The sequence below is a fragment of the Ideonella lacteola genome, from assembly GCF_038066555.1.
Lineage (GTDB): Bacteria > Pseudomonadota > Gammaproteobacteria > Burkholderiales > Burkholderiaceae_C > Ideonella > Ideonella lacteola.
Map to the genome: position 1 here is coordinate 1 of NZ_JBBUTG010000029.1, position 57,671 is coordinate 57,671.

The following is a 57,671-nucleotide window of genomic DNA, read 5'->3' on the forward strand; positions in this document are numbered from 1 at the left end:
CGCTGTTCGCGCTCGCGAACTTGTGGCTGGTGCGTCGGCGCTTGCTGGGAGCCGGGGCATGAGTGCGTCCAAATCGGCGAAAGCCTGGGCTACGCTCGCCGAATCGGCGCCCAAGAGCTTGGGCTGAAGGCGTTTCTGGCATCTCGAGCCAAGATTCCGTGTTCTTCAGCGTCCATGCACGTCGCGCCATGCTTTGTGCAGACCATCCCTAGGGAACGAAAACTCCCCCATCATTCCAATGGAATCGCGCCTTACCCCAGTTCTTTGCGGAGCATGCGTTGTCGTCTTGACCGCATGCTCAACTAGCCCGGCCATACCAAAGTTGGAGGGTCGTCCAGACGTGATGGCTCGAGTTGACGCAAGGCCGGGGGAGTTCCAGTTGTTGAGGGGGTCGATCGATGCCAAGCCAGGGCAGTTGCCAGAGCCCATCCGATTCGAGTTCGAATTCCAGAAAATGCAGCCTTCCGAGCAATGGCGGCCCACGATCAATCTGTGCGTGTATGCGGGAAACGAGGAACAGGTCATGTGCCTTCAAGTCATGAAGACGTCTGAACTTGCACAGCTTGTGCCTCGGGTCCTGATCACAGTAGACAAGTCGTCCGAGGTCCAGAAGAAGGAAACCAGCTTTCTGCTCGAAGCCAAGTCGACCCATACACTTGATGTGAATTTTTCCAAAACGGTCACGTCGTTCAGGATTGATGGAAGGCTTGTGCATGAACAACCCTCCTCGCTTGTCCTTGACGCGTACTACTTCAGTTGCTCTTCTGCTGTATGCGGCTTCAACATCTATCAGCCTCCGGGCAGGCACTAGCGAGCAAAGCCCAGGCTGTGCGTGGTTGCTCGTTCCCTAACCCCTTCGTCAAGGGGACCTGCCTTCGGCGGGCCCCTTTTGTCGAACGTTAGGCGTCGTATGAGCCCGCCGGAAAGCTGGTTTGAGAGTGCGGTAGCGGAAAGTTGGAGCCAAGCAGTCATGGCTGCTTCAGTTCGCTACGCTGAGGTTCGCGATCAAGTTGTCAAGGCGCTGAAGTCCGCGAATCCAGAAGTCCGATCGGCAGCGATCGCCACGGTAAATGAAGCGAATGACAAGTTGGCTCATGATCTTGTCGTCCGACTCGCCAATGATCCCGACACTCAAGTTCGCGAAGAGGTTATGGAATACATCGAAGAGTTTCCGCAGGAGAGCGATGTCGGAATCCTACTTGGCAGCCTCAAAGCAGGCGAGAGCCTCTACTTGGCAAGCTCCGCGCTCAGAAAGATCCTTGGGAATGTTGGACCACTACTCGATGATGAAGAAGCCGATACTAGAGCCAATGCAGTTGCAGCTTGGGAAGAGGCCGTTCGTTTCTACCTCAGCGACGTCTAACACCTCTTTCAAGGGGACGTCCCGCAAGCGGTCCTCCTCTTACTTCGAGCGTTAGGTGTCGTCAAGTGATTCGACGCGTTCTCCGATTCCTAGGTTACGGACTCGCGTGTCTCCTGACGGCAATAGCTTGCCTCGTTGGCTTGGCTGTCCTTTTCAACGATCAGGAAGACACCTTCTTCGTTGTCGGCGCCGAGCTTGCCGACCCCGCCTACTTGAATACACTTGAGCAGGATCTCCGAGGGGCCGATCCTCTTCGCGATAACTTCGGCTTTGGGTTTTCTGCTCATCGTCTAAAAGTGGGCGAGGGACTCGTTCTAGCGTACCGCCACTTTTCTGGTGGCAGCATCAACTACATCGATGACGAGACGTACCGCAAGTTGACGATCTGGCTCCGTGACCCGCGTGCCCACCTCGTAACCAGGCAAACGGTAAGCTTTCCAGGTCAAGGCATAGTGCTTCTCTCGTCGGGCGGCTCAGCTTGGCCACGCAACGACTGTTCTGGCTACGTAACAGGAACAGCGGAGATCACGCCACTTGATTTTGGTTTGAGCATTCATGTCGAAGGTACCTTTGTGCCTCGTGGCACTCGCAGAGCCCTGGATGAATGCAAATCACGAGAGGTCAATTTGCAGTTCGTAGCGACGCAGGCGCGACTCTCAGGGCTCACGCCTTGGCAAGGCGGCTCAGGAGCCAAGCATCCTTATGCCGAAACCTATGTTCATTAGTTCCGCAACGGCGACACCTAACCCCTCCGTCAAGGGGACTGGCCTGCGGCCAGCCCCTTACGTCGAACGTTGAGGACTCGGTCAGGGTCTGCTTTTCGGTTGCCAACCTGCGGGCGGTGAAAGACGGCAATGGGTCGAGGTCAGCCAGTCACGCCACACGGCAGCTGACGTTCGCCTGCCGCGGCGACAGGAACCGCGCTCGGGTGGCTCTTCACCGCTACGTTCATCAGGCCGGCGCCGCCGCTGATGAACGCTTGAGGCCGCTATTCGACCGCAGCGCCTGAACGGAGGCCCCCAATTCTGAGCAGCCCCTGGCGCCCGCGAATGCGAAAGCCCCCGCTGCCTGACAAGCAAGCAACAGGGGCGGGGAAGGCATCAGCCTTTCAGCCGAGCACTTCAGTCACGACGCCAGCACCGACGGTTTTCCCGCCTTCACGCATCGCGAAGCGCATGCCCTTCTCGATCGCGACGGGCTTGTTCAGCTCGAAGTTGATCAGGGCCTGCGCGCCGGGTTCGACAACGCCGGCATTGGCGTCGACGCTGATAACTCCGGTCACGTCGGTCGGGCCGAAGAAGAACTGCGGCTGGTAGCCGGAGCCGAACGGCGTGTGGCGGCCGCCTTCTTCCTTGCTGAGGACGAAGATCTGAGCACGCCCCGTGCGGTAGGGCTTCAGTGCGCCGGGCTTGACGACAACCTGGCCGCGCACGACCTCATCGCGCTTGACGCCGCGCAGAAGAAGGCCCACGTTCATGCCCGCACGCCCTTCGGCCACGTCCTTATGGAAGGACTGCACGCCGGTGACCACGACAGGGTCGTCACCGGACGAGCTGAGACCGACGATCTCCAGCGAGTCGCCCACGCGGATGACGCCGCGCTCGATACGACCGCTGATGACGGTGCCGCGACCCGCAATGGTGTGCACGGCCTCGACGGGCATCATGAACGGGCTGGCGTAGTCGCGCACCGGGTCAGGGATGCGCGAGTCCAATGCGTTCACCAGCTCGACGATGCATTGCACGTCCGGGCTATTCAGCTCGCCACGTTCAGCGGCGGCCAGCGCCTTCATCGCACTTCCAAAGACGAAGGCGGGCTCCAGGTAGCCATGGGTGGCCAGCAGAGCGCCGATCTCCATTTCGATCAGCTCGGCGATATCGGCGCGGTCGCTGTCGGGCACCAGGTCCATCTTGTTCACGAACACCACCATGTGGCCCACATTGACCTGGCGAGCCAGGAGAACGTGCTCGATGGTCTGGCGGGCGGCGCCTTCGGTGCCGTCTACCAGCAGGATGGCGCCGTCCATTTGCGAGGCGCCGGTGATCATGTTCTTGATGTAGTCGGCGTGGCCCGGGCAGTCGATGTGCGCGTAGTGGCGGGTGTCCGATTCGTACTCGACGTGCGAGGTGTTGATCGTGATGCCGCGCTCGCGCTCTTCCTTGGCGTTGTCGATCTGCCCATAGGACAGAGCGCGGCCGCCGAAACGTGCGGCCTGCACGGAGGTGAGCGCAGCGGTCAGGGTCGTCTTGCCGTGGTCGACGTGTCCGATGGTGCCAACGTTGACATGAACCTTGGTGTTCATGATGAGTTCTCCAGTTTGATGGTGAGTTTGAAAGGTGCCGATGCCGTCCACTGGCCAGGTGGACTTGTCGACGGGGTTGTCGGCGCGCGCGCCAGACCAGGTGTGCCCGCTTGCGCGGACAAAACAAAAAAGCCTGCGGGGTGTGTGGCCACCCGGCAGGCTTTCTCAATTCGCCTGAAGGATGGACCTCCAGGCACACGCAGGCCCGGAGGGGTCTACACGGACCACTCCACGAAGGGGACGCACGGCACGGCGCTGCAAGCAGCGAGTGCGGCGAAGAATGCGGACGAATCTCGATCGAGGCTCATGGCCTGGGTCTCCAACGGAGGGCGGAAAAAACAAAACCCGGTGGCCTATGGCCTACCGGGTTTCGTCGAACTCAGGAGGCCGAGCCTCCGGATGGAGTGGCTCTAGGGAAGCAGTGCTGCGTCATATGCCGCGCGCAGCGTATGCACCGCTGCGTAGCGGGTCGTCGATGCGGCTTGAGCGCGTTGAGAAATGAGGAGCTGCTTCATGGAGGCCGAAGGCTAACACCGTGATGTGATGGAAGCAACGGTGGCGTTGCGCGCGCGCAGCAGATGGGGCGTCACGCGAGTCCGGTGACCGTCGGCGCACCGGCATTCGTCAAGCCCGATCTGGTTGGCCTTGGGCTGGGCTGAATTGATAGGAACGACCGGTTGGGGGCGAAGCACGTGTTCAATCCATCTCGATGCTGACAGCCAAGTCAAGCGGCGGAGAATGTCCACCGGCCGGGAAGCCGAACAGGTGCCCTCGACCGTGGAGAAAAGCAGCAAGAAGGATTCAAGGAGGCTTCATGCGGAACTCCGCTCGATTCAGCGCGACGTTCTTCGTCGCGGCGGCCGCGCTGGTCGGCGGGGGCGCACTCGCGGCCAGTGCAGAAGATGCACCCTGGCCGACGCTTGGGTGGCACCACTCGTCTCCGGAAGCTCAAGGGCTCGATTCCGATGCACTGGCAGATGCGTTCGACTATGTTCGTGACCACGACACGCGAATCCACAGCCTCACCATTGTCCGCAATGGCCATATCGTCTTGGATGCCTATTTCTGGCCGTTTCAGAACGGGCAGTTGCATGACGTGGCATCCGTGACGAAGAGCGTTACCACCACGCTGGCTGGGATCGCGGCCAGCCAAGGGGCCTTCGCTGGACTCTCGCAGCCACTGACCTCGATATTCAGCGGACGCGCAATTACCAATCTGGACGACCACAAGCGGCGGCTGAGCCTCAAGCACCTCCTGTCGATGACCTCTGGACTGGACTGTCACGCCGAACCCGGCGAAATCACGCTATGGCAGATGAGGAGAAGCAACGACTGGACGCAGTTCATGCTGGATCGTTCGATGAGCGACGAACCCGGAAGCCGCTTCGAGTATTGCTCGGGTGGCATGCATCTGCTGTCCGCGGCGATCACAAAGGCGACCGGCTTCAGCGCGCTGGATTTTGCGCGGCGGGAGTTGTTCTCTCCACTGGGCATCGGCAACGCGACTTGGCCGGCTGATACCCAGGGCGTCTCCTATGGATGGGGCGACCTGCGCCTTGAGCCCCGAGACATGGCCAAGTTGGGTTACCTATGGCTCAACAATGGCCGCTGGGAAGACCGACAGATCATTCCCAAGGGCTGGATGGAGGCGGCCATTCAACCTCAGGCCAGCCCGCCGTACACGGATCAGAAGTATGGCTACGGCTTTTGGCTTCATACGAACCGGCGGCCGCCTGAGTTCGAGGCGGTTGGTCGTGGCGGCCAGCGGATCACCGTCGTTCCGGAGAAGAACATCGTCGTCGTGTTCACGGGCGGCGAGTTCGAGCCTGGCGAGGTCGGCGCATTCATCGGCCGTGCCCTCAAGGCCGACGAGCCCTTGCCAGAGAACCCATCGGGGACGGCTCGTCTAGCCGCTGCCGTCAGGGAGGCCGCAATGCCTCGGCTTCCGGCTGGGTATGTGCCGCCGCTGGCAAAGGAGATTTCAGGCAGGCGATATACCCTCGCCGCAAATCCGCTGAACCTGAAATCCTTCGTACTCACCTTCTCGGACGCGCCGGGCCCGCAGCTTGAACTCGAGGTCGGCGATCTGCATGACGGGCCACGGCCCATTGGACTGAATGGAGTTCCGCATTTGTCTTCCGACGGCCCTTCGGGTCTACCTGTCGCTGTGACGGGGGTCTGGGAACGCGAGAACACCTACTTCATTGAGTACAACGAAGTCGGGGGCATCAATACCTATCGTCTCAGGCTGCGGTTCACGGGCGATGACGTCGACGTGACCTTGTCCGAACGGTCGCGGGTGATCCCGAGCGCCAGATTTCGCGGCACATCCGCGCGCTGAACGCCGGGCGCCCGCCTTCTTGGAGCGCGAGCACCGGATTGGGATCGGGTGCCAGCTGATGACCAACAAGCCAGCAGCCCTTCAGTATTCGATCACGCGTTCGAGCCTGAGTTGCCAGTTCGCTTCGCCGCGGGTCAGCCGGTACTGCATTTGGCGCACACCGCCGCTGGGCTCGGCGTTGAGGTCGCCGTCTTTGTAGACCGGGAAACGCCTCACCAGCGCGCCCTCCACCACCGCGAAGTCGTCGTGCCCCATGTAGCCCTGGGCGGCCTTGGCGTCGTCGCTGACGGGTGGCAGGTAGATCTCGCTCAGAGACTTGCGCTGGTTGGCGCTGAAGGCCACCAGCGTGGCGTACGCGCCAGCGCCTGCCGATCTGACGTAGACTTACAACTCGGGCGAGCCGTCGGCGTTGAGGTCGGCCACCTCGGCGCGTGTGATCTGGCCTTCGATGGAGCGGACGATGGGGGTGTTGTCGATGGCCAGCCCGCTGGGCACGATGCGCAGTTCGTTGGTCGATCCGCCATTCGCGCTGGTGGCGTGAAAGCTGATCCCCTGCAGCGTCAGGGTCTGGTCGAACGGCACGAGCGGCGGTGCGGCGGCCGGCAACACGGTGGGCGGGGTGTTCGCCGGCCGTACCGCCATGCTGCTGGGCAGGCCGGCCGTGTCCCAGTAGACAAAGATCGACTCCTTGGCCAGCCGGTAGATCTGGCCTTGGTCGCCCAGGCCCTTGCTGCGGACAGCCTTCTGGCCGTTCTCGTCGATGTAGTTCCCGGCCGCGCCTTGCGGGCTCAGTTCGTGGCGCCGGCCATCGGCCCGGTCGATGGCCACGTGGCCCTGGCGCTGCGAGTAGGTGCAGGCAACGACCTTGGAGGCGGTGTCTGAGCCCTTGGGATAGATGTCGCAGCGCGCGTTGACGGTGTCGGCGCGGGACGCGCCAAAGCATCCCATGCACAGCAGCACGGTGGCTGTGGCGCACAGAGAAAGTGAACGTGGTTTCACCGTGATGCTCCTCTGTTGCATGGCTCGGTCGGCCCGCCGGCATGCGTGGCCCGCCCTGCCTCGGTGATTCTCTGGCAGACACAAGCCATATGCGTGTGGTCAGTCCAGTGTGGCGCCAAAACGGATGGCGAACTGGGGCCAGGCGGGCAGCCAAATCGGTTGGCCACCCGCAACCGAGCCGGCCGTTCACGAGGGGTCAAAACAAGCACTCGGCACAGGCGCAGAGGCACTTGATAGCGATCACTTGTCATCGCCCCTCTTCAGCGGGCCGAATCGTGTGCACTCCGGCACGCTTCGTCTCGTGGTCAGGCCGCCCCTTCCCCCTTTGTCGCCGTAAACGTTTTCTGCAGCAGGCCGATACGCGGTTACAAACTTAATCAAGGGAGTTCGCGGCACGCCTCACACGGGGCGTGGCCGTACCGCTGTCATGACCGAAGCCGTCGAAGTCAACCACCACTACCTCGACCGTGTGGTGGCCCTTTCCGAAAACAGCGGCGTCGAAGCCAGTGAAGACATCATCGCCGGCAATGGCATGAAGCTTCTGGCCAAAGGCGCCCGCATCGATGCCCGCGCCAAGGAAAGGCTGCTGGAGTACAAGCTCACCAAGCCTCTCGAAAGCATGATGCGGGTGGTCGAAGGCGTCGGCTCGCGCAAGATCGACCGTGTCGCCGAAAGCCTGATCGACCGGCACCCGCTGCTGTCTCGCCTGTGTGGCGCCGCCACGGGCAAGCTGCTGACCACGTCCCTGCGCGACCTGATCCTCACCCCCCAGGTTGACTCGCTGTTGAGCTTGTACGCCTCACAAGGGCCTTCGAAGCTGGACCATGCCGTTGGCATATCGCTGCTGAGCGCTGCCATGGGCAACGAGATCGCCAATGGCCCGCCGATGGACCTGATGCTGATGTCCGGCCTGCTGCACGACGTGGGCGAGCTCTACATCGATCCGGCCATCCTCTCGGCCGGCGGTGCCCAGTTGAGCCCGCAGCAATGGAAGCATGTGGCCGCCCATCCGATCGTTGGCAGCCGGGTGCTCAAGGACATGCCCGGCGCCGGGCCGAAGGTGGCGCAGGCGGTGCTGCACCACCACGAGCGGCTTGATGGCTTCGGCTATCCGGCCGGGCTTCGCGCCGATGCGTTGCCGATGGCGGGGCAGGTGCTGGCCATGGCCGAAATGCTGATGGGCCTGCTGGAGGCGGGCCAGCACCATGCCGAGCGCGCCGAAGTGGCGGTGAAGCTGATCCCCGGGGAGTTCAACCGCGCCTTGCTGGACAAGGTGGCCACCGCGGCCCATGCCGAAAGCAAGAACCCGAAGCGGCCGGCCAACGGCCATGCCGAGCTGGAGTCTTCGATCAGTGAGCTGACCGAACGGGTGACCGCCGTGTACGGCGCGCTGCTGCGATTTCGCCAGCACCGCGACACGATCCAGGCTCAGCTCGCCACCGCGAGCGCGCCCCTGCAAACCCTGCTGCAGCACGCCCTGGAGCGCTGCCACCGCATCTGCATGGCGTTCTCCAGCACGGGGCTGGACAGCCACCGGCCCGAGCAACTGACGGCCGAGTTGGCCGACCTCGACCGCACGGTGCAGCTGGAAGTGTCACTCGTCCTGCGAGAGCTGCAATGGCGCTTGTGGGAGCTTCAGCGCGAAATGGCGCTGCGCTCTGAACAGCTTGCGCCAGGCGACAGCGCCGTGGTGAAGCAGTTCATCCACATCACCACCGCATAGAGCCATCGCCCTGCCCGGCCGGGCCTCTCAGGTGGTGCTCTTGCACCGGGCGTAGATGGCGGTGTCGCGCGGGCGGCCGCCCAGGTTGGGCCGCCAGGTGGCCAGGCGCAACACGCCTTCCTTCTGCAGGCCCAGCTTCTCCAGCACGCGGGCCGAGGCCAGGTTGTCGGCATCGGTGGTGGCCCAGATGCGCAAGACGGAGGGCTGCCGTTCCAGCCAGTCCACCAGCAGGCGGCCGGCGGCTGTGGCCACGCCCTGCCCCCAGGCCGCCCGCGCCACAAAGTAGCCAAAGTCGGCCGCATGGCCTTGCACACGCGTGGCGATGCAGCCGACCAGCGGGCCACCGGAACGCGGCTCGATCACCCAGTGGTACTCGCTGCCCGCCACCCAGCGGCCGGCCACGCCTTCGAGGTAGGCCCGCGCATCGGCCACCGACCGGTGGGCGGGCCAATCCATGTAGCGCATCACCTCAGGATCGTGGGCCACGTCGAACACGGCCTGCGCATCGGCGACGGTCGAGCGGCGCAGGCGCCATTGCGCCCCCACGATCACCTCAGGAACCTGCTTCAACATGCCGCGCCCACTTTGTCAGAGGGCGCGATTCTCGCAGCGCATCTCCACCTCACCTGAAGAACGCGCCTTGCTGGCTTCTCTGCCCCTGAGGCGGCCCACTCAGGGCGCCAGGCGCGGCAGCACCTGCACGGTCTTGGGCAACGCTGTTTTCAGGCGAACGCCGCCGTCGGCGTCGTGGATCAGCAGCGTGCCCCCGTTGGTGTCGGTGTTGAAGCGCACCGTCGCCACATCGCCGTGGGCGAGCGTGATCTTCGCTCCGGTCTTGCCCTGCGCATCGGAGCGCACCGCCGCCGTGAAGGCGGCATCCGCCCCCAACACATGCAGGAAATCGGTGCGGTCACCCGCCGCATCCACCACGTCGATTCGCCGGCCTGCGTTCATGTCGCCGTCTACCTGCGGCCACGACAGCACTTGCGAAACCAAGCCGGCGGGCGCCAGGCGCCGCACATCCAGTTGGTGGCCGGCCGCGTTCATCGTCAGGCGGTCGCCGTCGACCACCGGCTTTTGCGGCAGGTTCAGTGTCCAGACCCGGCGCACACCCGTGCCGCTGGTTCGGACCCGATCGAACACGACCAACGTCGAGGGCTTCAGGAACACGAACTCGCGCTCCCACTTCACCACCGAGGCCTGGCCCGCAAACATCGGCGTGACGCGGGCCAGGCCATAGGCATAGAGCGGCTGATCGGCCAACGCCAGCATCTTGCAGCTGGCGCCCCATTTCTGCGGCACCTCCTGCCCGCCCTTCTCGATGCGCACCAGGTTGTGCGGCGCCTGGTACTGGGCCAGGCCGGAATGGCTGTTGATGTTTTCGTCAAAAGCCAGCCAGGTGCCCTGGTAGAACACGAAGCTGCCCTGGTCCTGGTGGGCATGGCTCTCGGTGTAGGGCCCGCAAATCAGGTTGGCATAGGCGGCCTGCTTGTCCCACGCCGACCGCATCGAGAACTGGCCTGTGCCGCTGCCCCAGTGCGCCGGGTACAGCTGGCCCAGCGGGCGGGCGGCCATGCCAGACTGGTCGAACACATAGTCCACCCAGTACTCGAAACCGTTCTCCATCCGCGGCACCGACGATTGGGCCAGCAGGGTCTTCGACAAGCCCGCCATCGGATCGCCCGGGTACAGGTGCGAAAGAATCTCGAGGTACTCGCGGTGGTAGTCGAAGAAGGCGGCCGTCGAGTCGCGCGCGTGATCCCCCGTGGGTGCCAGGCGATCCAGTGTCGGCACGATGTCGTGCATGAACTTGTCGAACGAGGCCAGGGTGTGCGGCGTGAGGTCGGCGATGCGGTCGGTGGTCGACTTCTCCCACAGGTAGTACAGGTTGAACAGATCGCGCATGGCCGTGCCGTAGCCGGTGCCTTCGCGCGAGCCACCGCCTTGGAGATCTCGGTTGAAGGTGGGCACGAGCTGGTTCTGGATCTTCTCGTAGCGGAACTTGTCGATCCACTGTGGCGCCAGCGCGTTCTCATCGTGCGAGGCCAGGCCCAGCAGCATCGTCGCCCGCAGGAAAGAGTAGTAGTAGTTGTTCGACGGGTTGTCGATCGACCACCCCGACCAGGGATACAGCGTCTGCCCCCATTGGGCCTGCTCGGGGTTCCACACATTCCAGACGGCCTGGTTCGCGTAGGTCACCCAACGCGCCCGCTGGGCCGAGCTCATCTGCGCACGGCACCAGTCGTAGACCATCGAAACATTGCCAATGGTCGGGCCCACATACAGATAGCTGTCGGCGGCCACCGTGGCGCGCTGGTTGCGCTCGATCAGCGCCTCTTCCGAGCGGACGAAGTCGTCGGTCAGTTGCACGGCGTAGTCGCAGTAAGACGACTTGCCGGTGACCTGGTACATCAACGCCGCATGCCACGCGGCAAACTCGTAGTAGTCGGCGCCGTTCATCTGCGCGTCGACATAGGCCTTGAAGCGCGCCGCCGCCGGGGCCCCCTGGCTCATCGACGCTTTCAGCCGGCTCAGGGTGGATGCATCGGGCACCAGGATGCGAGGCGACCCGAGTGGGGTGATGACGATGTCAGCGTGCGCGGCGCCCGCGGCGGCTCCCCACAGGGCCGCCGCCGCCAGCCAGCGGGGCCACCTCGGCCACACAGACGGCGCCTTCGACCCGGCGGGCGGCCTGGCCCATGTCCCAGCAAGAATGCAGCCCATGTGCAGCCTCCATCGTGTTGCCTGGGGCGATGGTGCACTTCAGGAACGCTGCTGTCAGCGGCTTTTTCCGGGTGTTTCTACTCCTGGCTTGTCGACATCTCTCGCTCCAGCCATTCCAGCAGCTTTTCCATCAGTTGGTGGTCTGCCAGGCTGTTCAGCATCTTTCCGCTTATTGCCAGCAGGGCGTGTTCACGCTCACGAGTTCGGTGCGCCCGCCGGATGTCGCGCTCCTCGTCGGGATCATCACGCCAGCCCTGCTCGCGGGCCTGGCGGCTCGCGGCCAAGGGATACAGGGGCTCGGTCAAGCGCTTCAGTTTCTCTGAGCGTTGCCGCTGCAAGCCTTGGATGCCCTGCCAGAGCCCGGCCAGATCGGCCACCTCATCGATGTCGTAGCGCACATGCTGCCGCCAAGGGTCCAGTTGCAGCAGGCGCAGCCGGATCGCGTCGCGCTCGGCAGGGTCCATGGTCGTGTTCTCGCTCAGCTCGTTGAGTTGCCGCCAGGCGCCCAGGTAGTTCGCATCCTGCGCCACCACGCGCCGGAACAGGCTCAGCGCCTCGTCATGGCGCCCTTGCACCTTGCGCAGATAGCCCAGCATGTAGGGCACCTGGGGCTTGACGTTGTCGTTCTTCAGCAGGCTGGTGAATATTTGTTCGGCCATACCCCGCGCCTCGTCCGCCGCGAACACGCTCTCGCAACCGAAGCAGTGGCTCTCCAGCCGCCCGAAGCTCTCTGGCATCAGCTCGAACGCGCGCCGATAGTGCTCCAGCGCCTCCCGCTGGCGGCCCGTCTTGCCCAACTCGACCGCGAGCCGCGACTGGATGCAGTACGCGTCGGCAAACTCGCCCAACGCTTCGCGGTAGATCGACGCTGCGCGTTTCGACAAGCCGACCTTCTGGAACTCGTCAGCGCGTTCGGCGATACGGATGGCCTTGACCGCCCGCCGGTACAACGTTGCGCCTGCCGTATCGCCCTTGGCCTGCAGCACATCCGCCAGCACCGCGTACGCGCGCATCCGGTCGTTCGCGCCCTGCTCACCGTCGGAAGGATCCACGGCGATGGCACGCCGCACCGTCTCTTCCGCTGCCGCCACCTGCCCATCACGCAGCAAGACTGCGGCCTTCCAGATCAAAGGCCGCTCTTCGAAGGGGTCTTCCGCGGCCAGGCGGTCGAGCTCCGGGATCGCCGAGGGGCCTGCGATCTCGGTCCACAGCTGGTAAGCCGGGTCGTGCTGGGGCATCCGAATCACCACCGCGTAGGCCAGCGCCGCAGCGCGCTGCGTGTCGCCCGCGGCCCTGAACGCGCGTGCGGCCATCAGCCCCAGTGGCGTGCCCAGCGAATCTTTCTCGCCCACCAGTTCACCCAGGTCGTCGGCGCTCCAGTACGTCACCTCGTCGAGCATGCGCCGCACGTCGGCGTGTCGGCCAGCCGCGTCGTACAACCCCACCAGTTCGATCAGGCTCGCACGGGCAGCAGGGTTCGCGCTTCGCACTTCATCATTGGCGAACTGGACGCGAGATTGATCCAGCAGGCTCAATGCCAGAGACTGCGCCGCGTCAGGCTGCCCTTGGCGACGAAGCTCTGCCAAGAGCTCCGTCGCGCCGCTCGGATCCCAGGGGTGCGGCTGCGATTTCGGTCGCAACAACAACGCCCTGCCCGCCTCGACGCCCTGCTTCGCCCATTCCGGCCGGCCGACCAGGCGACCCAGCGCCGCAAGGCGCGCTGCCGCCCAGGAACGTTGGTGGTCATCAAACGAGTGCGCCGCGGTGGGCCACGCGACCGGCTCCTCGCTCGGTGCCTTCTTGGGCATCTCGCTCATGGACCGCAGCGTCGCCGCCACCGCGTCCAGCTGGTCGTCCGACGACAGGGCGGTAAAGCGGTGCGCGAGCAGCGTTTGGCGCTGCCGCGGTGTCAGGTCCGTGCGCTTGAGCGCGGTCTCGATGCTCGCCCGTGCCTCCGATTGGCGGCCGAGTGATCGCCCCAGTGTCAGGTACAGATCCCACAGAGGCAGTTGCGGCCGTTGCTGCAAGAGATGACCCAGCCAGCCGAGAATCTCAGGCCCCTGCCCGGTGCGGCCGATCTCGGCGGCCAACGCGCTCGGTTGCAGGATCCAGTCCTCCGCCGAAACACGAAGCATCACCTTGTCGGCCGCGCCCCGTTGCCCCGCCAAGGCCAGATCCAGGCCGTGGTGGATCTGGGCCCTGACCTGAGAAATGTCGCGCACCACGCCGGTGGGGCGGCCCGGCGGATCAGACAACGGGCCGGAAGCTGCATCGGCGCCAGGTTCGGGCCGCGCGCCGAACCGCGCTTCCATCGCTTCGTAGAGCGGTCGCTGACCGAGGCCCTGGATCAGCCCCCATTGCGGCGTCTTCAAATCTGCCACGTGCTCAAGTGCCACGCGCTGCGCGAGCCGCAAGGTGGCTTCGCCGGCCACGTCGTAGAGGGCCATCGGCGACTCGGTCATCACGCGGCGCAGTGCCGTCTCGGCACGGGCCTCGCCCACCAGGGACACCAGGTCGGGCACCTGCGGTCGCCGAATCTCAATGCTGCCCTGGCGCGCCCTGCGGACGAACAACTCATCGACCGGCGCCGCGCCGGGGTAGATCGATTCCACCTGCTCAAGCACACCGCGGAACGTCAGCCGCCGGAGTTCGCCACCTTCGCTGTCGTCCGCATCGAACAGCGTCGACAAGGCCTGGGCAGAGCGGCGCACCGCCTCGGCGTCGTTCACCAAGGCATGACCGATCAACCCGAGCGCCAGCGCGAGGACATCCTGCGGCTGCTTGGTCGCCCGGGCCTGCGCCGCGTCGCGAATGGCAGGCCACGCTTCAGGACGCGGCAACGCCGCCAGCACCGAGCTCAGCCCCGCCGAGTCGTTCACCAGCGGGTCAAAGGCCCGCTCGAAATCCCGCTCGTCGTCAGGCCGTTTCAACTTCGCTGCCCGGTCCCAGAGCGCCAGCCACTGCCGGGCGGCCTCGGGGGCCGGCAAGGCCTCCTGCGCCGAGCGGAAAGCCTGCACGTCTTTCAGCAACGCCAGGCTGGAGTCGCTTGATGCATCACTCGGGGACGTGGTCTTGGGCAGCGCCTTGGCGGCCACGCGCGCGAGCACCTTGTCGACGCTTTGAAGGGCGGCGGGGGTGGCGGACTCAGCGGCGAACGCGCCAGCGCCCCCCAAGGCCAAAACAGCCGCCAACGCGGCGGGTCGAAGTGTCATGAGATCCCCCTGTGATCTGCGTGTTGTGATCGATGGCCAGCCGTTCAGGCCGAGACCTAACCCGCGCTTTCAGCGGCTGGCGGTGCGGATGGTAGTTGACCGCGGCGCGGTGACGAGCGGGCCACGACAACTCGAAACAGTTGCGCCCACGGTGCCGCGATCGGCCGATGCCAGTCAACGTCGCGCCACAACTGGTATCACGCTGTTTCGCGAATCCGGGTCGTTTTCGACAAGAAAATCAGTGAGTTAGGGATGGAGCTGGTTCTACTGGCTCGAAATTGGTATGGCCAGATGGCACACCCCGGTACGCGTCGATAGACTGCGCCGCGACCGCCGTTGAGGCCATCACTGGCCGGCTGCCGGCGGGTGTGATGAACCCGGGTTCCGCCGCCGACGCCGCCCTGCTGCGACACGACGGCGCGTGCACGGGCCTGCGACCTTCGAGGAGACCCCCATGAAGACCACCCGATCGCCCTTCATCGTGCGCCGCCACTGGGCGGCAGCCGCGGCCTTGGCCGCCACCCTGTCCACCACGGTGGCCGGCGCCGCCACCACGGTGGCGCCCTACTTCGAAACCTGGGCCTATTGGGGCGGCTACACGCCCACGACGCTGATGGAAGCTAAGAACAATGGCGGCGTGATGGGCGCCACCATGGCTTTCGGCGTCTCGGACAACGGCTCCTGCCAACTGGGCGGGGGCATGGAAAACCTGATGAGCGGCTCGGGCCTGGCCGACATCCTGGCCTTCCAGTCCGCCGGGGGCAAGGCGATCCTGTCATTCGGCGGCGCCTCGGGCACCTACCTCGAGGCGGCCTGCAGCGAAGATGCGATGTACTCGATGATCCGCAACATCATCGACACCACCAAGGCCAAGGCGCTCGACTTCGACATCGAGGGCAGCCAGCTCGACAACACCTCGCTCAACAGCCGGCGCAACAACGTCATCAAGCGGCTGCAGGCCACCTACCCCGGACTGTATGTGTCGTTCACGCTGCCGGTCGATCCCACCGGCCTGCCTGGCAGCGCGGTGACGCTGCTGCGCAGCGCGCAGAACGCCGGCGTCGTCACTTCGGTGGTCAACATCATGGCGATGGACTATGGCCGCGATGCCGACCAGGGCCGGCCGATGGGTGACCTGGCCATCATGGCGGCCAACGCCACGTTCAACCAGATCAAGGGCATCTACACCGGCAAGACCGATGCTCAGCTGTGGGCCATGATCGGCATCACCCCGATGATCGGCGTGAACGACGTGCAAAGCGAAGTGTTCCGCCAGAGCGATGCCACCCAGGTGACCACCTTCGCCAAGGAAAAGGGGCTCGGGTTGCTGGCCTACTGGGCGCTGCAGCGCGACATGCCCGGCGGCAGCGACTACAACAACTACAGCCTGGTCAACAACTACGCCTACGAGTTTTACGACCTGTTCTCTGGCGGCGGCGGTGGTGGTGGCTCGGTGGAAGATGGCCGCTACCTGATCAAGTCGACCTTCAGCGGCAAGTGCTTCGAGGTCCAGGGCGGTTCGCGTGACGATTCAGCCCAGATCATCCAGATGAAGTGCCGCTCGGTCGGCAAACAGCGCTTTGATGTCAAAGACATGGGCGGCGGCAACTACCGCATGTTGAACCAGCGCAGCGGCAAGGCGATCGACATCGAGGCCTCGTCGAACGCAGATGGTGCCAAGGTCCAGCAATACACCGACAACGGCACCGGCGCGCAACGGTTCGAATTCGTCTCCACCGGTGTCGCGGGTGAGTACACCATCGTCAACCAGCACAGCGGCAAGTGCCTGGACGTGGCGGACAAGAGCCAGCAGGACGGCACCAAGATTCAGCAGTGGACCTGCACGGGCGGAGCGAACCAGAAGTTCCGCTTGAAGAAGCAATGAGCCGACCGGTACGCGCATCGGCCCCGGCACGGGCCTTGGCACCGGCCCCGGCACCGTCTTTGGCACGGGCCTTGGCACTGGCCTTGGCAGGTGGGCTGGGCCTGATGGGGGCCGCACCGGCCTGGTCCGCCTGCATCGCCTCTGGCGATGAGCGGGCCATCAACGCCGCCTTGCAAGGGGTCGGCGCCGAAGCGGTGCTGTGCCCGGGCGCCGTGTTCTCGCTGAAGGCGCCGGTGCAATTCACCGCCGCCGATCAGCGCCTGTACACCGAGGGGCTGCCCACTGGGGCCACACGGGCGGTGCTGAGGGTGACAGGCACCAGCCAGGCCAGCGCCATCGTCGGCATGCACAGCGGCATCCACATCGAGAGCGTGGTGGTCGACGGCGCACGGCCGGCGCTGGGTCGGCTGGCCGGCGGTGCGGGGCTGATCGAGATCGGCGGCGCCGTCACCGGGCAAGTGGTGCGCCACATCCGCGCCTTCGAGCCGCGCGGATGGAGCGCGCTGCACCTGATCGAAGGCGGCGTGACCGATGGCGTGCCGGCTTGCCAGCAGGCCACCATCACCGACAACCAGATCGGCCCGGCCGGCATGCCCGATGGCCAATGGGCCGACGGCATCTCCCTGGCCTGCGGGCGCTCCACCGTCAGCCGCAACACCATCACCGACGCCACCGACGGCGGCATCGTCATCTTCGGCGCGCCCGGCTCGGTGGTGTCCGACAACCTCATCGTGGCCCACAGCCGCGTGCTGCTGGGCGGCATCAACCTGGTGGATTTCAACCCCACCGCAGGCCACTACGAGGGCACGCTGGTGCAGGGCAACACCATCGATGCGGCCGGGGCGCTGATCAAGGTGGGCATCGCGATGGGGCCGGCGGTATGGGGTTGCGACGATCGTGTCGTGCGCGGCGCCACGGTGAAGGACAACCTGCTGCGCGGCAACCACATGGGCTATGGCTACCCGATCAACGGAGTCGACGGCTTCACCGTGCTTCGCAACAAGGACAAGGCTCGCCATGTCGGCCTGCCGCAGGCGGGCTGCGGCGGCGAGGTCTCGGCACCCGCGGGCTTGCAGCAACAAGCCGGCCACAGCGGCTCGTCAAAGCTGCAGAAGGGCTATGTGACGGGGAACGTCCACTATGTGCTGGGCGTCACCGAGCCCGCTGCCCTGGCCGCATTGAAGCAACCGCAGGGCTGCACCGGTCTGTCGATGAACCAGGGCCTGGCCCCGGGCCAGGAGACGCTCTCGTGCGATGGGCGTTTCAGCTTGAAGCTGCAAAACGATGGCAACCTGGTGCTGCGCCAGGGCAAGACGATGTTGTGGAGCGCCGGCACCTCGGGCCGCGTGGTGGCTCAGGCCATCCAGCAGTCGGACGGCAACCTCGTGCTGCACGATGCGGCCGGCATGGGGGTGTGGTCGACCGGCACCGGCACGCACCCCGGCGCGCGGTTGATCGTCCAGGATGACGGCAACCTGGTCATCTACGACGGGTCGACGCCGGTGTGGTCCAGCGGCACCTGCTGCCACTGATCCGGCCACCCACACCGGACCTGTCGATCAGCCGACGGCGCCTGATCGTCGCCCGATCGTCGCAGTCAGCCCCAGCAGAAGACACAGCGGGCAAGCCGCCTCCCCCCGGAGTGGCTCACCCGCTGTGTCGACTGGCCTCCCTGCGGCCTGCCCCTGGGCGGCCCACGCACCTCGTCGGTGAACGGGCCACTCGCCACGTCACCGTGGCGCCTTCTTCAGTGCTCGTGGGCCTGGCGCCAGCCCAGCTTCACGTCGTAGGCCTCGGCCTTGCGGGCGAAGTCGTCGTAGTCCATGTCGCCCAGGTCCGAAGCGTCCAGGCGCAAATAGTCGCTGGCATCGGGCAGTGGGGTCGTCGCCCCATCGGCAGCCGCCCGCTCCGGCAGGCCGGACTGGGCGATCCATTCGACGGCGCGCGCCCAGTCCAGCTCCAGGCCCATCGTGCGCAACTCGCCCGCGCTGTAGAACACGCGCCGCTGGTCCGCATGGAAGATGCGCTCGAAGCTCACCTGCCCTTGCGATTCGCGGCGCCAGAGCTCTTCGATGTCGCCTTTGACGACGCGCACCAAGCCATCGCTGTGGCTGTAGCTCCAGCCTGCCGGTACCGGCCGGCTCGATGCCACGGCGGGGCCGGCAGACGGCACCGAAGCCCCCGGCAGCTCGGCTGCAGACACCTCGCCGGCCGAGAGGCTGGCGCAGGCGACAGCCGATGCCGCCGCCCAGGCACGAAGGCCTTTCATGTGACGGGACATCGGTGGCCTCAGAAGTCGAATGCGTGGCGCATCACGTGGTAGATCCAGTTCTGCTCCATCGAGCCGTGCACCAGGTAGGCACGCGGGCCGCGGGCGTAGATGGGCACGTCTTCACCGGCATGGGTTTCCGAGGCGAGCGGCACGGTGGCTTCCTGCAGGAAGCTGATGGCGTTGGTGTCGACACCGGTCAGGTCCGGACGGCCGCCGACGCGGTAACCCGGGCCATTGGCGTAGGCCAGCGTGGTGTACGGCAGGCCGTTCGAATCGACCGCGTTCTTCACCGGATCGCCGTCGATGGCGGGCACCTCGCGAACCAGACCGGTGATGCTGTTGCCGCGGTGTGGGTAGCCACCGATGGTGAAGGTGTGGCTGTGGTCGGCCGTGACGATGATCAGCGTGTCCTGCTCGTTGGTCATCTCCATGGCACGCTTCACGGCACGCGACAGCTCGATCGCATCCAGCAACGCACGCTTGGCGTTGCCCGCATGGTGGGCGTGGTCAACGCGGCCAGCCTCGACATGCAGGAAGTAGCCATTGGGCTGGCGGCTGAGCATCTTGATGGCCTTGTCGGTCATCTCGGTCAACGAAGGCTCGCCCGCCGTGTCCAGCGTGCGGTCAGCTTCGTACTGCATGTGCGACGGCTCGAACAGGCCCAGCAGGTACGGCGTGGTGGCGGGATCGATCGCGTCGAACTGCGCCTTGTTCCAGACAAACTGCGCGCCGGTGCCGCGGGTGGTCACCCATTCCTGGGTCAGGTCACGTCCGTCGTTGCGGCGGCCCTGCTGGGTGGGGTACTCGGGGTCATAGAAGTTGGCGCCGTTCTTCACCTTGGGCAGGAAGTAGGTGCGCCCGCCACCCATCGCCACCTTGAGGCTGTTGCGCACCTTGGGTGACACCTCCAACAGCTGGCGCGCGATGTCCTTCACCTCGCAGCCGGCGGGCTGGTTGGAATCGGCCTCCCAGTCGCGCACCGGCGTGTGGGCATAGGTGGCGGCGGGCGTGGCGTGCGTGAGGCGCGCTGTCGAGACGACACCGGTGGCCTTGCCGTTGTCAGCGGCCTTCTCGAGCAGGGTCTTGACGCTGGTGCTGGCCAGGTTGGCCGCGCTGCAGTCACCGCGCGCGGTGAGGTGGTTCACCGAGAGCATGCCCTCGCGGGTCTTGTAGCCGGTCATGATCGCCGACATGGTGGGCGCAGAGTCCGAGGTCTGCTGGTCCCACGAGTAGGTCTTGGAGAAGGCCACGTAAGGCAGCGTCTCGAAGGACAGGCGGTTCTCTTCACCCGGCTTGCCGTTCAGCTGGCCTTCCAAGATGCGCGCACCGGTGACGCTGGAAATGCCCATGCCATCGCCCACGAACAGGATCACGTTCTTGGCGCGGGTCTTGATCGGCTCGATGTGCTTGCTGGTGGCAATGAAGCTCTTGCCTGCATTGAACCAGTCCTGCACCGCCTCCGGGCCTTGAACGGCGGGGGTGGCGGCCAGAGCGCTCGCGGCGGCCGAACACCACACGGCCACGGCAGCAGCCAACGCCAGGGGATGGGGTTTCATCGATCTCACTCCTCGAATCATCATGATCGGCCCGGGTGGGCCGAAGAAAGGCGGGAGCGTAGGGGCCGATCGTGACGGCGTTTTGACAGCACCATGACAAACGGCGCGCCGAACATGATCTGTTCGGCGCGCCGTATCAGCGGCGTCTCAGGGGCATCACCCAGGAGAAGGGGCCGCCAAGGTGTCAGTCGCAGCTGTAGCGGAAGGCGTCGTTCAATGCGAGCGGCAGCACCAGCGTGCGCAGGTTCATCGACTTGGCCTTGGTGCACATCTTGGCGCGCTCATTGGCATCGTCACGCCAGAGCTTCTTGTACTCGGCGTTGAAGACGGGCTTGCCCTTGCTGGTGAACACCGAGTAGCCACCGCACTCGTTGTACTGGTTGCATTGCTCGTTCACCGCGAAGTCGAAGCTCGGCTCCAGCGCCTTGAGCTGGTCCACGTCGTTCTTCAACCCCACCTTCAGGCCACGGGCATGGGCCTCGGTGGCGAGGAATCGGTTGTAGTCGAGCTGGGTCGTCGCGGTGAGCGGGAAGCCCGGCTTGTTGGTGTAGGCGTCCACGTTGTCGGGTTCGACGCCATCGCATCCACGCGATTTGGCCTTGTCCAGGCGGCCCTTCATGATGTTGCGCACATTGGCCGAGCGGGTGTCGACCCATTTCTCGCCCTTCCACCCGTCCAGCGGGTTGCCCAGGTCGGCGGCCTTGAACTGGTTGTAGTCGGGGCGCCAGTTCTCGGCGCTGCCGGCCGAGAAGTAGCAAACCACGTACTTGCCCTGGCTGTGCAGCGTGGAGATCACCGAATCCGGCGCGTCGAACAGATCGATGTCGTAGACCTTGACGTTGTAGCTGGTGTTGATCGTGCCGGTGAGTTGCCACTGCCAGGTGTCGGTCACCTTCGGCACCCAGGCGGTGATCGCCTGCGACACCGGGCCGGCGGCCTCCGCCTGTTGACGCTGGCCTTGGGCCACTTCCTGCGCGGCAGCCTGGCCGCGCTCGGTGCGGGCCGCCATCACATCGGCACGCGACACGTCTTGGGGCTCGTCATCGCCGCCACCGCAAGCGGTGAGGGCCAGGCTCGAGGTCAGCAACAGCATCGTCGCGATGGTGGTGGGGCGGAAGTTCGGTCGGAAGGTCATGGGGTCTCCTGAAGAGGGTATCGATCGCCGGCCCTGGGGGGCAGCGGGCTCGGATGGCAAAGGCGAGTCGTGTCGCCCACGGCGGTCAGGTGGTCCAGCCGTGCGCACGAGCCGGTGTGGCTGTGCTCAGGCTGGCGGGATGAGGCCGGTAGAACATCGGGTTCCTCGCTGTCTCTTGAACGAAGTGGACAAGTGATCGATCACGGCCTTCATGGTGCCGGCCGCGCCTGATGCGAAGCTGATGCCGCCCTGAGGAACTTGCGTCATTTGCATCCAGACGTTGCAGCCCGAGGGGCTCGTTCAGCAAAACGTTGATCGAGCAACGCCGCGGGCGGCCTTCACGGCCGGCGGCAAGGCTACGTTCCGACACATCAATCCGCATCAATGCGGAGGCGGGCCGGGCGGCGCGCGAGCACTTCGGTGCTACTGTTGGCCGTCGCCACTGAAAGCGCATTCACCATGAACGACACCGACGAAACTGGCAAGCCCCTGCCCTCACGACGCGATGCCCTGGCCACCGGGCTGGCCCTGCTGGCTGGCTCATCGCCGCTCGTGGCTTCTGCCCACACCGCCGCGCCGCTCGCCGGCAAGAGCGTGAAGCGAGGCATCGCCTACGACCTGGCCAACAAGGAAGACCTGCGCGTCTTGTCCCCGGGCGTCAGCTGGTGGTACGACTGGGGTCTCAAGCCGAACCCGGGCGCGCCGGCCAACTACCGGCGCAAGTACGACATGGACTTCTACTCGATGCTGTGGAACGACTCGTACGACCACGCCACCGTCGTCGCCTGGCTGAAGGCCAATCCCAAGATCAAATTCCTGCTCGTGCTCAACGAACCCAACCTGGTCGAGCAGGCCAACAAGACACCGCAGCAAGCCGCCGCCTTCTGGCCCGGCTATGAGCGAATCGCTGCCGAGACCGGCGTGAAGATCGTGGGCCCGCAGATCACCTGGGGCACGATGGCAGGCTATGGGGACCCGGTGGCGTGGATGGACGCCTTCTATGCGGCGTACCGCGCTGCCAACGGTGGCCGCGATCCGCGCATCGACTACCTGGGCTTCCACTGGTACGACTACGGTCTGTCCGGCCAGCTCGACCGTCTCACGAAATACGGCAAATCGTTCTGGGTGACCGAGTTCGCCAACTGGCACTGGCAGTCGGACGGCGCGCAGATCGACACGCTCGAAAAGCAGATGGCCCAGATGACCGACATGGTGTCGGTGTGCGAACAGCGGGCCGATGTGTTCCGCTACGCCTGGTTCACCGGCCGCTGGAACCCCGATCCGCACTTCAGCAGCCTGCTCACCAGCCCAGGCACCGGGCAGTTGACAGCACTCGGCAAGCACTACCTATCGCTGCCGTTCACCAAAGCACGGCCGTGAATCGGGCCGCCCCGCTGCCCGCTGACGGGCGGGGGCGGCTGTCCCACTGCTGGCAGGGGCAGCGGGCGCCCCGCGGCTGAAGGCGTGCTCTCAGCGGATCAGCGGCGTGGCGATATAGGCCCGGAGTCTGCCCTGCTTGCCGTATGTGCCGTAACCCACCAGGTGACCGGCATCGCTGATCGCACTGGGCGAAGACAGGCCGCCCCAGTCGTCGACGCTGCCGTCCATCAGATGGCTCACCTTGCGGGTTTCTCCATTGGCCCAGACAAGCCCCACGCCGCTTCTGTCGTGTCCCACGACAACGTCCCGCGCGTTGATCCCCTCGGGCAGAAGGTCTCGCCCACCCGCGGTCTGCAACGTGAGCATCCCGACACCGTCGTAGAAGAACCCTCGGTTGCGACCCTCGGTGTCGTCAGCCTGGCCAATGACGTGACCCCGCGCATTGATGCCGTATGCCCAGCCGTTGTCACCGCCCAGCGTGCCCAGGTCGTAGAACACGCCGTCTTTCCACATCGCGGCATGCGTGGTCTGGCCGATTGACGCGCCGCCCACCACCCAGCCAGCGTCGTTGATCGCTTCGGCGTAGGTGGATTCACCGTCGTAGCCAGTCAACACCGTGAGCCTGCCATGGTCGTACACGAAGGCCTCAGCTTTCTGGTCCGGGGTGCTTCGTGTGCCAACGACCTGGCCCGCCGCGTTGATACCGGACGGCGCACCCAATTCGCCGAGATCTTCTCGCGTTCCATCGGCGTGCCAAACGACGACATGGCGCATGCCGGCCTTCAGGCCATTGACCAGGTCATCGACCGTGCCGACCACATCGCCCTTGCGGTTCATGCCAACGATCAACGCTCCTCCGCTTCCCGTCAGCTTCATCACCTTGCCACCCATGACGCGGTACCCACACTGTTCGTGTTCGGACAGGTCGCTGGCGTACCCGGCTGAGTCCCCCTTCTCATTCACTGCAATGGGTGTGACGGGCACCAGATCTTTTGTGCGAAGAACGGGATCGACGCGATAGGCAGATGCCGCCATCGCGGCCGATACACCGTACATGGCCACGAACGCTGCGGCGCGGATCAGGGCAGATCTCATCGGATAAGACATGCGTCACTCTGGTTGGCGGTGATTGGGGGGCACGCGGCGCGGCCGCCTGGGGCAGTATCGGCGGCAAATCGTGCGGGGCGGCCGAGTACGAACCCCGCGTCCCGGCCGCTGACTCCGCCCGGCCAGCACGGCCAGCACGGCCTCTTGCTGCCGTTCACCAAGGCCCAGCCGGGAGGCGGGCCGCCCCGCTGCCCTGTGCAGGGCCGGGGCGGCGTTCAGGCGCGGAAATCAGCCGATCAACGCCCCACCGGCTTGGCGATCCAGGTGCGCTTCGCACCGCGGTAGTGGCCGAAACCCACCATCTCGCCACGGCTGTTGATGCTGGCCACCGACAGGTTGTCCCAGTCGGCACCGGACGCATCGAGAACATCCTGCAGCGGGTAGCACTCGCCATCCAGGATCAGCGCGGCGTGACGATTGTTCTCACCGCCACCGTAGTTCGCCGCGATCAGGCCGTCGTTGTTGATGTCCGCCGGGTACGGGCTGTACTTGCCACACGCCGGCAGCTCCGTCATGTCGACGCCGTCGAAGTGGTAGCCGCGCATGGCGCCCGTGGAAATCGACGAGTCGCCGACCACGTGACCGGCGTCGTTGATGGCGCGCGCGTACGACGAGGTGCCGCCCAACGTCCCCAGCAATTGAAACCCGCCGTCCGGCTGCCAAACGATGGCGCGGGTCGTGTTGTTGCCGTGGTCGACGTAGCCCACCACCTGGCCCAGGTTGTTGACATCGACCGCGCGCGGGCGATCACCGGGCAGGAAGGTCGTCTGGCCTTGGCGCCACAGGGCGGCGTGCTCGATCTTCTGGCCATGGATCTTGCACGACACCAGGAAGGCCGCATCGCCCGCGGCGTTGATGCCGCCGGCCGCGCTGTAGCTGCCCGACTGGCCGGCGTCGCAGCCCGCCAGATCGCGCAAGTCGTGGCGCACGCCGTCACTGGTCCACAGCGCCGCCTGCACCGAGTTGCCGTTGATGTATCCCCCGACCGCCGCGCCGGCATCGTTCACGTCGCCGCCATTGCAGTAAGACTTCGCGCCATCGAGCGCCTGGGCCTTCTCGCCGGGCTTCTTCACATAGGTGACCGTCATGCCCGCCTTCGCGTCGTGCCCGCAACCCAGGATGGTGCCGTTGTCGCTCAGGGACGAAACACTCTCGGACTTGATCCCCCCGCTCTTCTCGATCAACTCAATGCGGTAGGCAGGGGCCGCGGCCAGGGTGGCCGTGGCGGCGCAGAGGCCGCCCAAGGCGAGGGCCAGGTGACGCGCCCACAGTGGGCGAAGGGGTGCGGTGCTCATGAGATCTCCTGAGAATCTTGGTTGAAAGCCGTGACGATCAGCCTTGTGAGCCGACCTGATCACCCTGCAATTGCACCACACTAACGCGTTAGCATGACGCCCCACTTGTATCCATTTCCTTGGACAGGAGGCGGTCAGGCCGTCAGGTTCTCGAGGAAAACATCAGCGCGCGGCGCCACGGCCCTCCCGGCCGGCCCGCGCAACGAGCCAGTCAGGGGGTACTCAACGCTGCTTGAACGCCCAGCTGATCTCATCCAGCCAGTCGCGCTTGAAGACCCACTGTCCGCGCTCGGGGTAGACCACGGAGAACTCGTTGGGGTTGCCGGACCCGCGGTAAGTCCACCAGGCGAAGCCGAGCTTGTTGTCGACCATCACCTTCATCATCTCTTTCACGCCGCGCTTGCTTGGATCGTCTTTCGACTTGACCCCGATCTGCTGGACGAACACGGGCACCTGGTGCCGCTCGCGGAAGTCCACCAGTTGCCGGGCGCGCTTGCGGAAGTTGTCCAGGCTCTCGTCGTCGGCGCCGCGCGCCTTCGCATGCAGGAACAGGTTACCGGTGTAGATGACATCCTTCCACGCCGGGTCGAACACCTCTTCCATGTTGCCGGTCTGGTAGTGCCGCCCACCGATCAGGAACGGGATGCCCGGCGCCACCTCGCGGATGTTGCTCATCAGCTCGGCATACAAGGCCTTGATCTCCGGCGCCGGCACCCCAGGCGGGTTGATCTCGGGCAGCGGCTCGAACATCGCCAGGTACGGCGTGTCCTTGTAGCGCTGGGCGATGAAGCGCCAGACGGCCACGTACTTCTTGCGGGCCACCGGGTCGGTCCAGAAATTGTGGCCCTTGGCGCCAAACTGGCCTTCGGGGTCGCAGTAGCGGATCTCGTCGGGCTGCGTGCCGTTCTGGCCACAGTCCGAATCGATGAACAACACGATCCACAGCTTGGCGTTCGAGGCCGAGCGAATCGCATCGTCGAGAAACTTCAGGTTGGCGGCCGAGATGCCGGCCGTGGCGGTGGCGGTGTCGTCTCTGCTGTCGATGCGTGCCGTGCGGTACTTGCCCCACCACCGCAGCGGGATGCGCACCACGTTCGCCCCCTGCGCCACGTTCTCTGAGGCGTCTTGCGGCAAGATCTGCTCCCAATGGCCCCAGCTCCAGCCTCGCAGCATGATGGGCTGGCCGCTCGGGTCGAGGATGTTCGGCCCGCGCAGCGAGAGCCTGGGCACTGCAACACGAGCCGGCGCTGTGACGGGGGTGGCCGGGGCGCTGGCCGACGTTGCTGACGTTGCTGACGGGGCGGACGCCGTGGCCACCGGCGCCTCATCAGCCGCCCGGGCGCCCGGGCCGCCCATGAGCAGCGAGGCCGCCAGTGCCCACGAGGGCCAGCAGGGAAGAACTCGGCAGCTTGGCATGGTGGGTCCTTTCGCCCTTTCGTGCATCTGAAGAGTGAGGCAATCCACGTGCCTCCGGTGCGCGGCTGCAGCCCGAACCGTGCCCGCCAGGCGCCGGGCGGAATTCTGACAAACCCGCTCGTTAGGCTTCTTTGCCGCCTTCCGGCGAGTTGCAACGAATTGCGAAGCCGGGCTGACGCATGCACGAAGGCGGCCGCCCCAATGCAAAACAGGCCCCGAGGGGCCCGTTGCGTCGGTGAGGGTGCGCTGCCGATCAGGCAGTACGAAAGCGCGTCAGCAGGCCCATGAGGTTGTGGGCCTGGGTGTTGAGCGATTCGGTGGCGGCGGCCGCCTGCTCCACCATCGCTGCGTTTTGCTGGGTGTTACGGTCCATCTCGGCGACTGTCTGGTTCACCTGGCTGATGCCCGAGGCCTGCTCGGCGGCCGCGCGGGAAATCTCGGCCACCGTCTGTGAAACCTGCTCGATCGAGTTGACGATGCGCTCCATGGTGCGGCCGGCTGATTCGACCTTGCCGACCCCGGACTCCACCTGCTCGACCGACGACGAGATCAGCGCACGGATCTCGCGGGCCGCTTCGGCGCTGCGCTGCGCCAAGGTGCGCACCTCGCCCGCCACCACCGCAAAGCCACGGCCCTGCTCGCCGGCGCGAGCGGCCTCGACCGCGGCGTTCAAGGCCAGGATGTTCGTCTGGAAAGCGATGCCATCGATCGTGCCAATGATGTCGCCAATCTTGCGCGCCTGGTTGTTGATGGCACCCATCGTCGTCACCACATCGGACACCAAGGTGCCGCCTTCGCGCGCCACCGTGGCAGCGTCGGTGGCCATCTTGCTGGCGCCTTGCGCGTGGTCGGCACTGTGGCGGATGGTGGTCGACAGTTGCTCGATCGACGCCGCTGCCTGCTGGATGGCCGAGGCGGCGCTTTCGGTGCGGGCCGAGAGATCCGCATTGCCACTGGCGATTTCACCGGAGGCGGTGTTGATCTGCTCTGCTGTGGAGCGGATGTCCGACACCATGCGGGTGAGGCTCTGAGCCACATCGTCCACCGCCGCCAGCACGCGGCCCGTCGCATCCTTGCCGGTGTCGGCGGTGCGCACGGTCAGGTCGCCAGCGGCCAGCGCGGCTGCCAGTTTGGCGGCCTGGGCCAGCGGGCCGGTGATGGCCTGCGCCAGCGCCCAGGCGAAGGCGCCGCACACGACGAGCGTGACGATGGCCGTCAGCGCCACGATGCGGGCCTGGGTCTTCACATCGTCATTGGCCTGGGCCACCAGGGCCTGGGCCGAATCGACCTCGTGCTTGACGATCTTGGCGACGATGGTCTGGTTGGTTTTGAACTGCTCGTCCAATGTCGACACGTAGCTGGCCGCGTTGGCCACACCGGCCGATTTCATGTCGATCGTGTCGACGGCGCTCTTCGCATAGGCTTTCACGCCTTTGGCCAGTGCATCGGCCATCTCGCGGCGCTCATCCGAGGCAGCCTCTTCCTTGGCGCCCTTGGCGGTCTCTTCGACGAAGGCGTTCAGGTCCTTGGTCAGCGAATCGTCCAACGCCTTGATGCGCTCGGGGCGAACCCCCACCGCCTCCCAGGTCAGGCTCTGGTAGAGCCGCTGGTGCAGGTCAGTCAGGTGCAGCGCCAGGTTCTCGGCGGCCACGATTCGGGCCGTGCCTTCGCCACCCACCGCCGACAACTCGCCGGCCAGTCGGTTGTTGGAGTACAGGCCGAGACCGGCGACCAGGATCAGGCCCAGCAGCGCCAGGGCCGGCGCCAACGACACCTTGACGTTGATCGAAGCATTACGGAAGAACGATTGCATGGAACACCTGCGGCGTGGAATGCGGCGGGGCCTGCACGAGGCCCTTCAGGATCAGCCGGTGCCGGCTCACCGATAGATGCCCACGCCGACAAAGCCGTCGCCGTTGGGCAGCTTCTTGGCATAGGTCGACTTCGCCATGATCTTCTTGGAGATCGGGTCGGGCCAGTCGTAGTCGAACCAGCCGCCGCCCTTGTTGGCCACGCCGACCAGCGACGGCACCACGGCCACGCCGTTGGCGTCTTTCATTGCCGACATGTCCTTGCCCACCAGCTTCTCGTTGGCGCCATGGGCGAGGTTCACACCTTTGCCGTCGTAGACCATGACGTAGAGATCCTTCTTGGTCCACTTGGCCTTGTCGCTGGTGAAGTCCTTGTAGGCCTGCGCTTCACCCACCGCCTTGATGTGCTCCAGCGCGGCATCGACCATCGCCTTGGCTTCATCCTTGGTGCCGCGATCCTGGCCATAGGCCGTGCCGCCGATGCACACCGCCGCCAAAGCCAACACCACGCGCCGCTTGATCCCGATCATGTCCGTGTCCTTTCCTTGGATTGGCGCGCCCCACTTCAGGGCAGCCATTTATGACTTCGACCTATGCCGCGCATTTTTAAGATGGCCGTCAGCGGCATTTGCACGAAAAGGCCGGCATAGGGGCTTCAGTTTTCTGTTTCTCGGGTCACGACGCGGCCCGCGGCCAGGGCGTCGCCGCCGATCTTCATCAGTTGTTCAAGTCTTGAAGGTCTTCAAGGATCTTCACCAGATCGGCCCGCTGCACGCCTGAACCCGGGACAGCGCCGCATCATGGGTTGCCACGCCCGACAGCCATCGGGCGCCCCGGCCTCAACCCCTACTGGAGACTTTCCGATGACGCTGTCCCTGCATGGCGTGGCGCTCGCCTGCGCCTGCCTCGTCGCCACCTTGGCGGTTGATGCCCACGCGGCCGCCCCGGCCGCCCCAGCCCGCCACGCCGACGCGGTGTCGCGCGCGCTCGCGCATCTCAGCGCCCACTCGTCGGGCCCCGGCCGCCCTGCCCTGTCGAACACAGAAGACGTGCAGTTCGAGGCCCGCGACGTCATCGTGGACGCCGACGGCACCGAGCACGTGCGCTTCGCCCAGCGCTATCGCGGGCTGCGCGTGATCGGCGGCGACGCCGTCGTTCACAGCCACCCCACGGGCCACGCACTTCGGGGCGTGTCGCGCACGCTGGCCCGTCAGCCCGCGGTCGGCCACCTGCCCTCGATGCCCGCCGAGCGGGCCGGCCAGGTGGGGCTCGAGGTCGCCCTGGCGCCTGTGGCCCAGGTCGAGCGCGTGCAGCATGAACTCGTCGTCTTCGCACACCGCCGGGCCCCCGCTCTGGCGTGGGATGTGCTGGTTGCTGGCACGGCCGATGACGGCGGCCCCACCGAACGGCATGTGTTCGTTGATGCGCACAGCGGCGCGGTACTCGACCAATTCGACACCGTGATGCACGCCGCGGCGGTCGGGTCGGGCCAGAGCCTGTTCATCGGCACGGTGCCGCTCGACACCGATTCACAGGCCGGCGGCGGCTTTGCGCTGCGCGACACCGTTCGCGGCGGTCATGCGGTGTACGACCTGAAGGGCCAGTTCACGGGCGCCGGCACCCTGTTCACCGACGCCGACAACACCTGGGGCGACGGCACCACCGCCGATCGGGCCACCGTGGCGGTCGATGCCGCCGCGGGCCATGCCTACACCTGGGACTACTACCTCAACGTCCATGGCCGCCGCGGCATCGCCAACGATGGCAAGGGCGCCACCTCGAAGGTGCACCAAGGCTTGAACGGTCGCCCGTGGGTGAATGCGCTGTGGAGCGACAGTTGTTTCTGCATGAGCTACGGCGATGGCGATGGCAGCTACTGGCCCCTGGTGGCGCTGGACATCGCCGGCCACGAGATGACCCACGGTGTCACCTCGCGCACGGCAGGGCTGTTGCCGTCGGGCGAATCTGGCGGCTTGAACGAGGCCACCTCGGACATCCTCGGCTCGATGGTCGAGTTCTACGCCAATCGGCCGGAAGACCCGCCGGACTACCTGATCGGCGAGCGCCTGCCGCGCGATGGCAGCGGCCCGTTGCGCACGATGATCCAGCCCAGCGCCGATGGCGCCTCAGCCGATTGCTGGTACCCCGACGTGGGGGATCTGAACGCGCACTACGCTTCGGGCGTCGGCAATCACTTCTTCTACCTGCTGGCAGAAGGTTCCCAGCCCGCGAGCGGCCCGGCCTCACCCACCTGTCAGGCGGGCGACACCCGCGTGGCCACCGGGCACGCCAGCGTCAAGGGCGTGGGCCGCAAGAAGGCGGAGAAGATCTGGTACCGCGCGCTGTCTGTCTACATGACCTCGAGCAGCGACTACCACGACGCACGCGACGCCACCTTGTCTGCCGCAGCCGATCTCTATGGCGGCAGCGGCTCCAAGGTGTGGAAGCGCGTCAAGGCCGCGTGGGCCGCGGTGAACGTGAAGTAGGCCGCACCTCGCCTTGAGCGTTGCGTTCAGGCGGCCATCTGGGTGGCCGGTGCGGCGTCTGGCGGCACGTACCCGGACATGGCCTGGGCCCGCCGGCTGCGCAGATAGGTCAGCAGCTCCGCCGGCTGGCCCACCAGGACCATCGGCGCGGGCCGGCCCTCTTCGTGCGGCATGTCGATCACGAGCGTGTCGGCGCCGGTGTAAAGCATCAACTCGGCCACCGCGTTTCGCACGGCCCATTCGAGCTGTTGCAGCATCGGATGCGCGTCGTTCAGCATGAGCATGGTGTGTCTGTGTTGGATGTTGATGTCACGCCAGACGTATTCCACGCGCCAAAACAGACATGGCCGTGACAACCTTTCGACCTGGGCGGGGCTGTAATCCGGCGTAATGGATACGCACCATGACACGACAGTACGCTGCCGGCACGCATCACCCTTGGGCCACTGCGGGATTGGCCTGCCTGCACTTCGCAGCGCGCATCGAGCAGGGGGGTGCTCCCATAACGAACAAATTCCACACCTGCCGCGCGGGCATCGAGCGCGCACCGGGGTGATCGGAGCGTGTCTGCACCTGGGGCCGCGCCGATGGCCCCGTGCGGCCCGACGACGCCGGCGCATCACGATGGCGCACCCGTTTCACCTGCACCTTGACACAGACGCTTCCCACTCCTAGCCTGCGGATCACCGCGACGTCCTGTTCACTCGGCGGACACCCGACACACTGCCCCACCCAGCCACCGCGCGCGCGACGCACAACGAATGTGTCCTGCGGCCTCACCAAGGCATTGCAGCAACGCGCCCTCAGCCAGGCCCGGCAATCTGTCGACAGTGGCCCGCCGGGCGCCAAGTGAGCAGGCGTCGAATGGGCCGCAACCTGTCCAAAGACAGCAAAGGCGGCGCACAGGGAGACAACGCATGATCCACGCCGAGCTGGACGACCTTCGCGCGTGCCAACTGCAGCAACGCCTGCACGATGGCCTGGGCCAGTGCCTGTCTCTGGCCGCGATGCAGATCGACCGGGCCGCCGTGTCCGACGAGGCCGGCGAGGCCGACGCGCTGCGGCGCGCGCGCGTGCTGGTCGGCGAAGCGCTGCGAGAGCTGCGATCCCTGATCCACTGCATCGAGCACCCAGAGGCCGAGGCCCCCGGCGCCGATCTGCCCGGCCGGCTCGAATCCTGCGTGCGACGGCTCAATGCCATGCAACCGGTGCCGGTGTGCTGCACCATCGAAGGGGCGCCGATCCGCATGCCTGCGCCGGCGTGCGAGGTGCTGCTGAGCGCCACGCGCGAGTTGTTGATCAATGCCTGCAAGCATGGCCGGGCCCAAGGCATCGAAGCCCGGCTCACTTTCGTCAGCCAGCGGGTGAGCATCACGGTGAGCGAGCACGGCACGATGTCGGCCAGCGCCGTCGATGAGCCTGTCGCCGCGCCCGGCCATGGCATGGGCCTGCCGGCGACCCGGCGCAATCTCGCGGCCATTGGCGCGCGGCTGCGCTGGCGCCACGGCGGGGCCGACGGTGTGCAAGCACGCATCAGCTGGGTGGCGCCATGAAGATCCGTGTGGTCATTGCGGACGATCACCACTGCGTCCGCGAGGGCATCGTCGCCCTGCTCGAGCGCGAGACCGACATCGAGGTGGTGGCCCAGGCGCGCGACGGCATGGAGCTGGTCCGCCTGGCGCGCGAATGGCAGCCCGATGTGGTGTTGGTCGACCTGTGCATGCCGTGCATGAATGGCATCGAAGCCATCCGCCGCCTGCGCAGTGAGCCGCTGGCCTGCAAGGCCATCTGCCTCAGCATGCAATCCGACCCGCACCAGGTGCAGGCGGCGCTCGATGCAGGGGCCAGCGGCTTCGTGCTGAAAGAGAACTCGTTCGACGAGCTGGCGCGCGGCATCCGCCGGGTGCACGCAGGCCAGCTGTTCCTCAGCGGCGAGCTGGTCGGCCAGGTGCTGGCCCATGGGGGCGCCGCGCCTGCGGCCCATCCCACCGCACAACGGCTGACGCCCCGTGAGCGCCAGATGGTGCAACTGCTCGCCGAGGGCTATTCGACGCAGCAGATTGCCGACCAGCTTCACCTCAGCGCCAAGACGGTGGCCACCCACCGCGAGCACGTTTTCGCCAAGCTGCAGATCCAGGGCATCGCCCAGCTGACGCGCTTCGCGCTGCGCGCTGGCATCAGCTCGCTGGACGCACGCGGGCCCTGAATCGCCAGCCGCGCTGGCGCGATCGCGGGGGGGCGCGCCGGGATAATCCCGCCGCGCCCGTGAGCGCGCTCGGCGGCTTCATCATGTCGGCACTGATCTTCGTCTACGGCACCCTCAAGCAAGGCTTCCCGAACTTCCACCTGAACCCGGGCCAGCGGGTGCCGGGGCAGTTTCGAACGATCGACGCATTGCCGCTGTACGTGGTGCAGCTGCCCCACGAAGACCGGGCGCCGTGGCTGATGCAAGCGCCCGGGCAGGGGCACCAGGTGATCGGCCAGGTGTTCCAGGTCGACGACGCCACCTTGCGGTCCATGGATCGTTTCGAAGAGGTGGGGCAGCCCACCGGCTATGTGCGCTGCGAAGTGCGGCTGGAGGCGATCGACGCATCCGGCGAGGTTCTGCGGGCTCAGGCCTACCTCAAGCCCGTTGAACAGATGCGCGACTGCCTGGCGGTCGAAGGGCCGTTCGCCGAGTACACCCTGGAGCTGTGCGAGGGCTATCGCCTGGTCTGGCCCGGGCAGCCGCCCACAGAGCCCGGCTGACAACATTCAACCAAGTGGTTGACAAACGTCCGAACGCCGCTTAAATTCAACCACATGGTTGAACAAGAAGCACCCCGGCTCGACGCCGTTTTCCACGCCCTGGGCGATGCCACCCGGCGCCAGATGCTGCGCCAGCTCAGCACCGGCGAACGCACGGTGAGCCAGCTCGCCGAGCCGTTCGAGATGTCGCTGGCCGCGGCGTCCAAGCACATCAAGGCCCTGGAGGGCGCCGGCCTCATCCGGCGCGAAGTGCGTGGGCGCACGCATGTGTGCCGTCTGGAGCCCACGCCCCTGTCCGAGGCGCATCGATGGCTTCGGTTTTACGAACGCTTCTGGAGCGGGCGCCTGGACGAGCTTGACAACCTGCTGCGCAGCAGCCCTGCCGCCCCCCTCACTCCCCCCTCGAAAGGAAAGCCCTGATGTCTGCCACCACCCTCGAAGCCTCGCCGTACGGCGAGTACGTCTGCCCCGACACCCTCGTGCTGCAACGCACCCTGCCCGGCCCCATCGAGAGGGTGTGGCGCTACCTCACCGACAGCGAATTGCGCCAACAGTGGCTGGCTGCCGGCCCGATGTCCCTGCAACCGGGCGCCGACTTCGAACTCGTCTGGCGCAATGACGAGCTCTCGGCGTCGGCCAGCGAACGCCCGGCGGGCTTTCCGGCCGAATCGCGGGCCACCTGCCAGATCACCCAGGTCGATCCGCTGCGCGAACTCAGCTTCCACTGGCCCGGCGCCGGCGACGTGACCTTTGCGCTCGAGGCCCAGGGCAGCGACGTGCTGCTCACCGTGACGCACCGCCTGCTGCCCCACCGCGCCATGTCGGTGATGGTGGGCGCCGGCTGGCACATGCACTGCGACATCCTGGCTGCTCGCCTGGCCGGCACCAGGCCCGGCTCGTTCTGGAGCGGCTGGGCCCGCTTGCGCGACGAATACGAGCAACGCGCTCCACGATGAGCGAGCCGGCGCGCGTCGGCATGTCGAACCAGGCCCGGCCCGATCGTCGTCACGATGGAGCCCCTGCCGGCTGGATGCCGGCAGGCCACGACCTCGTTTCACGGGAACACCATGCCCAAGATGATCTTCATCAGCCTGCCGGTCACCGACCTGCCTGCTTGCATCACCTTCTACGACGCCATCGGCTTTCGCCGCAACCCGCAGTTCAGCGACGACCACTCCGCCTGCATGGTGTGGAGCGAAGCCATCTACGTGATGCTGGTGACGCACACCAAGTGGCGCAGCTTCACCCAGCGCCCGTTCCCGGCCCCGGGCACGGCCGGCTCGATGATGTCGCTGTCGATGGACAGCCGCGACGCCGTCGACACGTTGAATGCCGCGGCCGCCCAACACGGTGGCCAGGCCGATGCGAACCCGCCTGAAGACCTGGGCTTCATGTACACCCGGGACATTGCGGACCCGGACGGCCACCTCTGGGGCATCTTCTGGATGGATCCGGCGGCGGCGGGCGGCGCGCAAGCGGAACGCTGACACGCATCGTCCGCTCACCCCTCGACAGCATGGGGCTGCACACCCGGTCGATATACTGAACGGATGCGCCGTTGGCTTCTCATCTTCTTGCTGGCCGTGATGCCCATGCAGCTCTCGTGGGCGGCATTGGTGGGTTACTGCCAGCACGAATCGGCGCCCACCCGGTCGGCCCATTTCGGCCACCATCCCCACGAACATCAAGACCAGGCCAGCGAACGCCAGAAGGCCGGCGAGACCACGGCCTCGCCCGGCACCGGGCACGCTGAAGGCACGCCCAAGAGCCCGCTGGCGCTGGACGACGATTGTTCCTACTGCCACCTGGCCTGCGGCCAGGCGCCCGGTGGGGCCACGCATTGGGCCGTGCTGACGCTGCCATCGCCGATGGTGGCGGTGCTGAGCCTCGTCCCTGAATCGCACGTGCCGCAGGTGCCCTTGCGCCCGGACAGACGCCTCGCCTGATTCGGCGAGCGTTTCCACCCTTCTTTCCTCTCGAAGACCCGGCCAGACCGCTCGCCGAATCCTCCCCCCGTTGCTTGTTCAACCACGGAGTATTCGATGCGAGATGCATGGTTGCCGCCCTTGTTGGCGGCACTGACGATGTCCCCTGGCCTGGCTCAGACGCAGGCCTCTGTTCTCACCCCCACCGGCCGGACGGCTTCGGCCGCCGAGGCACCCGAAGCCTCAGTGTCGGCCCATGTGGTGACGCTGCCGCAAGCGATCGACGCAGCGCTGCGAGATCGACCCGAGCTCGCCGCCGCGCGCAGCGAGATCGAGGCGACCGAAGGCGCGCTCGAACAGGCTGGCGCCCTGCCCAACCCCACCTTCGAGGCCGAGCTGGAGGATGTGCGCCAGCGCACCCGCACCACCACCTACCTGCTGAGCCAGCCCTTCGAAATCGGCGGCCAGCGTGGGGCACGGCAAAGCGCGGCGCAGCATGCGCTGCATCGGGCATGGAGCCAACTCGCCGAGCGCCGGCAACACGTGCGGGCCGAAGTCACTTCGGCATTCTTCAGCGCCCTCTGCGCACAGGAGCGCGTCCAGTTGGCGGACGCTGCCGTCGACCTGGCCCGGCGCGGGGCCGATGCGGCACGCCTGCGCGTGGCAGCCGGAAAGGCCGCGCCCATCGAAGAGACCCGGGCCCGGGTGGCTGAGAGCACCCTGCGTACCGAAGCCTTGCAGGCCCGCTCGGCCTGGCGCGCCAGCCTGCAAGCCCTGGAATGGGCCACGGGCAGCACCCGCGCGATCGATCGGGTCCAAGGCGACCTCAGCCTTCCTTCGGTGCCGTCGCTGCAAACCCTGCAGCAGCGGCTGGAGGGTGCGCAAGCCGTCCGGCAGGCGCGGATCGAGGTCGACCGCCTGGGCGCGATGGCGCAGTTGGAGCGGTCGAAACGGCTGCCCGATCTCACCGTCGGTCTCGGCACCCGGCGTTCAGAAGAAACGGGCCGCAGCCAGACGATGCTCACCCTCAGCATCCCGTTGCCGGTGTTCAACCGAAACCAGGGCGCCGAGGTGGAAGCGCTGCGCCGCCAGGATCGGGCCCGCCATGAACTGACAGCCGTGCAGTTCCGACTGCGAGCCGATGTCGTCGCGGCGCATGCACGCCTCGAATCCGCCGTGGCAGAAGCGGCGCTGCTGGAGCACGACGTGCTGCCCGGTGCCCGGCTGAGCTACGACACCAGCAGCCGCGGCTTCGAGCTGGGCAAGTTCGGCCTGCTGGAGGTGCTGGACAGCCAACGCACCTGGCTTCAGGCCCGAGCGCAGCACCTGAAGGCCGTTGCCGAGGCCCATCTGGCGGCGGCAGACCTGGAGCGCTGGTTGGGCACGAACGAGACCGCGGGTGAGCCCGCGACTGGGGCCGCCAGCGAGCCTGCCACCGAGCCCACCGCATCGGCCGGGAGCACTGCCCGCAACCCTGCCACCCCCTTCTGAATTCGAGAACACGACCATGCCATTCCCCTCACCCACTCCCCCCGCGAAGCAACGGATCGCCGTCGCCGTGCTGGTAGCCCTCGGCATCCTGGGCGCGATGGCCATCTGGCGCCTGGGGCCGACCCAACCCGCTGGCGAAGAAGGCCATGGCCATGCCGCGGCGCAAGGTCATGCCGAGCATGACGACGATGACCATGCCGACAAGGCTCATGGCCAAGGCCACCCGGACGATCACCGCAACGACCGCCCCACCGATCCCCACGACCAGCACCCAGAGCATGGCCAGGACGAGGCCGGCCTGATCGCCATGTCCGACGCGCAGATCCAGTCGGCGAGCATCGTCGTCGAAGCCGCGCGTGACGCCCGCATCCAGTCGACCTTGACCTTCCCCGGAGAAATCCGATTCAACGAAGATCGCACCGCCCATGTGGTGCCCAGAGTGGCGGGCGTGGTCGACCAGGTGGCGGTGTCGCTGGGCGAGCGGGTCCAAAAGGGCCAGGTGCTGGCCACGCTGAGCAGCGCGACCGTGTCCGAGCAGCGCAGCGAGCTGCAGGCGGCCCTCAAGCGCGAGCAACTGGCGCGATCGACCTACGAGCGCGAGAAGCGGCTCTGGCAGGACAAGATCTCGCCCGAGCAAGACGTGCTGGCGGCCGAAGCCGCTCTGCGTGAGGCCGAGATCGCCGTGGCCAACCGGCACCAGAAGCTGCAAGCCATCGGCGCCCTTGGCCAACCCACCGACAGCCTCAACCGCTTCCAGCTTCGCGCGCCCTTCAACGGCACGGTGGTCGAGAAACACCTGACGCTGGGCGAGCTGGTGAAAGAGGATGCGAACGTCTTCACCATCGCCGATCTCGACACGGTCTGGGCAGAGATCGACGTCGCTGCCAAAGACATCGGCCAGTTTCGGGTGGGCGACAAGGTGTCGGTGCGCTCCGGCGCCTCGGCGCAAACGGTGACCGGCACCGTGGCCTACATCGGCGCACTGCTCGGTGAACAGACCCGCGCCGCCAAAGCGCGGATCACGCTGGCCAACCCCCAAGGGGCGTGGCGTCCCGGCCTGTTCGTCACGGTGGAGCGGGTGGCCGAAGGGGAACCGGCGGCCGTCACCGTGTCGGCCGACGCGGTGCAGCAGGTGGACAACCGGGCCACCGTTTTCGTCCGGGTACCCGAAGGCTTCGCGCCGCAGCCCGTGGTGCTGGGGCGAAGTGACGGGCAGCGCGTGGAGGTGCTCCGGGGCCTTCAACCCGGCACCCTTCATGCGGCGGCCGGCAGCTTTCTGATCAAGTCGGAGGCCGGCAAGGGCTCCGCCACCCACACCCATTGAGATCGGATGCATCAGCATGTTTGAACGAATCATCCGATTTGCCATCGAGCAGCGATGGCTGGTGCTGCTGGCCGCGGTGGCCATGGCCGCACTCGGCGTTTTCAGCTACCAGAAGCTGCCGATCGACGCGGTGCCGGACATCACCAATGTGCAGGTCCAGATCAACACCGCCGCGCCCGGCTATTCGCCACTGGAGACCGAGCAGCGCATCACCTACCCGATCGAGACGGTCATGGCGGGCCTGCCCGGCCTTCAGCAGACGCGGTCGCTGTCGCGCTACGGGCTGTCCCAGGTGACAGTCATCTTCGACGACGGTACCGACATCTACTTCGCGCGCCAGTTGGTCAACGAGCGCATCCAATCGGCCCGAGACCAGTTGCCGGATGGCATCAGCCCGGTCATCGGGCCGATCTCCACCGGCTTGGGAGAGATCTACCTCTGGACCGTCGAGGCCGACGAGGGCGCCAAGAAGGCCGACGGCACGGCCTACACGCCGACGGACCTGCGCGAGATCCAGGACTGGATCATCAAGCCGCAGCTTCGCCAGGTGCGCGGCGTCACCGAGATCAACTCGATCGGCGGCTTCGAGCGCCAATACGTCGTCGCGCCCAACCCGGAGCGCCTGTCCGCCTTCGGCTTCACCCTGGATGGCGTCGTCAGCGCGCTGGAGCGCAACAACGCGAACGTGGGGGCCGGCTACATCGAACGGCGTGGCGAGCAGTACCTGATCCGCGCGCCGGGCCAGGTCGCCTCTGCCCAGGACATCGGCAACGTCATCCTCGGCAACGTGGATGGCACGCCGATCCGCATCCGCGATGTGGCCGAGGTCGAGATCGGGCGGGAGCTGCGCTCGGGGGCGGCCACGGACAACGGGCGCGAGGTCGTCCTTGGCACCGTGTTCATGTTGGTGGGCGAAAACAGCCGCACCGTCTCTCAGGCTGTGGCAAGCAAGATGGTCGAGATCAACCAGACCTTGCCGCCCGGGGTGAAGGCCGTCACCGTCTACGACCGAACCACGCTGGTGGACAAGGCGATCGACACGGTGAAGAAGAACCTGGTCGAAGGCGCCGTGCTGGTCATGGCCGTCCTGTTCCTGTTTCTGGGCAATGTGCGTGCGGCCGTCATCACGGCGCTGGTCATCCCGCTGTCGATGCTGTTTACCTTCACCGGCATGGTCAGCCAGAAGGTGAGCGCCAATCTGATGAGCCTGGGGGCACTCGACTTCGGGATCATCGTCGACGGCGCGGTGGTGATCGTCGAGAACTGCGTGCGGCGTCTCGCGCATGCGCAGCAGCACCATGGTCGCGCGCTCACGCTTCGCGAGCGCATGCACGAGGTGTTCGTCGCGTCGCAGGAGGCACGCCGACCGCTGCTCTACGGGCAGTTGATCATCATGATCGTCTACCTGCCGATCTTTGCTCTCTCAGGTGTCGAGGGCAAGATGTTCCACCCGATGGCGTTCACCGTGGTGACCGCGCTGCTGGGCGCGATGATCCTCTCGATCACCTTCGTGCCGGCGTCGGTGGCGCTGTTCATCGGCCACAAGGTCAGCGAGAAGGACAACCCGCTGATGCAGGCGGCGCGGCGTTGGTACGCGCCCTGCCTGGACAAGGCGATGCAGGCGCCACCGGTGGTGTTGACGTTCGCTGCGGTGACCGTGGTGTTGTCGGGCCTGCTGGCCACGCGACTGGGCAGCGAATTCGTGCCCAGCCTGAACGAGGGCGACTTCGCCATCCAGACGTTGCGCCTGCCGGGCACCAGCCTCACCCAATCGGTGGCCATGCAACAGCAACTGGAAAGCGTCTTGGTCGACAAGTTCCCGGAAATCGAGCGGGTGTTCGCACGCACCGGCACGGCCGAGATCGCGTCCGACCCGATGCCCCCCAACATCTCCGACGGCTACGTGATGCTCAAGCCGATGGACCAATGGCCCGAACCGCGCAAGACGCGCGACGAGCTGCTGGCCGCCGTGCAAGTCGAAGTCGCCAAGCTGCCGGGGCAAAACCATGAGTTCTCGCAGCCCATCCAGCTGCGATTCAACGAACTCATCTCGGGCGTGCGGTCGGACGTCGCGGTCAAGGTGTTTGGCGACGACATGGAGCAGCTTCAGGCCACGGCTGCGCAGATCGCCGAGATCCTCCAGGCGCTGCCAGGGGCTGCCGAAGTCAACATCGAGCAGACCACCGGCCTGCCGATGCTGACCGTGGCGATCGACCGTGAAAAGACAGCGCGCTACGGTTTGAACGTCGGCGACGTGCAAGACACCGTGGCCGCCGCCGTGGGTGGCCGAGAAGCGGGAACCCTGTTCGATGGCGACCGACGCTACGACATCGTGGTGCGCCTGACCGAGCGGCTGCGGGGCGATCTCGATGCGATCGGGCGCCTGCCCGTCCCGCTGCCGCGGGCCGGAGAGCGCACGGCCTACGTTCCCTTGAGCGAGGTGGCCCAACTGCAGCTGCAGCCAGGTCCCAATCAGGTGAGCCGAGAAAACGGAAAGCGCCGCGTGGTCGTCAGCGCCAACGTGCGCGGCCGCGACCTCGGCACGTTCGTGGCCGAGGCGCAGGCGGCACTGACGCAGGTGAAGTTGCCACCCGGCTACTGGACGACCTGGGGCGGCCAGTTCGAGAACCTGCAGTCAGCAACGAGCCGGTTGCAGGTCGTGGTGCCGGTCGCGCTGCTGCTGGTGTTCACGCTGCTGTTCGCCATGTTCGGCAACCTGAAAGACGGCCTGCTCGTCTTCACCGGCATCCCGTTCGCCCTCACCGGCGGCGTGGTGGCGCTGTGGTTGCGCGACATTCCGCTGTCCATCTCGGCGGCAGTGGGCTTCATTGCGCTGTCCGGGGTGGCGGTGCTCAACGGGCTCGTGATGCTGTCGTTCATCCGCAATCTGCGCGACGGTGGCATGCCGCTGGACATCGCCATCCGTGAAGGCGCCCTCACCCGCCTGCGCCCCGTGCTGATGACGGCACTGGTGGCCTCGCTCGGCTTCGTGCCCATGGCCTTGTCCATGGGCACCGGGGCCGAGGTGCAGCGGCCTATTGCCACGGTCGTGATCGGAGGCATCCTGTCGTCCACCGCCCTGACGCTGCTGGTGCTGCCCGTGCTCTACCGACTCAGCCGCCGCAGAGACGAAGAAGAAGACTTCGCCCTGGCCCCCGGCCCGGCCGACAGGCTGCCTGGGGCCCACGCCAACCCCGCCACAGACGGCTGACCCGCGACTAGCCAGCGCCCCACATCTGGCCGGGCGACGCGCCGCCCCGCACACGGCACCTTCCCCACCGGCTCATCGGGCCGTGGCGGTCGCCGCCGGCGGTGTCGCGCCCGGGCGCTGCGGGCTGGCGACATGCTGGTCGAACAGCAGGGGGTTGCCGTCGGGATCGGTGACCATGAAGAACGCAGGGCCGGTGCCGCCTTCATCGGCCGGCGCCGTCACGGCGATGCCGCGTGCCGCCAACGTGCGCTGCAGCTCGCGCACGTCGGTGAACTCGGCGAGCGTCTGCTTGTCTGCCGACCAGCCCGGGTTGAAGGTCAGCAGGTTCTTTTCGAACATGCCCTGGAACAGGCCGATTCGGGCCAGGCCGCTTTGCATCACCACCCAGCGTTGGGCCAACACGCCGCCCACCTGGACGAAGCCCAGCTTTTCATAGAAGGCCTTGGAGACCTGGATGTCCTTGACGGCCAGGCTGACGGAGAAATTGCCGAGATCCATGGTTGAGCTTTCAGTGGCGTGGCTGGGTTGCAGTGCCGCCAAGGACATCACCAACCCCACCACCGGTGCCGTCAAGGCAGCGCGTGCTCCCCAACCCGGCCGGGCGATGCGGTGTGGCGTCATTCGATGTCTCCTGCTGCGTTTGCGGTGAGCGATAGGATGCCCGCCAACTTCAGCTGCGGCTTGCCAAATCTTGCGGATCGAGACGTCTTCCAGCGCCTGCGCCGAGCGCATCAACCGGGCGATCGACCATGTGGTGACGCACCTGAACGGGCCGCTGCGCCTGGAAGACGTGGCCGCCGCGGCCCACGTGTCGCCGTTTCACTTCCACCGCCTTTTCAAGGCCACGTTGGGCGAGAACCTGGCCCAGTTCATCAAACGGCAGCGGCTCGAACGCGCGCTGTACCTGATGTCGCACGAGCCGGCCACGAGGCTCACCGACGTCGCGCTGCGCTGCGGTTTCGCGTCGTCGTCAGACTTCTCGCGCAGCTTCAGGCAGCGCTACGGCCTGCCCCCCAGCGCCTTCGACCTGGAGGCCTTCCGCCAGTCGCGGCGCGAGGAGTTTGAGCGCATCCTGAACCCGGGGCGGGCCGTTGACGCGAGCTACTTCCTGGCGCCGGGCGAGAACCCGGATGGGTTCGAGGTGACGCTGCGCGACCTGCCGCCGCGCACGGTGGCTTACATCCGCGTCCTGGCGCCGCATCGGCCGGGTGCGGTGCAGGCGGCCTGCGAGCGCCTGATGCGGTGGGCCGACGAGCGCGGCTTGGGCGGCGGCTCGTGGCTGGGCTACATGTGGGACGAGCCGGAAATCGTCGCGCTGAAGGATTGCCGCTATGACGCGGCCGTCGTCGCCGACGGGTCTTTTGCGCCCGTCGGCGGCGTCGCCCGCTTTGACTTCCCGGCCATGCGGGTGGCCGAGGTGATCGTCCGGGGCGACCTGGCGCTGGAAGCTCGCGCCTTCGACTGGCTGTACCGCACCTGGCTGCCGCACAGCGGCTACCTGCCCGACGACCACCCGACCTTCGAGGCCTGGATCGGTCGCCCCTACGCGCATGGGGCGGAGCACGTCGAGATCGCGTGCCAGCTGCCCGTGCGCCGCGCTTGAAGGCAGCAGGGCGCTGCCGGACGCCGCGGCACGCAGGGAGACGCAGTGAGAGGCAGCGAGACGCCACCCGAAGGCGCGCCAGGCGGCGCGCCTGGGCGCCTTACACCGAGGCGTGGGCGATCTTGAAGACCGCCACGGCCTGCACGAGTTCCTCGGCCTGCACCTTCAAGGCCTCGGACGTGGCCGCACTTTGTTCAACGAGCGCGGCGTTCTGCTGCGTGGCCTGGTCCATCTGCGTCACCGCTTCACCCACCTGCTTGACACCTGCGGATTGCTCGACGCTCGCCGAACTGATTTCACCCATGATGTCGGTGACACGCTTGATGGAAGACACGACCTCGGCCATCGTCGAGCCGGCACGGTCGACGAGCGCCGTGCCCGCTTCAACGCGCTCCACGCTCGTGGAAATGAGTGTCTTGACCTCTCGTGCCGCGTCGGCGCTGCGTTGGGCAAGCGTCCGCACCTCGCCGGCCACCACGGCGAAGCCGCGCCCTTGTTCACCTGCGCGCGCGGCCTCGACGGCGGCGTTCAGCGCCAGGATGTTCGTCTGAAAGGCGATGCCGTCGATGACACCGATGATGTCGACGATCTTCTTCGAACTCTCATTGATGCCCCTCATCGTGTCGACGACCTGGCCAACGACCTCGCCGCCTTGCGTCGCCACCTCGCGGGCACCGAGGGCCAGCTGGTTGGCCTGCCGTGCGTTGTCGGCGTTCTGCTTCACGGTCGAGCCCAACTCTTCCATCGAGGCGGCGGTCTCCTCCAGCGCGCTCGCTTGCTGCTCGGTGCGGCGGGACAAATCAGAGTTCGCCTGAGCGATCTCCGACGACGCATTGGCCAGGCCGTCTGCGTTGGTGCGTACCGAGTGGACGATCCCTGCCAGACCCGCTTGCATCTGCGCCAGGTGCGCCATGACGCTGTCGGCATCGCCGGGCCGGATCGTGACCGCCGTGCTCAAGTCACCCAGTGCCACGGCCTTGGCCAGATCTGCCGCCTGCTGGGGCTCACCGCCAATCTGCCGGATCAAGCGCCCGATCACCGACAGGGCGACCCCGATCAGAACGATCGCCGAGGTCAGCGCCGCCGCGATCAGCACCCAGGTGGCACGCGAGGCGGTCGACACCGCATCGGCGTGGGTCTGCTTCACGGCCTCTTCATTGAACGACGACAGCTCGTCGATGGCGGCACCCAGCTCATCAAAGAGCTTGGAGTCCGCATCGTGCGCACTGGCCCGCGCGGACTCCGCCGCCGACGCGTCGGAAGAACTCATGGCGAGTCGGGTCGACTCTGCGTGTTTCACGAACTCGTCGAAACGGCGTCGTACCGTCTCCTCCAGCTTTCGCTCTTGATCGCTGTCGATTCTCTGCTCATAGTCAGTGAACAGCGGGCCCGCCGCTTCGATGTAGCGACGCATGTCGGCTTCATCGGTCTGGATCTGCTCGGGGCTTCGGGCGAGCGTCAGCTTCAGTTGCTTCTCGCGGACGTTGCTCGCAACGTCGTTGATCTTTCCGATGATCAGCAAACTGGGAATCGCGTCTTCCGAAACATCTGCCTCGGCGTCGGCCAGACGCTGGATGTTGACGTAGGCGATCGTGCTGATGGCGGCCGCGGCGGCCAGGCCGGACAGGGCCAAGGAAAGCAGTTGGCCCTTCAGGCCCATGGAGATCTTGAACATTCGGTGAGTCAATGCGCCTGAGGACTTGCCTGAAATCACTCCGTTCTGGGTCGCCGCAGCTTGCTCACTCGCATCCTGTTTCTGATGCTTTGTCGGCGACGTCGAGATACTTCCCAGGAGCTGGTCAGGTTCAAGTCAGTTTCTTGGTTGTAGGGTTCAGCGCAAGGGTTCGACCGATTCAGGCGATGGGTTTCTCGGGTCGGGTTCAGCGCCACGCACGGCATCGACCTTTGAGCGTGTTTGTTGAGCAGAGACACACCATGTCGGCCCTTTGATCGCGAAGAACCACCGATTTCACGGGGCCTACTGCGCACGTCATGTCGACTTCGAGAATATGTGATGGGCTCTTGTGGGGCTTTCGGGTGAATGGCCGCTTCAAAAGGCCCGGTCGGCGTGGTGGACATTCATGTCGGTGGCGCTTGAAAGCCCCAATGCCACGCGAGGGTTCCCCCCATCAGCATTCTGCTGATCAGAAAAATGCCGAGCTGAAATCAGCCGTGGGCCGATAGGCCGAAGGCGCGAGGGTGCCTAACGTGTGGGCCGTGACCAACCAGCCCTTCACGCCATGATCGACGCCGCCTTGAGCCTGATGGCCGGGCAGCTCAACGAGCATCTGCGCCGGCGCTACCAGCTCAGCGAAGACCTCGCGGTGCTGTCGAACCTGCTGGAGCAGAACGGCACGCTCGTGCCGCTGGTGGCGAACAAGCTGGTGCTGTTCCTGGCCGGGGTGGAGCGCGACACGATCGCCCACCGGGCCCCTGGGGCCCAGTTGGGGCTGCGGGCTCAGCAGCTCACCACCAGCGAGCCGGTCTACCTGAATCTGCTGGTGATGTGCGCTGCCAATTTCAGTGGCGGCAACTACCCCGAGGCGTTGAAGTTTCTCAGCAGCGCCATCGCCTTCTTCCAGTCGCACCAAGTGCTTGACCAACACAACGCGCCCGGACTCGATTCACGGCTGGAGCGCCTGGTGCTGTCGATCGAGAACCTGAGCAGCTCGGAGATGCACAGCCTCTGGGGCATCCACAGCGGCAGGTATCTGCCCTCGGTGCTGTACCGGGTCCGAATGGTCAGCCTGGATGGCCAGCAGGTGCAGGGCCGCGACAGTGGCGTGCGGGGCACCGACACCCAGGCTTCCGCCGGTCAACCGAGAAGCCTGTCATGATCACCCTGCGCCTGCATCTGCTCGCGTACCTCGAAGCGCAGCACGACTACTTTGCCGACGGCCGCGCCCGTGGCATGCGCTTCGAGCCGACCGCCGCCTGCGCCGAGTTGATCCGTGCATTCGGCTTGGTGGTGCGCGACAACGGCCAGACCCTCAGCCTGCATGCCCCCGAAGCGCGGCTGGATGACCTGCGGCAGGAACTCGCCGCCCCCATCCCGCGAGATGACGGCGGCGCGACGCGCGGCACGCTCGACTTCACGGTGCGCAGCACCGAACCCGCCTTCGCCTACTACACCGAAGACCCGGCGCCGCAGACGGTGCGCTTCGACCTGGGCGACGGCGCCGACGCCGCCGCCTGGCGCGCCGGCCTGGGCCAGCGTTGGGCGCTGCAATGGTTCAGCCGCCGCAGCATCTGGTGCTACTGGCTGCTGGGCGAGTGGGAAGAGAAGGTGATCTCGATCGTCGACACCCAGGGCCAGCGCGAATTCGAGTCGCTGGGCCTGACCCCGATCGAAGGCTCGCCCGACCATCAGGCTCACTGTTTTCGCTCGCGGGCACCCTTGGCCCTGTCCGAACGGGTACCCACCGGATTGCAGCTGCGCGCGGGGCATACCGCAGCGGCGACCCGGGTTGTCATGTCCCAGCTGCCGGCTCCGCGGCCGACGGCATTGCAGTTCGAGAGCGGGCCGGGCGGCCGGCAGGCCGTCTCCGAAATCTTCGTCAGCCGCTGACCCACACAGGAGAAACCGATGGGTGTCATGAAAACTCCGGGCGTCTATATCGTCGAGAAAAACGCCTTTCCGAATTCGGTGGTCGAGGTCGCCACGGCCGTGCCCGCCTTCGTCGGCCACACCGAATGGGCCGATAACCACAACACGCCATTGACGCTGCGGCCCTGGCCGATCAGCTCGATGGCCGAGTACCACCAGTACTTCGGCGGGCCACCCAAACCACGCTTCAGCCTGGCTGAGGTCAGCGACCCGTTCGACGCCCAGTTCCAAGCCATCAGCCAGCCCGACACGCCGTCCAGCAAGAAGGGCTACCGGCTCAGCCAGGTCAAAGGCAGCGCCGGGGGCGACTATGGCCTGTACAACGCGCTGCGCCACTTCTTCCAGAACGGCGGGGGCCGCTGCTACGTCGTCTCGATCGGCAACTACAAGCAGGAGCTGGACCCCGAGCTGTTCCAGAAGGGCATCGATGCCCTGAAGAAAGAGCAAGAGCCAACGATGCTGCTGGTGCCGGAGGCGGTGCGCTTCAGCGATTCGGACACCTGCAAGGACATCCAGCAGGCGATGCTCAGCCACTGCGGCTACGAGATGAAGAACCGCGTGGCCATCCTCGACGTGTGGAATGGCGACAAGCCACGCGAGTTCCCGCAGGGTGACCCGGTGGCGGCCTTCCGCGACAGCCTGGGCATCAACTTCCTCGACTTCGCCGCGGCCTACTACCCCTGGCTCAACACCTCGGTGGTCGGCGAGAAGGAGATCGACTTTCAGAACATCGAGGCCGGCAGCCTCGACCTGCTGTCGCAGTTGATCCGCGCCGAGCTGAACCTGCCCGACGCCGTGGATGCCACGACCAAGGCGCACACCCGGGCGATGTTCGAGGAAGTCGCCAAGCTCAAGACCAACTTCACCCCGGTGGTGGTGGCCGAAGCGCGCAAGCAACGCGACGATGCCGCGGCCAAGGCCGGCCGCGCCAAGATCGTCAGTGAAGGCAAGGCGGCCAAGAAGAGCGATGCCGACATCGAAGCCGACCTGAAGACCTTCGACGATACGCAGAAGACTGCCGCCGCCGATCGGGCCAAGGCCTACGAAGAGGCCCGCAAGAAGTTCGTCGACGACACCGTCGCGGCGGCCAAGGCGGCCGACAGCGCCCTGACCGACGACGACGCCAAGGCCCAGGCCGAAGCCGCCGCCGACAACGTGTGGGAAGCCAGCTACGACAACCCGCTGTCCACCGATGCGCTGGATGCCGGCGTCAAGGCCCGCCGCGACCTGTTGAACAAGACCCTCGCCGGCGCGAGCCAGGTCTACAAGGCCGTGCTCACCGAGGTGCGCCGTCAGCTCAACGTGATGCCGCCCAGCAGCGCGATGGCCGGCGTCTACACGATGGTGGACAACACCCGCGGCGTGTGGAAGGCCCCGGCCAATGTCAGCCTGAATGGCGTGATCTCGCCCACGGTGAGCATCTCGGCCGAGCAGCAGGAAGACCTGAACGTCAGCGCACAGGGCAAGTCAATCAACGCCATCCGATCCTTCATCGGCGAAGGGGTGTTGGTGTGGGGCGCTCGCACGCTGGACGGCAACAGCCTCGACTGGCGCTACATCAACGTGCGCCGCACGATGATCATGCTGGAAGAGAGCTGCCGCCTGGCCGCCAAGGCGCTGGTGTTCGAGCCCAACACGGCCAACACCTGGATCACCATCAAAAGCATGATCACCAACTTCCTGACCAGCGTCTGGAAGCGTGGCGGCCTGATGGGGGCATCACCCGAGGATGCGTTCTCGGTGCATGTGGGGCTGGGCGAGACGATGACGCCGAACGATGTGCTCGAAGGCATCTTGCGGGTCACGGTGCTGGTGGCCATGGTCAGGCCGGCCGAGTTCATCGAGATCACCTTCCAGCAGCAGATGCCCAAGTCGGGTTGAGCTGCCGCCGTCACCCCTTGACTGCTTGCTGGGTGCGGGCGGCTTCGTCGCACTGAAGACCGCCCTGCCCCGATCTCTACACGCAATGGAGCACTGAAATGGCCGACGACGGTTCCAAACAATCCACCACAGTGTGGCCCCTGCCCAAGTTCTACTTCCAGGTGAAGTGGGACTCTGCGGTGCTGTCCTTCGAAGAAGTGTCCGGTCTGGACGTCGAAGCACAGCCCATCGAATACCGGCATGGCGACAGCCCGGTGTTCTCTGCCATCAAGATGCCGGGCCTGAAGAAGTACGGCAACGTCACGATGAAGAAGGGCGTGTTCAAGTCAGACAACAAGTTCTGGGACTGGTTCAACCAGATCAAGATGAACACGATCAAGCGCATCCCGGTCACCATCAGCCTGCTCGACGAAGAGGGCAAGCCGACGATGGTCTGGACCTTGACCAACGCCTGGCCCACCAAGATCACCGGCACCGACCTCAAGGCCGAAGGCAACGAGGTGGCGGTCGAGACGATCGAAGTGGCCCACGAGGGTCTGACCATCGCCAACGCCTGATCGCCATGAGCGTGGTCGCACCAGGAACGGCGATCGCCCAGGCGCTGGGCCTGGTCGACTACCCGCCCTCGGCGTTCTACTTCGCCGTCAACGTCGGCATGCTGGCCACGCCCTTCGACACCTCATTCCAGGAGGTGTCGGGGCTGTCCCAGACGATGGAGACCGAAGACCTCGTCGAGGGTGGCGAGAACCGATTCGTGCACAAGCTGCCCAAGGGGGTTCGCCAAGGCAACCTCAGCCTCAAGCGCGGCGTCGCCACCATCACCTCGCCCCTGATGGTGTGGTGCAAGGTAGTAATGGAAAACGGGCTCACGCTCGGCATCACACCTCTGCCCGTGCTGGTGCACCTGTTGAACGAGAGTGGCCTGCCGATCCGCAGCTGGTGCCTGAACAACGCCTACCCGGTGCGCTGGGAGATCGAGGCCTTCAACTCGACCAAGAACGAGGTCGCGATCGAACAGATCGACTTCGCCTACCAATACTGCATGCGACTGCTATGACGCTCGAAGTACGGCAATTGGTGCTCAAGGCCGTCGTCGACGACGAAGAAGACGACGAGGACGACGAGGAAGGCCGTTCGCGCCGCCGCAAGAAGAAGAGTGCTGGCGGCTGCGGCGGCGGGGCCGAGGGCGACGGCTGCGACGAAATGGAGCAGATGAAGGAAGAGATCCTTGCCGAATGCCGCACCTGGCTGATGTCGCAGCTGCAACTGTTGCGCGAACGTTGATCGACCGCCCACCCTCCACGAACCGAGCAGCACCATGCAGTTGCCCTCGATCTCCGGCTCCAAGCAGCCACTGTCCATCACCGGCTGCACGATCAACGACAGCACCGGCATCGTGACGGTGGACTCGAGCGCCCAGTACAAGCTGCTGATCAACCCGTCCGAGTTCTCGCACGAGCGCACCATTTGCTACAACACCAAGCGCACCCAGGGCCAGGTGGGCAACCCGGTCAAGTTCAGCGCGATCAATCCCGACAAGATCAGCTTCTCGGTGGTGTTCGATGGCACCGGCGCCGTGCCGTCTGGCCTCGGCATCTTCAGCTCGACCGATGTGGCCGATCAGATCGAGTCGCTCAGCAACATCATCTACGACTACCAGGGCGGCAAGCACCAGCCCAACCCGGTCCAGATCCTCTGGGGCACCTTGATCTTCTACGGCCGCCTGCAGAGCCTGTCGACCAACTACACGCTGTTCAAGCCCAGTGGGGCGCCGCTGCGGGCCAAGGCCGATCTGCAGTTCATGGGCTTCGTGAGCAATGAAGAGGGTCGCATCTACGCCGACCGCTCCAGCCCCGACCTGAGCCACTCGGTGGAGGTGCGCGAGGGCGACACGCTGCCGCTGCTGTGCCAGCGAATCTACGGCGACAGCCGCTACTACCCCGAGGTCGCCGCCTACAACGGGCTGCGCGAGTTCCGCCGCCTGCAGCCCGGTGTCCGGCTGCACTTTCCGCCGCTGCGCTGAACCGCCATGCCCGTCTCCCCCGACAGCGACACCGACGGCCCGGTCCGGGTCTCAATCACCTGCGACGGCACCGAGAAATCCGACCTGCCAGTCGTCTCGGTCACCGTGCGGCAGGCGCTCAACAGCATCCCTTGGGCGCGGTTGGTGATCGCCGATGGCGACATGCCCACCGGCAAGGCCCCGCTGAGCGACGGCGCGTTGTTCAAGCCGGGTGCGGCCATCGTGGTGAAGGCGGGTTATGGCGACGAAGAATCCGAAATCTTCAGCGGCATCGTGGTGCGCCACGGCTTTCGCATCACCGGCAACAACTACAGCCGGCTGGAAGTGGAGTGCCGCCACAGTGCCTGCAAGATGACGCTCGGGCGAAAGAGCGCCCACTATGTCGACCAGACCGACAGCGCCGTCATCGAGACGCTGATCGGCAACGCCGGCTTGACGGCGGATGTGTCGAGCACCAGCGTGACCCACAAGGAGCTGGTGCAACACCACAGCAGCGATTGGGATTTCATGCTCGCGCGTGCCGATGTGATGGGCCTGGTGGTCCAGTGCACCAGCGACAAGGTCAGCGTGAAAGCGCCCGACTTCACCACCGCCGCCGAGTTGAGCGTGACCTGGGGCGTGGACCTGATCGACTTCTCGGCCGACATCGACGCCCGCCAGCAGTGGAAATCGGTGCAGGCCAACAGTTGGAGCCCGTCTCAGCAGGGCCTGCTGCAGGGTGCCGCAGCGTCGCCGCTGGCCGGCAATTCGCAAGGCAACCTCGATGGCTCCACGCTTGCGGCGGTGGCGTCGCCCGATGTGTATGCGCTGCAAAGCGCGGCCCCTCAGACGAAAGACGTGCTCGACGCCTGGGCCAAGGCGGCGCAGCTGAAGGCCACGCTCGCCCGCGTCCGCGGAAGGCTGAGTTTCCAGGGCAACGCCAAGGCACTGCCCGGCACGCTGCTCACGCTGGCAGGCGTGGGTGAACGATTCAGCGGCGATGTCTACCTGAGCGCGGTGCAGCACGAGATCGCCGAAGGCAACTGGCTGTGCCGGGCCGAGTTCGGCCTGCCACCCGATTGGCACATGGAACGCCCCGATGTGCGCACCCCAGCCAACGGTGGCCTGGTGCCCGGCATCCGGGGCCTGCACATCGGCGTGGTGATGAAGCTCGACGAAGACCCCGAAGGCGAGCAGCGCATCCAGGTGCAACTGCCCTACCTGCAGGTTGAAACGCCCGGCATCTGGGCCCGACTGGTGCAGGGCCACGCCAGCAACAGCTTCGGTCAGTTCTTCGTGCCCGAGGTGGGCGACGAGGTGGTGCTGGGCTTCTTCAACGACGACCCCGGCTACCCGGTGATCCTTGGCAGCCTCTACAGCAGCAACCACACCCCACCGTATGCGCTGGAGGCCGAGAACAACACCAAGGCCATCGTCACCCGCTGCCAGCACCGCATCGAGTTCAACGAGAAGGACAAGATCATCACCATCGAGACACCCTCGAAGAACACGATGGTGCTGAACGACAACGACAAGAGCGTGCTGCTCAAGGACCAGAACGGCAACAGCATCAAGCTCTCCAGCGACGGCATCGCACTCGACAGCCCGAAAGACATCAAGGTCACCGCCCAGGGCGGCATCACCCTCACCGCCACCACGGGCCTCAAGCTCGATTGCCAGGCCGACATCCAGGCGCAGGGCATGAACATCACCGCCCAGGCTCAGGTTGGCTTCACCGGCAAAGGCTCGGCCACCGCCGAGCTGTCGGCCGCAGGCCAGACCACCGTCAAGGGCGCGATGGTGATGATCAATTGAACCGCGTCAACCCGCCAGGACCCCGCCATGCCCCCCGCCGCCCGCCTCACCGACATGCACACCTGCCCGATGCAGACCCCCGGCCTGCCTCCCATTCCCCATGTGGGCGGGCCGGTGATCGGCCCCGGGGTGCCCACGGTGCTGATCGGCAAGCTGCCCGCCGCGGTGGTGGGTGACAACGCCGTGTGCGTGGGCCCGCCCGATGTGATCGTCAAGGGTTCCGCCACGGTGATGATCGGCAAGAAGCCCGCCGCCCGGGTGGGCGACACCACCGGCCATGGCGGCAGCATCGTGCTGGGCCTGCCCACCGTGATCATCGGAGGCTGAGCCATGGCGCCCTCGTGTTTCATCCTCGCCAACGACATGGCCCACTCCGTGGCCGCTCACCTGCAGAGGGAGCCGCGATGAGCTTCCTGGGCCGAGGCTGGAGCTTTCCGCCGCGCTTCGACAACCGCCAGCACGTGGTGATGGTCGAGCACGAAGAGGACATTGAAGAAAGCCTGCGCATCCTGTTCCGTACCCGGGTGGGCGAGCGGGTGATGCAGCACGGCTATGGCACCCGCCTGCACCAGATGGTCTTCCAGGAGGTCAACCAGCAGACCATCACCGAGATGACCGACATGCTGAAGAAGGCGGTCATGTACTTCGAGCCGCGGATCAAGCTCGAACAACTCGATGTGCGTCCGAACCCCGACGACCTGGCGCGCCTGGATGTGCTGCTGCGCTACCGCGTTCGCACCACCAACACCCGTCACAACATGGTCTACCCGCTCTACCTGGACCAGGCCAGCCACCCGGTTCAAGCCGGCTGAAGCCCCGCGAGGATCTGCATGCACCCCGGCTCACAGCAGGACCAGCGGCTCAGCCCCGCGCTCGCTCCCGGCTACTTCCGGCCGGATGAGCTGAGCCTGGCCCAGCGGCTGCGCCAGGTGCTGCAGTTGGGCCGCCACCTGCGTTTCATTGACACCCAGGGCTCCGATGCCGGCCACTGGGGCCAGATGCTCGAACAAGACCTGAGCATCCTGCTCGCGGAGATTGCCGCCCAGCCGGTGGACGACCTCGATGCCGAGGCCGGCCAGTTCGCGTGGATGCCGCCCTCACGCGCTTTCAGCCACTGCCTGCGGCTGGCCCGCCAGCTCGACCGCTGGTACGCCCTGCTCGACGACGACACCGAGGCACGCGACCAGCCGATACGCCAGGTGCTGCGGCAGCCGATCGAGCGCGCACTGACCCAGTCGCTGGGCAAGCAGCTGCAGGCGGTGTTGTTGATCGCTCAGGCCCCGTCGGCGGCCTGGGCAGGTTGGCACACCGCCTGGGGCCTGCATGCCCGTCTGCCACAGGCGAATGAGGCCGCCGATGAACCGGTGAGCAGCCAATTGCGCCGGCTGCGCCTGTTCTGGATGGCGATGTGCCGGCTGGTGCGCCTGCTGTCGGTGCTGGCGCTCCAACAGCTTCCGGCCAGCCTCACCACCGGATTGCACGAGCCGGGCGTCGGCCTGCTGCTGGCCTGGACGCAGTTGCTGCAGCAGACCCGCGAACCGCTCAACCTGTTCGACACGCGGCTGACCCACCACTACTACACCGAGCGGCTGGGCTTTCTGCCGCTGCCGGCCGGGGCCGATCGGGTGCACCTGGTCCTGGAACGAGACCCTCGCTACCCCAAACCGGTGATGCTGCCGCCAGGCTGGCGCTTCGTCGCGAATCTCGATCGGGGCAGCAGCAGCTATGCCGCCGAGCACGCGCTGCACGTGAGCCCGCTCAAGGTCACCCAGCTGCTCAGCCTGAGGCATGTGTTCGACCGGCAGATCTCGCCCGAGCACGAGTACGGCTTCGCCACCCAGGCGCTGGCGCGCCAGTGGCCGGTGCCCACCACCGACCAGGCGGCCGATACCCGCGCCCCCTCGGTGCCGATCCTGGGCGGCGGCGCCGGCAGCGTGCCGGCCCGGCAGGGTGTGGCGATCGCCTCGCCACTGCTGGCGCTGCGCGAGGGGCTGCGGGACATCGAAGTCACCCTCACCGTGGCGGCGCCCGAAGGGGTGGAGCTGCCCTTGCCGGATGCTGGCGCCGATCTGGTCGTCTGGTGCATGCGGCTGAACGCCCAAGAGGCGGCAGACGGCTACGCCGAGCCCGACCCGACGGGCGATCAAGCCCGCGCGCTGGCGGCGGCGCTCCAGCCGGTCCTGGCCGACAGCCCCGGCCTGCGGCAAACGCCGTGGCTCGCGTTTCTGCTGGCGCGTTGCCTGGCTGCCCACGACGGCCCGCGCCTGCTGCCGCGGCTGGGCCGGTTCCTCGCGGTATGGCTGTGCGCCACCGGTGCCGCCCTCGACGCGTCGGCCGCCCTGCATCTGCGCGCCCACGCCCGCGCCGTGCTCAATGAGACCGATCACGTCGACGTGGACGACCCGCTGTCGCTGCTGTTCTCAGACGCGCCACTGGAACGGCCCCTCGTTTTCGACCGGGTGTTCCGCGGCGCCTGGCGCGCCCAGTTGCCCATTGCCACCGGTTGGCTCGACCTGGGCGAAGCCTTTGTCCGGCGCGGCGAAGCGCCCCACGGCGCCGGCGCCGGCATCGTCGTCAGCCTTCGGCTGTCGGCAGACCTGCCCGCCATCGTGGCCGCCAGCGAAACGGTGCACGGCGCCGGCTGGCCCACGTTGCCGGTGCTGCAGCTGCTGCTGCACAACCGCAGCCGGCTGTTCGCCAGCAGCCTGCTGCAGCAACTGCGTCTCGATTCGGCCGAGGTGATGGTAGCGGTGCACGGCGCCCGCAGCCTGCAGCTGCACAACCAGCTCGGCCGGCTCGACCCGGGCAAGCCCTTCATGCCGCTGGGCCCGCTGCCCGACGCCAGCGCGTACCTCGTCTTCACCCACGCCGAACTGGCCGCCAAGCCGCTCGAGCACCTGTGTCTGAACCTGCGCTGGAGTGGCCTGCCGCCACGCGGGATGGCCCGCCACTACGCCGAATACCCCGGCCGCGATTGGGACGAGCCCTCGTTCCGCGTGCAACTGTCGTTGCTCACCGAGGGACGTTGGCAGGCGGCGGGTGGCCCCACGCTGCCGCTGTTCGGCGAACGTGGACAAGCGGGCCATCACCTGGAAGTGGCAGGTGCCGAGTTGCTTCGCCTGCACCACCCGATGATGCTGCAGCCAGCCCCGCCAGGCCAGCCTGCCGAAGCGCCGGAGTTCGGCTTGAGCAGCCGCCAGGGCTTCTTCAAGCTGCAGCTCGCCAGCCCGCCGGATGCGTTCGGCCATGCGCTCTACCCCCGTCTCATGGCCGAAACCCTCACCGCCAACAGCCGCGTCAAGCCCGAGCGCGCCCGGCCGCTGCCCGAGGCGCCGTACACACCGGTGCTGGAGTCGATGACGGTCGACTACCGCGCCCGCCAGCGCATCACCGCCCGCGTCAGCGCCGAGCACGCGGGCTCGGGCGAGCTGCTGCACATCACACCCTTCGGCGTGCAGGCCCTGCGGCATGTGCCGCCTTCCACGCCGGTGCACGTGCTGCAGCGCTGGCACGGCGCGGGCCAACTCTTCATCGGGCTCGATGGGCCCAGCGCCGAAGGCAGCCTGAGTCTGCTGTTCAAGCTGCGCAGCGAGGCGGCCCGCGAAGCCCTCGGCCGGCCCACACCGGGCCTGCAGTGGCATGCCTGGCGTGGCCACGACTGGGTGCCCATCGAACCTCACCGCGTGCTGCTGGACAGCACCGAAGGCATGCTGCGCACGGGCCTCGTGGTGCTCGATCTTCCCGCCGGCCTAACCCGCGGCTGCACGTCGTTGCCGGGCCACAGCTTCTGGCTGCGGCTGTCCGGCCAGGGCGAGCTCGATCTGTTGGCGGGCCTGATCGGCGTGTGGACCAACGGCCTGTGCGCGCGCCGGCTGGGTGACTTCTGTGACACGCCGCTGCCGGCGGGCCGCATCCGCGCCGCCCTCGAGGCGACGCCGGGTCTCGCCACCGTGCGCCAGCCCTGGCCGTCGTTCGATCTGCGGCCGCAGGAAACACCGGGCGCCTGGGCCACCCGCGTGTCCGAGCGGCTGCGCCACCGCGCCCGAGCCATTTCACCGTGGGACTGCGAACGCCTGGTCCTGCAGGCCTTCCCCGAGGTCTTCAAGCTCAAGTGCATTCCGCGCACCTCCGGCGAGCCCGATGCGCCGGTGACCGTGGTCGTGGTGCCCACGCTGCCCGCCGGCTACGAAATCGACGGCACCGAGGCACCGCGTCTCGATGCATCGACGCTGCAGCGCATTGCCGCCTACCTCACCGACCGCATGCCGCCCCATCAGCCCTTGCTGGTGCGCAATGCCAACTACGAGCGCATCCAGGTGCGCTGCACGCTGCGCCTGGCCCGCGGCGAGCCGCAGGGCGAGCGGCTGCGCGAGCTGAACCAGAGCCTGCGCGACTACCTGTCGCCCTGGCGGCCCGGCGGCATCACCACGCGCTTCGACTGGCAACTTCGCGCCGACGAGGTCGAAGCCTTCCTGCGCGGCCAGCCAGGGGTGGAGGCCATCGGCCAAGTCTCGCTGCTGCACATCGTGTCGAGCGACCAGCAGCTCTACACCCTGTCGGACACGGCCCGCGGCGACCGCCACGTGCGCCCCGCACACGCGTGGAGCCTGGCCCTGCCCACACGGGGCCACCTGCTGGAGCTGGTCGACCGCCCCTCGCCAGTGGCACAGGCCAGCGGGCTGGGCAAGCTCACCGTGGCCAGCAGCTTCATCATCGGAAAGGACGCGGCATGAGCGGGCGGGGCCACCCTCACACGCGCCTGTTCGCCGCCAGCCTGCGCGAGGTGCATCCATGACCTGGCGCAATCGCGAAACGCTGCGCAACTATTTCGCCGACGGCCAGCTGCCGACGCAGACGCATTTCGTCGACCTGATCGACTCGATGCTGAACATGGTCGACGAAGGCTTCCGCAAGACGGTGGCCAATGGGCAGGAGCTGTACGCCCCGGTCGGCCATCACAACCTGCTGAGCTTCTACCGCGACCAGTCGCCCCAGCAGGCCCTCTGGCGCATGAGCCTGGGCCCGCAACGGCACCAGCTGCAGTTCCAGCCGCCCGA

49 protein-coding genes (1 of these 49 running past the window's edge) are annotated in these 57,671 nt (G+C 66.4%); 32 read left to right on the plus strand and 17 right to left on the minus strand.

Annotated elements, in window-relative coordinates:
* The first annotated feature begins 343 nt into the window (after positions 1–343).
* The 3 genes from AACH06_RS26740 (at position 344) to AACH06_RS26750 (ending at position 2,088) form a co-directional block, all read left to right on the plus strand.
* Positions 344–811, plus strand: a complete 468-nt coding sequence (locus AACH06_RS26740; protein WP_341428871.1) for a hypothetical protein — start codon at positions 344–346, stop codon at positions 809–811.
* Between the two features lie 99 nt (positions 812–910).
* Positions 911–1,363, plus strand: coding sequence for a HEAT repeat domain-containing protein (locus AACH06_RS26745; RefSeq protein ID WP_341428872.1), 453 nt, complete (start codon positions 911–913; stop codon positions 1,361–1,363).
* Between the two features lie 140 nt (positions 1,364–1,503).
* The gene (locus AACH06_RS26750; protein ID WP_341428873.1) at positions 1,504–2,088 is read left to right on the plus strand and encodes a hypothetical protein; all 585 of its coding nucleotides are present in this window, start codon (positions 1,504–1,506) and stop codon (positions 2,086–2,088) included.
* A gap of 383 nt (positions 2,089–2,471) precedes the next feature.
* On the opposite strand, the gene AACH06_RS26755 is transcribed toward AACH06_RS26750, so the two are convergent.
* Positions 2,472–3,665: an elongation factor Tu gene (locus AACH06_RS26755; RefSeq protein WP_341428874.1), complete on the minus strand. Its 1,194-nt coding sequence runs from the start codon at positions 3,663–3,665 to the stop codon at positions 2,472–2,474.
* Between the two features lie 814 nt (positions 3,666–4,479).
* Here AACH06_RS26755 and AACH06_RS26760 point away from each other — a divergent pair.
* Complete coding sequence (locus tag AACH06_RS26760; protein WP_341428875.1) at positions 4,480–6,006, plus strand: serine hydrolase domain-containing protein; 1,527 nt, start codon at positions 4,480–4,482, stop codon at positions 6,004–6,006.
* An 81-nt stretch (positions 6,007–6,087) separates the two neighbouring features.
* Here the strand turns inward: AACH06_RS26760 and AACH06_RS26765 are convergent, their stop codons facing one another.
* Both AACH06_RS26765 and AACH06_RS26770 read right to left on the minus strand, forming a co-directional pair.
* A complete protein-coding gene (locus AACH06_RS26765) occupies positions 6,088–6,348 on the minus strand; it encodes a hypothetical protein (protein ID WP_341428876.1) in 261 nt (86 codons plus the stop codon).
* 42 nt (positions 6,349–6,390) lie between these two features.
* A complete protein-coding gene (locus AACH06_RS26770; RefSeq protein WP_341428877.1) occupies positions 6,391–7,005 on the minus strand; it encodes a hypothetical protein in 615 nt (204 codons plus the stop codon).
* 427 nt (positions 7,006–7,432) lie between these two features.
* On the opposite strand from AACH06_RS26770, the gene AACH06_RS26775 reads away from it, so the two are divergent.
* Complete coding sequence (locus AACH06_RS26775) at positions 7,433–8,728, plus strand: HD-GYP domain-containing protein (protein ID WP_341428878.1); 1,296 nt, start codon at positions 7,433–7,435, stop codon at positions 8,726–8,728.
* 27 nt (positions 8,729–8,755) lie between these two features.
* Here the strand turns inward: AACH06_RS26775 and AACH06_RS26780 are convergent, their stop codons facing one another.
* The 3 genes from AACH06_RS26780 to AACH06_RS26790 all read right to left on the minus strand — a co-directional run bounded on the left by AACH06_RS26780 (position 8,756) and on the right by AACH06_RS26790 (position 14,664).
* Complete coding sequence (locus AACH06_RS26780; protein WP_341428879.1) at positions 8,756–9,301, minus strand: GNAT family N-acetyltransferase; 546 nt, start codon at positions 9,299–9,301, stop codon at positions 8,756–8,758.
* Between the two features lie 99 nt (positions 9,302–9,400).
* The gene (locus tag AACH06_RS26785; protein ID WP_341428880.1) at positions 9,401–11,392 is read right to left on the minus strand and encodes a hypothetical protein; all 1,992 of its coding nucleotides are present in this window, start codon (positions 11,390–11,392) and stop codon (positions 9,401–9,403) included.
* A gap of 137 nt (positions 11,393–11,529) precedes the next feature.
* Entirely contained in the window at positions 11,530–14,664 is a 3,135-nt protein-coding gene (locus AACH06_RS26790) for a tetratricopeptide repeat protein (RefSeq protein ID WP_341428881.1), read from the minus strand.
* 454 nt (positions 14,665–15,118) lie between these two features.
* Between AACH06_RS26790 and AACH06_RS26795 the strand changes: the two genes are divergently transcribed.
* Together AACH06_RS26795 and AACH06_RS26800 are read left to right on the plus strand one after the other, a co-directional pair.
* Complete coding sequence (locus AACH06_RS26795; RefSeq protein ID WP_341428882.1) at positions 15,119–16,549, plus strand: RICIN domain-containing protein; 1,431 nt, start codon at positions 15,119–15,121, stop codon at positions 16,547–16,549.
* Complete coding sequence (locus tag AACH06_RS26800) at positions 16,546–18,081, plus strand: right-handed parallel beta-helix repeat-containing protein (RefSeq protein WP_341428883.1); 1,536 nt, start codon at positions 16,546–16,548, stop codon at positions 18,079–18,081. Before AACH06_RS26795 ends, AACH06_RS26800 begins: the two co-directional genes overlap by 4 nt.
* A 215-nt stretch (positions 18,082–18,296) precedes the next feature.
* Here AACH06_RS26800 and AACH06_RS26805 read toward each other — a convergent pair whose 3' ends face one another.
* The 3 genes from AACH06_RS26805 to AACH06_RS26815 form a co-directional block, all read right to left on the minus strand.
* Positions 18,297–18,818 carry a hypothetical protein gene (locus AACH06_RS26805; RefSeq protein ID WP_341428884.1) on the minus strand — a complete coding sequence of 174 codons (522 nt, stop codon included), beginning with the start codon at positions 18,816–18,818 and terminating at the stop codon, positions 18,297–18,299.
* A gap of 20 nt (positions 18,819–18,838) precedes the next feature.
* Positions 18,839–20,377 (minus strand): alkaline phosphatase, encoded by a 1,539-nt coding sequence (locus tag AACH06_RS26810; RefSeq protein WP_341428885.1) that lies wholly within the window; start codon positions 20,375–20,377, stop codon positions 18,839–18,841.
* A 184-nt stretch (positions 20,378–20,561) separates the two neighbouring features.
* Positions 20,562–21,512, minus strand: coding sequence for an endo alpha-1,4 polygalactosaminidase (locus tag AACH06_RS26815; RefSeq protein ID WP_341428886.1), 951 nt, complete (start codon positions 21,510–21,512; stop codon positions 20,562–20,564).
* Between the two features lie 459 nt (positions 21,513–21,971).
* On the opposite strand from AACH06_RS26815, the gene AACH06_RS26820 reads away from it, so the two are divergent.
* Entirely contained in the window at positions 21,972–22,892 is a 921-nt protein-coding gene (locus AACH06_RS26820) for a glycosyl hydrolase (protein WP_341428887.1), read from the plus strand.
* 90 nt (positions 22,893–22,982) lie between these two features.
* Here AACH06_RS26820 and AACH06_RS26825 read toward each other — a convergent pair whose 3' ends face one another.
* The 5 genes from AACH06_RS26825 to AACH06_RS26845 form a co-directional block, all read right to left on the minus strand.
* Positions 22,983–23,999: a hypothetical protein gene (locus AACH06_RS26825; protein ID WP_341428888.1), complete on the minus strand. Its 1,017-nt coding sequence runs from the start codon at positions 23,997–23,999 to the stop codon at positions 22,983–22,985.
* A gap of 236 nt (positions 24,000–24,235) precedes the next feature.
* The gene (locus AACH06_RS26830) at positions 24,236–25,294 is read right to left on the minus strand and encodes a hypothetical protein (RefSeq protein WP_341428889.1); all 1,059 of its coding nucleotides are present in this window, start codon (positions 25,292–25,294) and stop codon (positions 24,236–24,238) included.
* 222 nt (positions 25,295–25,516) lie between these two features.
* Positions 25,517–26,524: a glycoside hydrolase family 5 protein gene (locus AACH06_RS26835; RefSeq protein ID WP_341428890.1), complete on the minus strand. Its 1,008-nt coding sequence runs from the start codon at positions 26,522–26,524 to the stop codon at positions 25,517–25,519.
* A 439-nt stretch (positions 26,525–26,963) separates the two neighbouring features.
* Positions 26,964–28,523: a methyl-accepting chemotaxis protein gene (locus AACH06_RS26840; protein WP_341428891.1), complete on the minus strand. Its 1,560-nt coding sequence runs from the start codon at positions 28,521–28,523 to the stop codon at positions 26,964–26,966.
* Between the two features lie 66 nt (positions 28,524–28,589).
* The gene (locus AACH06_RS26845; RefSeq protein WP_341428892.1) at positions 28,590–29,051 is read right to left on the minus strand and encodes a cache domain-containing protein; all 462 of its coding nucleotides are present in this window, start codon (positions 29,049–29,051) and stop codon (positions 28,590–28,592) included.
* Positions 29,052–29,384: 333 nt separating this feature from the next.
* On the opposite strand from AACH06_RS26845, the gene AACH06_RS26850 reads away from it, so the two are divergent.
* The gene (locus AACH06_RS26850) at positions 29,385–31,007 is read left to right on the plus strand and encodes a M4 family metallopeptidase (protein WP_341428893.1); all 1,623 of its coding nucleotides are present in this window, start codon (positions 29,385–29,387) and stop codon (positions 31,005–31,007) included.
* A 26-nt stretch (positions 31,008–31,033) separates the two neighbouring features.
* Here the strand turns inward: AACH06_RS26850 and AACH06_RS26855 are convergent, their stop codons facing one another.
* The gene (locus AACH06_RS26855) at positions 31,034–31,291 is read right to left on the minus strand and encodes a hypothetical protein (RefSeq protein ID WP_341428894.1); all 258 of its coding nucleotides are present in this window, start codon (positions 31,289–31,291) and stop codon (positions 31,034–31,036) included.
* A 633-nt stretch (positions 31,292–31,924) separates the two neighbouring features.
* Between AACH06_RS26855 and AACH06_RS26860 the strand changes: the two genes are divergently transcribed.
* From AACH06_RS26860 to AACH06_RS26905, 10 genes are all read left to right on the plus strand, one after another.
* Positions 31,925–32,560, plus strand: a complete 636-nt coding sequence (locus AACH06_RS26860; RefSeq protein WP_341428895.1) for a sensor histidine kinase — start codon at positions 31,925–31,927, stop codon at positions 32,558–32,560.
* Positions 32,557–33,213 (plus strand): response regulator transcription factor, encoded by a 657-nt coding sequence (locus AACH06_RS26865; RefSeq protein ID WP_341428896.1) that lies wholly within the window; start codon positions 32,557–32,559, stop codon positions 33,211–33,213. The genes AACH06_RS26860 and AACH06_RS26865 overlap by 4 nt, the downstream gene beginning before the upstream one ends.
* Positions 33,214–33,272: 59 nt before the next feature.
* A complete protein-coding gene (locus AACH06_RS26870; RefSeq protein ID WP_341428897.1) occupies positions 33,273–33,755 on the plus strand; it encodes a gamma-glutamylcyclotransferase family protein in 483 nt (160 codons plus the stop codon).
* Between the two features lie 54 nt (positions 33,756–33,809).
* Complete coding sequence (locus AACH06_RS26875; protein WP_341428898.1) at positions 33,810–34,175, plus strand: ArsR/SmtB family transcription factor; 366 nt, start codon at positions 33,810–33,812, stop codon at positions 34,173–34,175.
* Positions 34,175–34,711: an SRPBCC family protein gene (locus AACH06_RS26880; RefSeq protein ID WP_341428899.1), complete on the plus strand. Its 537-nt coding sequence runs from the start codon at positions 34,175–34,177 to the stop codon at positions 34,709–34,711. Before AACH06_RS26875 ends, AACH06_RS26880 begins: the two co-directional genes overlap by 1 nt.
* 111 nt (positions 34,712–34,822) lie before the next feature.
* The gene (locus tag AACH06_RS26885; protein ID WP_341428900.1) at positions 34,823–35,242 is read left to right on the plus strand and encodes a VOC family protein; all 420 of its coding nucleotides are present in this window, start codon (positions 34,823–34,825) and stop codon (positions 35,240–35,242) included.
* A 63-nt stretch (positions 35,243–35,305) separates the two neighbouring features.
* On the plus strand, positions 35,306–35,701 hold the full coding sequence (locus AACH06_RS26890) for a hypothetical protein (RefSeq protein ID WP_341428901.1): 396 nt from the start codon (positions 35,306–35,308) through the stop codon (positions 35,699–35,701).
* Positions 35,702–35,797: 96 nt separating this feature from the next.
* Positions 35,798–37,171, plus strand: a complete 1,374-nt coding sequence (locus AACH06_RS26895) for a TolC family protein (protein ID WP_341428902.1) — start codon at positions 35,798–35,800, stop codon at positions 37,169–37,171.
* A gap of 16 nt (positions 37,172–37,187) precedes the next feature.
* On the plus strand, positions 37,188–38,495 hold the full coding sequence (locus AACH06_RS26900; protein WP_341428903.1) for an efflux RND transporter periplasmic adaptor subunit: 1,308 nt from the start codon (positions 37,188–37,190) through the stop codon (positions 38,493–38,495).
* Positions 38,496–38,511: 16 nt separating this feature from the next.
* Positions 38,512–41,706, plus strand: a complete 3,195-nt coding sequence (locus AACH06_RS26905) for a CusA/CzcA family heavy metal efflux RND transporter (protein WP_341428904.1) — start codon at positions 38,512–38,514, stop codon at positions 41,704–41,706.
* 72 nt (positions 41,707–41,778) lie between these two features.
* Here AACH06_RS26905 and AACH06_RS26910 read toward each other — a convergent pair whose 3' ends face one another.
* Positions 41,779–42,327 (minus strand): VOC family protein, encoded by a 549-nt coding sequence (locus tag AACH06_RS26910; protein WP_341428905.1) that lies wholly within the window; start codon positions 42,325–42,327, stop codon positions 41,779–41,781.
* 70 nt (positions 42,328–42,397) lie between these two features.
* Here AACH06_RS26910 and AACH06_RS26915 point away from each other — a divergent pair, with 70 nt between their 5' ends.
* Positions 42,398–43,309, plus strand: coding sequence for an AraC family transcriptional regulator (locus AACH06_RS26915; RefSeq protein WP_341428906.1), 912 nt, complete (start codon positions 42,398–42,400; stop codon positions 43,307–43,309).
* A gap of 100 nt (positions 43,310–43,409) precedes the next feature.
* On the opposite strand, the gene AACH06_RS26920 is transcribed toward AACH06_RS26915, so the two are convergent.
* Complete coding sequence (locus tag AACH06_RS26920) at positions 43,410–44,984, minus strand: methyl-accepting chemotaxis protein (protein WP_341428907.1); 1,575 nt, start codon at positions 44,982–44,984, stop codon at positions 43,410–43,412.
* 565 nt (positions 44,985–45,549) lie between these two features.
* On the opposite strand from AACH06_RS26920, the gene AACH06_RS26925 reads away from it, so the two are divergent.
* The 12 genes from AACH06_RS26925 to AACH06_RS26980 all read left to right on the plus strand — a co-directional run.
* The gene (locus tag AACH06_RS26925) at positions 45,550–46,146 is read left to right on the plus strand and encodes a Pvc16 family protein (RefSeq protein ID WP_341428908.1); all 597 of its coding nucleotides are present in this window, start codon (positions 45,550–45,552) and stop codon (positions 46,144–46,146) included.
* Positions 46,143–46,877: a hypothetical protein gene (locus AACH06_RS26930; protein ID WP_341428909.1), complete on the plus strand. Its 735-nt coding sequence runs from the start codon at positions 46,143–46,145 to the stop codon at positions 46,875–46,877. Before AACH06_RS26925 ends, AACH06_RS26930 begins: the two co-directional genes overlap by 4 nt.
* A gap of 18 nt (positions 46,878–46,895) precedes the next feature.
* A complete protein-coding gene (locus AACH06_RS26935) occupies positions 46,896–48,797 on the plus strand; it encodes a phage tail sheath C-terminal domain-containing protein (protein WP_341428910.1) in 1,902 nt (633 codons plus the stop codon).
* 98 nt (positions 48,798–48,895) lie between these two features.
* The gene (locus tag AACH06_RS26940) at positions 48,896–49,354 is read left to right on the plus strand and encodes a phage tail protein (protein ID WP_341428911.1); all 459 of its coding nucleotides are present in this window, start codon (positions 48,896–48,898) and stop codon (positions 49,352–49,354) included.
* Positions 49,355–49,359: 5 nt separating this feature from the next.
* Positions 49,360–49,854, plus strand: a complete 495-nt coding sequence (locus AACH06_RS26945; RefSeq protein ID WP_341428912.1) for a phage tail protein — start codon at positions 49,360–49,362, stop codon at positions 49,852–49,854.
* Positions 49,855–49,874: 20 nt separating this feature from the next.
* A complete protein-coding gene (locus tag AACH06_RS26950; RefSeq protein ID WP_341428929.1) occupies positions 49,875–50,081 on the plus strand; it encodes a hypothetical protein in 207 nt (68 codons plus the stop codon).
* 34 nt (positions 50,082–50,115) lie between these two features.
* Complete coding sequence (locus tag AACH06_RS26955; RefSeq protein WP_341428913.1) at positions 50,116–50,820, plus strand: CIS tube protein; 705 nt, start codon at positions 50,116–50,118, stop codon at positions 50,818–50,820.
* 6 nt (positions 50,821–50,826) lie between these two features.
* A complete protein-coding gene (gene vgrG, locus AACH06_RS26960; protein ID WP_341428914.1) occupies positions 50,827–52,614 on the plus strand; it encodes a type VI secretion system tip protein VgrG in 1,788 nt (595 codons plus the stop codon).
* A 27-nt stretch (positions 52,615–52,641) separates the two neighbouring features.
* Entirely contained in the window at positions 52,642–52,941 is a 300-nt protein-coding gene (locus AACH06_RS26965) for a PAAR domain-containing protein (RefSeq protein ID WP_341428915.1), read from the plus strand.
* A gap of 77 nt (positions 52,942–53,018) precedes the next feature.
* On the plus strand, positions 53,019–53,426 hold the full coding sequence (locus AACH06_RS26970; RefSeq protein ID WP_341428916.1) for a GPW/gp25 family protein: 408 nt from the start codon (positions 53,019–53,021) through the stop codon (positions 53,424–53,426).
* An 18-nt stretch (positions 53,427–53,444) separates the two neighbouring features.
* On the plus strand, positions 53,445–57,347 hold the full coding sequence (locus AACH06_RS26975) for a hypothetical protein (protein ID WP_341428917.1): 3,903 nt from the start codon (positions 53,445–53,447) through the stop codon (positions 57,345–57,347).
* Positions 57,348–57,405: 58 nt separating this feature from the next.
* On the plus strand, positions 57,406–57,671 hold the 5' portion of the coding sequence (locus AACH06_RS26980; protein ID WP_341428918.1) for a hypothetical protein. The gene runs 535 nt beyond the window's last position; the window shows 266 of its 801 coding nt (coding positions 1–266); it begins with the start codon at positions 57,406–57,408; its stop codon lies beyond the right edge, outside the window.

Excerpts from the sequence above, each read along its gene's own strand:
- AACH06_RS26885 (WP_341428900.1), top strand. The coding sequence starts at position 34,823 with ATGCCCAAGATGATCTTCATCAGCCTGCCGGTCACCGACCTGCCTGCT.
- AACH06_RS26800 (WP_341428883.1), top strand. The coding sequence starts at position 16,546 with ATGAGCCGACCGGTACGCGCATCGGCCCCGGCACGGGCCTTGGCACCG.
- AACH06_RS26775 (WP_341428878.1), top strand. The coding sequence starts at position 7,433 with ATGACCGAAGCCGTCGAAGTCAACCACCACTACCTCGACCGTGTGGTG.
- AACH06_RS26790 (WP_341428881.1), bottom strand. The coding sequence starts at position 14,664 with ATGACACTTCGACCCGCCGCGTTGGCGGCTGTTTTGGCCTTGGGGGGC.
- AACH06_RS26745 (WP_341428872.1), top strand. The coding sequence starts at position 911 with ATGAGCCCGCCGGAAAGCTGGTTTGAGAGTGCGGTAGCGGAAAGTTGG.
- AACH06_RS26875 (WP_341428898.1), top strand. The coding sequence starts at position 33,810 with ATGGTTGAACAAGAAGCACCCCGGCTCGACGCCGTTTTCCACGCCCTG.
- AACH06_RS26935 (WP_341428910.1), top strand. The coding sequence starts at position 46,896 with ATGGGTGTCATGAAAACTCCGGGCGTCTATATCGTCGAGAAAAACGCC.
- AACH06_RS26820 (WP_341428887.1), top strand. The coding sequence starts at position 21,972 with ATGAACGACACCGACGAAACTGGCAAGCCCCTGCCCTCACGACGCGAT.
- AACH06_RS26840 (WP_341428891.1), bottom strand. The coding sequence starts at position 28,523 with ATGCAATCGTTCTTCCGTAATGCTTCGATCAACGTCAAGGTGTCGTTG.
- AACH06_RS26965 (WP_341428915.1), top strand. The coding sequence starts at position 52,642 with ATGCCCCCCGCCGCCCGCCTCACCGACATGCACACCTGCCCGATGCAG.
- AACH06_RS26850 (WP_341428893.1), top strand. The coding sequence starts at position 29,385 with ATGACGCTGTCCCTGCATGGCGTGGCGCTCGCCTGCGCCTGCCTCGTC.
- AACH06_RS26805 (WP_341428884.1), bottom strand. The coding sequence starts at position 18,818 with ATGAAAGGCCTTCGTGCCTGGGCGGCGGCATCGGCTGTCGCCTGCGCC.
- AACH06_RS26860 (WP_341428895.1), top strand. The coding sequence starts at position 31,925 with ATGATCCACGCCGAGCTGGACGACCTTCGCGCGTGCCAACTGCAGCAA.
- AACH06_RS26755 (WP_341428874.1), bottom strand. The coding sequence starts at position 3,665 with ATGAACACCAAGGTTCATGTCAACGTTGGCACCATCGGACACGTCGAC.
- AACH06_RS26970 (WP_341428916.1), top strand. The coding sequence starts at position 53,019 with ATGAGCTTCCTGGGCCGAGGCTGGAGCTTTCCGCCGCGCTTCGACAAC.
- AACH06_RS26740 (WP_341428871.1), top strand. The coding sequence starts at position 344 with ATGGCTCGAGTTGACGCAAGGCCGGGGGAGTTCCAGTTGTTGAGGGGG.
- AACH06_RS26825 (WP_341428888.1), bottom strand. The coding sequence starts at position 23,999 with ATGTCTTATCCGATGAGATCTGCCCTGATCCGCGCCGCAGCGTTCGTG.
- AACH06_RS26760 (WP_341428875.1), top strand. The coding sequence starts at position 4,480 with ATGCGGAACTCCGCTCGATTCAGCGCGACGTTCTTCGTCGCGGCGGCC.
- AACH06_RS26910 (WP_341428905.1), bottom strand. The coding sequence starts at position 42,327 with ATGACGCCACACCGCATCGCCCGGCCGGGTTGGGGAGCACGCGCTGCC.
- AACH06_RS26830 (WP_341428889.1), bottom strand. The coding sequence starts at position 25,294 with ATGAGCACCGCACCCCTTCGCCCACTGTGGGCGCGTCACCTGGCCCTC.
- AACH06_RS26930 (WP_341428909.1), top strand. The coding sequence starts at position 46,143 with ATGATCACCCTGCGCCTGCATCTGCTCGCGTACCTCGAAGCGCAGCAC.
- AACH06_RS26815 (WP_341428886.1), bottom strand. The coding sequence starts at position 21,512 with ATGACCTTCCGACCGAACTTCCGCCCCACCACCATCGCGACGATGCTG.
- AACH06_RS26855 (WP_341428894.1), bottom strand. The coding sequence starts at position 31,291 with ATGCTCATGCTGAACGACGCGCATCCGATGCTGCAACAGCTCGAATGG.
- AACH06_RS26955 (WP_341428913.1), top strand. The coding sequence starts at position 50,116 with ATGCAGTTGCCCTCGATCTCCGGCTCCAAGCAGCCACTGTCCATCACC.
- AACH06_RS26810 (WP_341428885.1), bottom strand. The coding sequence starts at position 20,377 with ATGAAACCCCATCCCCTGGCGTTGGCTGCTGCCGTGGCCGTGTGGTGT.
- AACH06_RS26865 (WP_341428896.1), top strand. The coding sequence starts at position 32,557 with ATGAAGATCCGTGTGGTCATTGCGGACGATCACCACTGCGTCCGCGAG.
- AACH06_RS26845 (WP_341428892.1), bottom strand. The coding sequence starts at position 29,051 with ATGATCGGGATCAAGCGGCGCGTGGTGTTGGCTTTGGCGGCGGTGTGC.
- AACH06_RS26905 (WP_341428904.1), top strand. The coding sequence starts at position 38,512 with ATGTTTGAACGAATCATCCGATTTGCCATCGAGCAGCGATGGCTGGTG.
- vgrG (WP_341428914.1), top strand. The coding sequence starts at position 50,827 with ATGCCCGTCTCCCCCGACAGCGACACCGACGGCCCGGTCCGGGTCTCA.
- AACH06_RS26890 (WP_341428901.1), top strand. The coding sequence starts at position 35,306 with ATGCGCCGTTGGCTTCTCATCTTCTTGCTGGCCGTGATGCCCATGCAG.
- AACH06_RS26895 (WP_341428902.1), top strand. The coding sequence starts at position 35,798 with ATGCGAGATGCATGGTTGCCGCCCTTGTTGGCGGCACTGACGATGTCC.
- AACH06_RS26920 (WP_341428907.1), bottom strand. The coding sequence starts at position 44,984 with ATGTTCAAGATCTCCATGGGCCTGAAGGGCCAACTGCTTTCCTTGGCC.
- AACH06_RS26940 (WP_341428911.1), top strand. The coding sequence starts at position 48,896 with ATGGCCGACGACGGTTCCAAACAATCCACCACAGTGTGGCCCCTGCCC.
- AACH06_RS26880 (WP_341428899.1), top strand. The coding sequence starts at position 34,175 with ATGTCTGCCACCACCCTCGAAGCCTCGCCGTACGGCGAGTACGTCTGC.
- AACH06_RS26975 (WP_341428917.1), top strand. The coding sequence starts at position 53,445 with ATGCACCCCGGCTCACAGCAGGACCAGCGGCTCAGCCCCGCGCTCGCT.
- AACH06_RS26900 (WP_341428903.1), top strand. The coding sequence starts at position 37,188 with ATGCCATTCCCCTCACCCACTCCCCCCGCGAAGCAACGGATCGCCGTC.
- AACH06_RS26945 (WP_341428912.1), top strand. The coding sequence starts at position 49,360 with ATGAGCGTGGTCGCACCAGGAACGGCGATCGCCCAGGCGCTGGGCCTG.
- AACH06_RS26780 (WP_341428879.1), bottom strand. The coding sequence starts at position 9,301 with ATGTTGAAGCAGGTTCCTGAGGTGATCGTGGGGGCGCAATGGCGCCTG.
- AACH06_RS26795 (WP_341428882.1), top strand. The coding sequence starts at position 15,119 with ATGAAGACCACCCGATCGCCCTTCATCGTGCGCCGCCACTGGGCGGCA.
- AACH06_RS26925 (WP_341428908.1), top strand. The coding sequence starts at position 45,550 with ATGATCGACGCCGCCTTGAGCCTGATGGCCGGGCAGCTCAACGAGCAT.